Genomic DNA, 57671 nt, shown 5'->3' on the forward strand with positions numbered 1-57671 from the left:
CAAAACCGAATATGAAAGAGCCGAATAGCTCAAATTTCGTTGCTGACGAGAACTTGTCGTTCTCAATTTATTGTTGCTTAATTCGCTCGTTGTTCAGTTTTCAAAGAACAAATCTAGTGTATTGCGTTGTTGCTCTCTTACTTCGTCCCCGTTTCAGCGGCGACCTTTATAATATATCATATCGTCTAAGATATTTGCAAGCACTTATTTTTTCCAATTGCAATTCTTTCAATCGGAACACCGAAATGCTCTCGACGACACGATGATTAGAATATCATATACCCGATCTGAAAGTCAATGACTAAAACAAAGTCAATTTAATACAAATCATCAGCAATACTCCAGGCACTCCCAACAACGCCGCCGTCCCCATCGTCGCGGGATTCAACGGAATGTACAGATCGGAGAACAAACCCGAAAAATTAACGACATAGATCATCAGCGCCGCCAAGATGACATTAATAGCGAGCGCCTTAAGCCACCGCAGCGACAGCCGTTGTTTCACCACGGTATACAAAAGCAGCAATAGAGAAACAACCAGTACCCCCGATAGAAACAACTTCATAATTATCCCCCCCTTATCAAATGCTTAGCACGCTCAACTTTTCTACCTTCGCTTTTTTCAATAAAATCTCGTACTTTTTCTCCGCGGCCTCCAACATATAAATCGCGTAATCCACCTGATCGTCTCCCAGCGCTTCGTGAAAAACGAAGTACGCCTGTTCCCACTGTCTGTGCGCATTTCGAATATCTTCATATAATTGTAGTTTCGCCTCATACTCAGGCGTTCCCATTCTCCGGCGCTTCGGGCGCCGACGCCGCTTCTCCGCCTTCTTTTTGCCGAATTTCGAAGCAAAAGTTTTTAACCACATAAGCTGCCCCTCCCCTAAACTGCAACCTTCTCGCAAAGATGCCGTTACCTAATTCATATTCGACGAGAGGACAAACTTAGAACCCGAAATTCTCGAGACAAACTTTCCGAAACGGCCTCCAGACACGATTCTCACCGCAATCGCTTCAAAAAGGAACCGAAATGCCACTAGCGTTGCACCGATTGTTTTACTGCGTTTCAAGCCGATGATTGCGATAGGGATGAACAAGGTTAACGGATTTTGGAGGCCTTATTTAATCCAATAACGCTGTTTTGGCGGTGTTAGCGGATTTTGAGGGCTCTATTTTTGTCGAAACTCCACAAAACCAAGGATTCTCAGCCGATCGCGACATGTTAACGGTTCGAAAATCCGTTAATTCCAAATATTCGACTGGAATTCAAAAAATAAGACCTCGGAAATCCGTTATATTTCCATGGTACCGCATCCCAGCTAGAAGATTTAATGCAACGCTAGTGCCGAAATGCCTTAATAAAGACCCGAAATGCCTTATTACAGGCGGATTTCCGGCAATTCTCCATTGACTTGGAACAAAAATACCCTATTAACGAATTTAAATTCGCTATTAGGGTACTTTCATTCCTTATGGATGAATCCGCGATACATCCGCATAAAAAGAAAGAGCCACCGACAAACGTCCGAGACTCTCTCTCGCATACTAACTTAATTCTCGTCGCCCCTCCAACGCTTTGGAGAGTGTGACTTCATCCGCATACTCCAAATCGCCGCCGACCGGCAAGCCGTGCGCGATCCGCGTCACGCGAATGCCGAAAGGCTTCACCAACCGGGATAAATACATCGCCGTGGCCTCGCCTTCAATATTCGGATTGGTCGCCAAAATCAGTTCCTGCACGCGCTCGTCGCTTAGACGTTTCAACAATTCCGCCATTCGGATTTCGTCCGGACCGATTCCTTCCATCGGCGATATCGCGCCTTGCAGCACATGGTAATACCCTTGGTATTCCTTCGTGCGCTCCATGGCGACAAGGTCTTTGGACTCTTGCACCACGCAAATCGTCGAAGCGTCGCGGGTTTTATCCTGACAGATCCGGCACGGGTCCACATCGGTAATATTGCAGCATACCGAGCAATAATGAAGGTTGCGCTTTACATTAACGAGCGCCTTGGCAAAATCGATCACATCGTCCTCTTGCATACGCAGCACATGAAACGCAAGCCGCGCCGCCGTCTTCGGACCGATGCCGGGCAAATGCGTAAAGGCGTCGATCAATTTCGAGATCGGTTCGGGATAATACAATGCGAAGTTCTCCTTCTATTGTCAAATCAATTGCATAAATCGCCAAACGTTACTTAGAACAAGCCTGGAATTTTCATGCCGCCTGTAAATTTGCCCATATCTTCGTTGGCCAATTCTTCCGCTTTGGAGAGCGCGTCGTTAACCGCCGCCAGGACGAGATCTTGCAGCATTTCCACATCGTCCGGATCTACCGCCTCCGGCTTGATCGCAACGCTCAACACTTTCTTGTGGCCGTTCACTTGCACGGTAACGACACCGCCGCCGGCGCTTCCTTCCACCGTTTTTTCGGCCAATGCTTCTTGAGCTTTCAGCATTTGCTCCTGCATTTTTTTCACTTGTTTCATCATTTGATTCATATTGTTCATCGTTTTTCGTCTCCTTTACGTAATCTCATTGTTCATTCATCCTTTTTGACCACGACGAGGTCTTCGCCAAACATTTGGATCGCCTCGTCAATCCACGGCTGCCGCCCGGATTCCCGGGCCGCTCCGCCATCGCCGTCCGCCGAAGCTTCTCCGGCTTCCCATTGCAGTTCGCCGCCGGCCTCTTCCCGGTCGGACAAGGAGGCGGCCCAATCTTTCAACAGCATCGTAACGAGCTTAAGCGGTTTGCCGAACACTTCCGCAAGCACTTGCTCGATCAGTTGTTTATTGGCGGCGCGTTCCGTCGTGTCGCGGTGTATCGTGTTTTTGAACGCGACGAGCACCGCATCGTCAACGGCCGATACCGGTTCGCCGTCGACGAACCAGGCATGCACCGTTACCTTCTCCTCTTTGACCCGCTGCAGCACTCTGCTCCATTGCGTACGAATATGCGTAAAATCGGCATCGTCCTTCCGGGACAGATACATTTCGAATTGCGGCGGGAACTTCGCGGCGATCGAAGCCCGTCCGGCTGAGGCGGAAGGCTTTGCCGCCCCTCTGGACGACCCGGCGGAGCCGCTCGAGGCGGCCTGCCCGGCCTGGACGCCCGTCTTCAACAATTGCTCGATTTTCGCCTCCAACGACGCGACTTTCTGCTCAAGCTGTTTGACCACGGCGGACTCCGCCGGAGCGGAGGAAGCCGCCGCAGCCGCGGCCGGAGCGGAAGGGACGTTTTGCAAAGTGCAAATTTTCAACAGGGCGACCTCGAATAGCGTTTGCGGCGCAGCCGCATATTTCATTTCCGTCTGATAACGATTTAAAATGTCGATCATTTGAAACAGCCGATCCTGCTCAAACGCATCCGCCGTCTCCCGGAACCGCGACGGATCCACGAGGCGGTCGGTTAACGCTTCCGCATTCGGCACCATCTTGATCATTAACAGGTCGCGGAAATAGTAAATCAAATTTTCCATGCATTTGTCCGGGCTTTTCCCGTCCTGCATCAATTGCTCGATCGTCTGCAGAACGGCGCCGACATCGCCGCTCCGAATCGCCGCAGCCAATCCGGCAAACTGTTCGGCGGCCATCCCGCCGGTAATATCCAGCACATGCCGATACGTAATATGTTCCCCCGTAAAGGAAACGATCTGGTCCAGCAAACTGATCGCATCGCGCATCCCCCCGTCGGACAGACGAGCGATATACTGCAAAGCGTCGTCGTCTCCGCGAACCCCTTCGCGCTCGCAAATCCGGCGCAAATGCTCCACCTGTTCTTCCAGCGAGACGCGGCGGAAATCGAACCGTTGACAGCGGGAAATGATCGTTGCCGGCAGCCGATGCGGCTCTGTCGTCGCCAGAATAAAGATAACATGGGCGGGGGGCTCTTCCAACGTCTTGAGCAGCGCGTTAAAGGCTTCAGTCGTCAACATATGGACTTCATCGATAATATACACCTTCTGGCGCACTTCCGTTGGGGCGTATTTCACTTTTTCGCGCAAATCGCGAATTTCGTCCACCCCGCGGTTGGAAGCGGCGTCAATCTCAATGACGTCCATCACGGAGCCTGCCGTAATTCTTACGCAAGCGCCGCATTCATTGCACGGCTCCTCCGCCGGTCCGCGCTCGCAGTTGACCGCTTTGGCCAAAATTTTGGCAGTGCTCGTTTTCCCGGTTCCCCTCGGGCCGCTGAACAAATATGCATGCGTAAATCGTTGTTCCCGCAGCGAGTTTTGCAATGTTTGTATAATATGTTTTTGTCCCACCATGTCTTGGAACGACTGCGGCCGCCAAGCACGGTACAACGCTATATGACTCATCGCGGAACCCTCATTTCAACATCCTTGTTACGTGAACGTTTGTTTATCATTATACTACATCGCAAGTTGCAAAAAAACCGCCTCGCCCCGAAAAAGGTCGCGCGCGTTCTTTCGCCCGCTATTTTGCGAACTCCTTATCGTATGGAATGCTGATGGTGAACGTCGTTCCGAAGCCTTTGGACGAAACGCGAAGAGAGCCGCCATGGTCGTGCACGATGCGTTGGCAGACCGATAACCCGAGCCCGGTGCCGTTCTCCTTCGTCGTAAAAAAGGGATCGAAAATCTTGTCGATCAAAAAAGCCGGAATACCCGGACCCGTATCATGCACCTCAATCAAAACTTTGGAATCCGAGTCCGTATCCGCCCGCACCGTAATCGTCAATGTCCCTCCTTCCGTCATCGCTTCAATTCCATTTTTGCAAATATTCAAAAACACTTGTTTAAGCAGCTCCCGATCCGCTACAATCCGCGGCAAGCGTCCCGCCGGGTGAAAGTGAACGCTGACGTCGTGCAGGAGGGCTTCATTGGTAATAATCGGCAACATTTCATTGATTACGGTAACGACATCGACATGATCGAACGTAATGTCTTTCGGCTTGCTTAACAACAAAAACTCGCTGACAAGCTCGTTAATTCGATCGATTTCCGAAAGCATCACTTCGGTGTAAGAGTACTCTCTGCTCATTCCTTTTTCCCGCAACGTCTTTTTGAACATTTGCAAAAACCCTCGAATCGAGGTAAGCGGGTTGCGAATTTCGTGGGCCGTACCCGCGGCGATCTGGCCGATCATCGCCAGCCGGTCGCTGCGCTGCATCTGTTCTTCGAGCGAGCGAAGGTTGGTTACATCCTTAAATATGACATACGCCCCGACCGTATTTCCTTTATCGTCGCGCAGCAGATTGGAATCCATCAACAGTTCGTACCGTTCTTGGTTATTCATCCAAGTGACGGCGTGATTTCGAACGATAACCCCATCCAGCAAAGCGCGCTGCACCAGCTGATGCTCCATCGGCATTCCCGCGAACAATTCATGAATCGGGCGGTTCAGAACGTCTTCGCGCACGAGCCCCAGCACCCTGCATGCCATTTCGCTAATATCCATCAACCTGAAATTCATGTCCAATAAAATAACGCCGAGATTCACATCTCGAATAAATGCGCCGGAAAACTGCTGCAGCAAGTTCAATTCCCCAATATGCCGCTTATCGTGGAAAATAAGGAGGCGATAGCTTTCCCCTTCCATTTCGGCGTTTATATAGGTCAATTGCAGCGACAGCGTCTCGCCCGATTTGGCGATCAGCGACACGGTCAGGGTCTCATCCCGCAAGGCGGCCGTAAAATAGCTGCGTTCCAATTCTTCCATGGAATCCGGTATGAACTTGCTTACTGCAAGCCGAACGACTTCTTCGCGACGATACCCTGTCGTTTCGCAAAATAACCGGTTGCAGTATGCCACCTTCCCGTGACGATCAACAGACAGCATCATAGCGCAAGGGAATTTATCCGCATAGAATTGAAACATGTTTTCCGATATGCTCGCACGATGCTTATAAGGTTCGAATGTCAATCGATTCACCTCGATAACGGAAATCTGTTTGTTCTATACATTCGATTTTGTGGTTGTATTTTCCTTCCCTTCCAAAAGAAAAAAGAACGGATGTACGCAAAAACGGCCGTTTCGAACACCAATATTGCATCCGGAAAACGCAAAAAAGACCATTCTTAAAGTCCTACTAGACTTACAGAACAGTCTTCATTCATTTCAGCGATAAGTTAAGCCGTGCACCTGTTATTGATCGTTGCGATCCGAGCGGCACCTTTACACCTCGACTCAGGCTAGGCTATCCCCCGGCACATGCGAAATTCTACTTACGGCTGCTTCCTTCCGGACCTGACCGGGTTCATAGACACGCATTGCGAAGGACCCAACCGTCAACATCGCATGTAAATACCAAGCCTCACATCGACAAGACCTCTAACAGGAATTCAATCTCGCTACAGCGGATTGCGAGTTACAGGGCACCGCTACCTCCCCATCTAGCACGGTAAGCATAAGTATAACACGATTCGAGAACAAAGAGCAACCTTATGAAGAAATTGTAAGAACTAATGCGCTGGGCAAAAAGGCGGCATGATAATTAGTGAAACGCATACGATCGCGCTTCTTCATGATTAGCTCCAAAATCTGGCGCTAATTCATCAGTCCTACCGGCTGGACACTCTACTTACAGTAAAAACTACCGTTAATTTGTTGAAAATCAACCTATTCGTCAAATTCATGGAAATCAACTCCATAAAATACCTCTAATTCTCAAAAGTTACTACTTCAGAACAAAATAACTTCACAATTTATCGTTAAATGTAGTCGCTCCGGATTGAATTGCATCGGGGCCGCTCCGGAATACACAAAAAAAAGCCGTCCTGATCGTCAGGACAGCTTCTTTCGTTCCGTACAAATTACATGCCGTATTTTTTCTTGAATTTATCGACACGACCACCTGCATCCACAAATTTCTGTTTACCTGTGAAGAACGGATGGCAATTGGAGCAAATCTCTACACGAAGATTAGGCTTTACGGAGCCTGTTTCGAACGTGTTGCCGCAAGCACAAGTAACTGTGGTCAGATGATACGTCGGTTGAATCGCTTCTTTCATCGAAGTCACCTCTTTCCGCCCTGAGTCGCATGCGGACCCAGAGATATATAGACACATGAGTGGATTATAACACGAAAACTAAAAATGTTGCAACCGTATTATATTGGAAGACTTATTGGGCGCACCCTCGCCGGAAGCCGCCGTATATCAATCGCTATCGCACGTTCCGCACCTTCCTGAAATCGTCGGGAGGCACATGCGTATACGATCCGATGACTACATCCGGGAGCTCCGCCCGGAAAATATCGATCGCCTGCTTCATGCCGAGCACTTCTCCTTGCGCCTTCGGAATGAGCTCCAAATAACTTTCCGGATCGATATTCAAGTTGCGCAGTTGAATGAGCTTCAAATCGGTACGGCGCGCAAACTCGATCATCGCTTCCACCTCTTCCTCGCGGTCGGTTACGCCGGGGAAGATTAAATAGTTGATCGAAGTATAAACTCCGCGATCGGCGGCATAGCGAAGCGATTTCTCCACATTCGCCAGCGTATAGCCGCGCGGCTTGTAATACGCGTTGTAATGATCGTCCAAGGCGCTGATCGTGCTTACCCGCATCAAATCGAGGCCGGCATCCACAATGGCGCGAATATGATCGGTCAATCCGGCGTTCGTATTGATGTTGATATACCCCATCTGGGTACGTTCGCGAACTTGCCGTATCGCGTCGATGATGATCTTCGCTTGCGTCGAAGGCTCCCCTTCGCAGCCTTGGCCGAAGCTGATGATCGACTCGGGCGTCTTCAAATGCTCCAGCATAATTTGCACGACTTCGTCGACTTCCGGCTTGAAATTCATGCGCGTCTGCGGCGCCGGAAATCCGCTGTCGTCCGGTTGCTCGGAGATGCAGCCGTAACATCCCGCGTTGCAGGAGTACGATACCGGTACAGCCCCTTCCCAGCGGTTCAAGAACGTATTGGAAGCCGTGAGGCATTCGTATCCGAGCGCACAGTTGGACAAATGCCGGTACAGCCGGTTGTCCGGATATTGGCTCAAGATGCGGTCTACTTGTATTTTCAATTCTTCCGGATCGCAATGGAGCGGGTTCCATTTCTCCGGATCGTCGCTTACGCGAGCCGTTACGTAGAAGGCGTCATCCTTCCACACGACGGCGGCGTAACCGAACAGAGGGAGCTTCTGCGATTTATCCGTCTTGACATAGCTGGGAAGACAAAGCCGGGTATATCCTTGCGGCAGCAGAGCTCCAACCGCTTGATAGCCGCCTTGGAGAGGAACCATCTCGCCCGTGTCCGGATCGAAGCCGATCGGCCGCGTGTACGGCAAGCTGACCAATGTCGCTCCATCCGGGAGCGGTATCAACTCGTCTTCGTATATTTCGACGATCATATCGGCGGTGCGGGCTAATCCCACGAGCGTCGGATGATCGAAGACATTTCCTTGTTCGTCTGCATAGACCAAGTTCATCGGGTTTACTCCTATCTTCCGTCCTCTGAACGGCCGTCCGGTTTACGCGTTACGACATCGTCGACGCAGAGGATCTTGTCGTTCTGCGCAGAGCGCCATTGCCGTTCTGCGGCGTATCGAGCGAGGCCAGAAATTCCTGATTCGTTTTCGTTTGCGCCAATTTTTTCAAGAAATTATCGACGAAATCCGGGGTATCATTCATATTTTTGCGAATGGCCCATACTTTATCCAACTCTTCCTTCGTCAGCATCACTTCTTCGCGGCGCGTACCGGAACGGCGCATATCGATCGCCGGGAAAATGCGGCGCTCCGCCAGCTTCCGGTCCAAATGAAGCTCCATATTGCCGGTTCCTTTGAACTCTTCATAAATAATATCGTCCATGCGCGAGCCCGTCTCGACGAGCGCCGTTGCCAGAATCGTCAAGCTTCCGCCCTCCTCCACATTCCGCGCCGAACCGAAGAAGCGTTTCGGACGATGGAACGAGGCGGGATCGATCCCTCCGCTGAGCGTCCGGCCGGACGGCGGCACGACGAGGTTATAAGCGCGGGCCAATCGTGTAATACTATCCATTAAGATGACGACATCCTTCTTGTGCTCGACGAGACGAAGCGCCCGCTGCAGCACAAGCTCAGCCACTTTAATATGGTTTTCCGGCAGCTCGTCGAAAGTGGAAGCGATCACTTCGCCTTTGACGGAACGCTGCATATCGGTCACTTCCTCCGGACGCTCGTCGATCAACAACACGAATAATTCGATTTCAGGGTTGTTGGTGGAAATGCTGTTCGCAATCTCTTTGAGCAGAAGCGTTTTCCCCGCTTTGGGCGGCGCGACGATCAATCCGCGTTGACCGAGACCTACAGGAGCCAGAAGATCCATAATTCTAGTAGAAAGTTGCGTTGGGGATGTTTCGAGAACTAGCTTTTGTTGCGGGTATAGAGGGGTTAATGCCGGAAAGTGCAATCGTTCTGCGGCATGATCCGGATTTTCGCCGTTCACTGCATTGACTTGCAGCAATCCGAAATACCGCTCATTCTCCTTGGGCGCCCTGCATTTTCCGGAAACCAAATCCCCGGTCCGCAAATCGAATTTGCGAATTTGCGATGCCGAAATGTAGATGTCTTCGGCGCTGGGCAAGTAGTTAATCGGCCTTAGGAAACCGTAGCCTTCCGGTAAAATTTCCAATACTCCCTGCATAAACATGAGGCCGCTTTTCTCGGCTTGCGCGCGCAAAATGGCGAAAATCAGCTCTTTTTTCTTCAACTGTCCGTAATACGGAATTTGGTGCTGCTTGGCGAGTTTGTATAACTCGGTTAATTTCATTTCTTCCAGATCGGAAATTTGTAAATCCATTATCGAACCACCTATTCAATTTATAAGTTTGCTAGTATTGCACGATGAAATATAATTGTCATGATTCCCTTTTTTCCAGTCTATTATTCGCGGGTCATGTTTCAGAATCGGTTTGACGCCATACGTCCGCGCCGAGATTCCGCAAATTCGTAACCAATTGATCGTATCCGCGATCAATATACTCTACGCCCGCTACTTCCGTGATTCCTTCCGGGACCGTAAGGCCCGCAATGACGAGCGATGCGCCCGCGCGCAAATCGGCGGCTCTTACTTTCGCGGCAATCAGCGGCGAACCTTCGATAATGGCGGAACGCCCTTCTACGCGAATTTTGGCGCCCATGCGAATCAGTTCGGGCACATGCTTAAAGCGGTTGCTGTATACGAAATCGGATAAAATGCTAACGCCCTTCGCCTGAGACAGCAAACTGGTCATCGGAGATTGCAAATCGGTGGCAAAACCGGGATATACCAACGCCTTGACATCGATACTCTCGTACTCTTGCTGACCGACTACCCGGATGGATTCGTCCATTTCATAGATATGTACGCCCATTTCCTGCAGCTTGGCCGTTAACGCCTCCATATGTTTCGGGATGACATTGTCGATCAGGACATCCCCGCGCGTCGCCGCCGCCGCGATCATATACGTCCCCGCTTGAATGCGGTCCGGAATGATCGAATGCCTGCAGCCTTGCAATCCGTCAACGCCTTCGATGCGGATCGTCTCCGTGCCCGCTCCTTTGATTTTGGCACCCATGGCATTTAATAATGTCGCTACATCTATAATTTCAGGCTCTTTCGCCGCATTTTCAATAATTGTCGAACCTTTCGCCTTGGCGGCCGCTAACATAATGTTAATCGTTGCCCCCACACTGGCGACGTCCAGATAGATTTTGGCTCCGCGCAATTCCTTGGCGGAAATATGAATCGAACCGTGCTCGTTGGATACTTGCGCGCCAAGCGCCTCAAATCCTTTAATATGCTGGTCGATCGGCCGAGGTTCGAAATTGCATCCTCCCGGCATGCCGATCGTCGCTTCCCCAAAGCGCCCTAACAACGCTCCCATTAAATAATAGGATGCGCGCAGCTTCTTCACATGTCCGTTCGGCATCGGAATGGATTTCAATTGGCTCGGATTGATCCGCATTTGATTCCCATCCCATGTTACGGTTGCACCCAGTAATTCTAGAATCTCTTTAAATGTCGCTACATCGCTCAATTTCGGCAAATTATCCAAGACGACTTCGGACTCTGCTAAGATAGCCGCCGGAATTAAAGCGACCGCACTATTCTTGGCACCGCTGATTTGAACGGTTCCGCGCAGCGGCTTGCCGCCGCAAATCATTAATTTTTCCATGAATCCAGGTTCCCCCTACACATGCAGCCAGAAAAATAGTTACTCTTGCATTTCAAAAAGTCGATAGACAATAGAAATCGCTTTGCCGCTTATTTTCTGAAGAAAAGGGAAAACACCGGTGAGCGGTGTTTTTCCCGTTATATATGCCTTCATCCTGCTTGATGCGTGCGGCAAATGCCGCCTCGATTCGTTGCTAAAACTTCTAAGCTCGTAGTTTCTTACGCTTGATTATTGCTGCCGAAAAGTCTGATTTTCTCGCGTACCACTTCGACCATCGCATTGCGGGCAGGCGTCAAATATTTGCGCGGATCGTACACTTTCGCGTCTTTCGCGAGCACTTCGCGAATGGCATTCGTACAAGCCACTTGGTTCTCGGTATTGACGTTGATTTTGCCTACGCCGGCTTGAATCGATTTGCGGATCGCATCGTCCGGCACGCCCGAACCGCCGTGCAATACGACCGGTACAGGGATTTTGCTCGCCACTTCCTCAATAATGTCGAAATGGATGTTCGGCTCGCCGGAATACATGCCATGCGCAGTTCCTACCGCGATCGCCAGCGCGTCAACGCCTGTTTCTTCATAGAAACGGATCGCTTCTTCCGGCTTCGCAAGGTTCGCATGCTCAGCGTCAACGCTGATGTCGTCTTCAACCCCGCCGATCGTGCCAAGTTCGCCTTCAACGGACACGCCCATCGCATGAGCCGCGCGAACGACTTCTTTGGTTAAACGGATATTGTCTTCGAAAGAATGGTGGGAACCGTCGAACATAACGGAAGAAAATCCTGCGCGGATACATTGCATAGCAACTTCAAACGTGCTGCCGTGGTCCAGATGGAGCGCGATCGGAAGACCGGATTTGTCCGCCGCCGCTTTCGCGATCGCTACGGTGTACTCGAGGCCCATATATTTAATCGCGCCTTCGCTGACGCCGAAAATAAACGGCGATTTCTCCGCGATAGCCGCCTCGGTAATCGCTTGGGCGAACTCAAGATTGTTCATGTTGAATTGGCCTACAGCGAACTTGTTTGCCTTTGCCTTTGGTAGAAACTCATTCATTGATACTAATGGCATGGTTTCACTCCTCCTGATAGAATAGTTGTCTATAATCTAATGCCGGCATTACATACGGTGTTATTATACCACAAGATTATCGGAAAAAGTACAAGCCGCACGTCCCCATATGAAAAAAAGGATCCTAACGATCTAGGACCCTATCGCACAAGTATTCGAAAATCCGTTGCGAAGCTGCATATTGACCGCAATTCGCATTTCGTCGATATCAAACGGCTTGGTAAAATGCATCAGCGCCCCGAGGTCGGTCGCTTCTTTGATCATGTCCAGTTCCCCGTACGCGGTCATCATAATAACTTTAATATGGGGATCGATTTGCTTCATATGCTTTAATATTTCCAGGCCGTCCATGCCCGGAATTTTCATGTCCAACAGGACCATGTCAGGCGATTCCTTCCGCACGATTTCAAGCGCCAACTTCCCATTCGCGGCTTGGAACGTTTTGTAGCCTTCGCTTCCGAACACTTCCATCAACAGCACGCGAATTCCGTTCTGATCGTCAACAATGAGTACTTTTTTCTTTTCCAATTCAAACCCTCCCAAGAGTTCCCAGGCAAACGGTTCATGGATGTAGAACTGATCTGGACATTTAATTTGCTTATCCAGATAATATTCGCTGTTGGCAGGAAAATTCCTCCTTTTCTTGGGAAAAAAGCTTGATTCGGTTTCTTGCCGCTATTGTTGATGTTTGAGCGCCGCTTTGACGAATTCGCGGAACAACGGCTGCGGCCGGTTCGGCCGGGACGTAAATTCCGGATGGAATTGAACCGCCAGGAACCACGGATGTGCGGGAAGCTCAATAATTTCAACCAGACGCCCGTCCGGCGACGTGCCGGAAACGAGCAACCCGGCCGCTTCCAACGTTTCGCGGTATTCGTTGTTAAATTCATAACGATGGCGATGGCGTTCGTACACCAGCTCGTCCCCGTACGACTTCTCGGCCAGCGAGCCGGCAGCCAGTTTGCACGGATAGAGGCCAAGACGCATCGTCCCGCCCAAGTCTTCGATATCTTTCTGCTCCGGCAGCAAGTCGATCACCGGGTATTCGGTCGTCGGGTTAATCTCCGAGCTGTTCGCCCCTTCCAACCCGGCAATGGCGCGGGCAAATTCGATGACGGCCACCTGCATGCCGAGACAAATGCCGAAGAACGGCACTTCCTGTTCGCGGGCGTAACGGATTGCCGTAATCTTGCCTTCGATCCCGCGATCGCCGAATCCGCCCGGAACTAAAATGCCATGCACGCCTTGCAGCATATCGGCGACATTGCGATCGTTGATTTCCTCGGCGTTCACCCAACGGATTTTCACATCGGCATTCGCGTCGAAGCCCGCATGGGACAACGATTCGACAATACTCAAATAAGCGTCGTGCAGTGCGACATATTTGCCCACAATGGCAATTTCAACGTTATGCTGCAACTTCTTGACACGGTCGACCAGTTGTTCCCATTCCGTCATATCCGGCTGCGGAGTCGTTAATTTCAAATGGTTCACGACGATTTCGTCGAGTCCTTCATCGCGCAAGTTAAGAGGAACTTCATATAGTGTCGAAGCATCGCGGCATTCCACGACCGCATTCGCGTCGATATCGCAGAACAAAGCGATTTTGCGCTTCATGTCGTCCGATAGCGCATGCTCCGTGCGGCATACGATCACATTCGGCTGAATGCCGATGCTCCGCAATTCCTTGACGCTATGCTGCGTCGGCTTCGTTTTCACTTCGCCCGCCGCTTTAATATACGGGATCAGCGTGACATGGATATACATCACATTGTCGCGTCCGATATCGCTTTTAATTTGCCGGATCGCTTCCAGAAACGGCAAGCTCTCGATATCTCCGACCGTTCCGCCGATTTCCGTAATGACGACGTCGGAACCCGCTTCCTTGCCCGCGCGGAACACGCGCTCCTTAATTTCGTTCGTAATGTGCGGAATGACTTGCACCGTGCCGCCCAAATATTCGCCGCGGCGTTCTTTCGTAATGACGGACGAGTATACTTTCCCAGTGGTTACGTTGCTGTTCTTGGACAGGTTAATATCGATAAAGCGTTCATAATGTCCTAAATCCAAATCCGTCTCCGCGCCGTCGTCCGTAACGAATACTTCGCCATGCTGATAAGGGCTCATCGTTCCAGGGTCAACGTTAATGTACGGGTCGAATTTTTGAATCGTTACTTTCAACCCTCTGTTTTTCAACAATCTGCCCAGGGAAGCCGCTGTAATCCCCTTTCCTAATGAAGAAACGACGCCGCCCGTCACGAAAATATATTTTGTCACTATAAATACCCTCCTAATATTTTAGAGCGTGCAGTTAGCCGTAATAATACGAACACGCCAGTCCTCCGCATAAAACAAAACCGACTTGCTTAAAGCGTAAAAATGGAACTTAAAGAGGTTCTGAAGCAGAAACTTATAAATTCTATTATGGTCAAAAAAACAAAAAAGTGACTCCCGTATTCACGGGGCACTTTTTCATATTCCTTATAAAATACGATATTCTCAAGCCCAATTCCTCGGTTTGAAAAAGATCATTTATTGTAAGAATCTTAAGCCCATGCAATAGTTTACTCTGTAGCAAGTTCCCTGTCAAGTGAAGGTTCCGGCAAAACCGTTCTCCGTATCGCAAGCTTCTTCCGAATGGAAGACTTGCGCGGCCGGGATGCGTTACGGCGGCAACGCGATTACTTATCGTCGTCGTCCGTCTCTTCGAAATCGTCCTCGATCTCTTCTTCCTCCGCGTCGGCTTCGTCCATATCTTCCTCGTCGATCAATACTTCGTCGTCGACATCGGCGTCATCGTCTTCGTCCTCGTACAAGTCTTCCCGATCTTCGTCAAGCGAATCGAAGTCGTCTTCGTCCGGTACGTATTCTTCTTCTTCCTCCACGTATTCCTCGTCGTCCAGATCGTCGTCGTCGTTAATAATACGCGGATGCTTGGCATTGCCGAGGGCGTCTTCAGAGCGTTCCACCGGATACCAGCGCTTCAGTCCCCACAAATTGCTGCCGACGCAAGCGAATCTTCCGTCAATATTGATTTCCGTATACAGTTGAGCGATCACTTGGTTGATCTCTTCTTCGGACAGACCGCGAAGCTTTGCGACTTCGTTCATCAGGTCCCGGTAATAAAACGGCTCGCCCGACGCGCGCAAAATTTCAAATGCCAGGTCCACCATCGGAATCTCATGCACTTTTTCTGGGTCAATTTTCAATTGAAACGGGGTGTTCATTGAAGGACACTTCCTCTCACACAATGTTCACTAGGAATCTGTCCGAAGAAGTCCTTAAATGCGTTCCCGTCATGCGAGCAACTTCATCGGACAGCCCCCTAATTTCAGTCGGTCATTTATAACATATCCATATCAAACTTAAGTAAAACCTATTTAATCTAAAAATGCAAGTTTGACTTTCGAAAGGCGGTCCATCATCGAAAAGCCCTTCGAGGGTGAACGCAAAATTCGATGTCGAGTTAACTCTCATAAGTACATCGTGATCAAAAGTCGGCTTTTGAACGACCTCTAAAATGGAAAAGCGGAGGTTGTACCCTCCGCCCTGACTGTATCCGCCCGAAAGACATCCGTCTTCGAGGCCCTTACTTGCTTGCAAAGAACCGTTTCCCGGCTCTCTCTTCATACTATGTCCCGACCGCCGGTTTGACACGAGAGACGGCCTATTTCTGCGAAAAAAGGCAAGTTCATCAATCCCCGTCTCAGCGAAAGACATACAATACTGCAACATGTTAGTCGGGAGGGGACTCCGCTTTGGACTATTCGAGCTTTCTGCAACTGCTGCACGAAGAAATCGCCACTGGAAGCGCTACGGACAAAAAGCAAATTATTCGCTTCATCCGGACGCAGGACTACTACCAATGTGTCGCTCAACTGAAGAAAATGAGACCGTCTCTGGAAAAGCTAAATAACGTTCAAGAGTCCAAAATTATACACGCAATTATATGCCCTTACTTCTCAGGCCGAAAGCTCAAAAAATTTAAACATCAAGTCGTGTTTGAAGAAGACTCGAAGATGAAAGTGCACAAGATCGTGCAAAGCAATGTCCAATGGGATCGGGGGATTCCATGGGGAGTCCGGCAAATCAAGGCGCCGCAATCATGGGCGACTTCCACCGGGCATCGCGTTCGAATCGGCGTTATCGATACCGGGGTCGATTACAGACATCCGGATCTTCGCGATTCGGTCATGCGGGGCATCAATTTGCTCAACCGCACGATGATGCCGTACGACGACAACGGCCATGGCACGCATATCGCCGGCACGATCGCGGCGGCGAACGAATTGAACGGCATTATCGGGGTCGCGCCGCGAGCTATGATACATCCCGTCAAAGCTTTCGACTATAACGGCTCGGCGTATGTATCGGACATCATTCTCGGCATCGACTGGTGCGTCCGCAACCGGATGCATATTATCAATATGAGCTTCGGCATGAAGACGAGCAGCAAGGCCCTCCTTAACGCTGTGGTTAACGCGTTCGAAGCCGGAGTCGTCATCGTCGCTTCGTCGGGCAACGACGCCCGGCGCAAGTCGATCGATTATCCCGCGCGTTATCCGCATACGATCGCAGTCGGCGCGACGAACCGCCAGCGAAGAGTGGCGCAGTTCAGCAACCGGGGCAGCTATATCGACATTTACGCGCCCGGAGACCGAATCGTGTCTTCGTGGCTGAATGGCAAATATAACGAAATGAGCGGAACTTCCATGGCGACATCCCATGTGAGCGGGGCGATTGCGCTGCTTCTCGCGCTGAAGCCGGGACTCCCGCCGAGCGAGATCAAAGCTGCGCTGCGGCGCACCGCTTCGACGATTCGCGGCCGCAAACCCCGGAGCAAAGCGCCGGGCGAAGTCAATGCGCTGCGCTTATTGCGCGAAGCGACCCGGTAAGTTCCGCCCTGCCGCAAGCCAATTCCCCCCTCGCGGCCAAGTCGAAGGGGCTTTCGCGGACTTTTTGTCGAGGACGTACTTAAGTGTCCTACGGCCAGTAAGTATTCTATAGAAATATGAATGGCGGATAACCGCGAGAATAGCAAGTACCCCGTTAATGTACCAGAGGAAATCCGCTTACTTCCATTGTCGTTGCATACATCTTTTAATAGAAAAGATGGCCCGAAAAAAATAGAACGGATTTGTCGTAGAGCGTCGATTAGTTGCGGACAGTTTTGACGTACGCAGCAGAGAATATGATTTTTCGCATTCATTTACAAGTTCATGGCTCAAAAACGCGATTTGTGTATGAAATTTCGAATAAAATCGACTAATTCGATCCGTGCGCCGGTCATTGTGTATGATTTTTCGCATACACTTTGGCCTGTCACACACCTAGCGCAAAAGAATCGGCAGACGATGAAGAACCTTTCGCTCAGGAAACCTGAAATTGTGCATCTTTTAACCCGCTTTGATCGGTTTGTGCAACAAAGCCTGCGAAAAGAGTCAATTTCATAATTCGCTACCGTTGATGAAACTGGCTTTATTGTGCATATAAAAGAGACGCCTCCCTACATTTCGAAGGCGATTCGCGAAGCGCTTTGTTTGGCGCTAGCGAAACGGGTAATCCTTATTGGGCTCAAAATGAAGACGTTCCCATCATAACGAAAATACGTATCGTTATTCATTGGAAACCGGCTGTTCTCCCCCCTTTTTCCCCTCATTAGCGAGTTGTAGTTTCGTTAACCCAGCAATAAGGTGATTTAGCAGGCTATTAGCGTGTTCAAGTTTCGTTAGCCCGCCTGACGGGTCGTCAGCCGCTGCGGTATGATGGAAATTGACGCTTGCGCCAATCAATATACCGGAGAATTCTGGCGCATGAGGCCCGTTTCGATTTTCGACGCGTCTGTTCGATGTCGTTGTAAATTCTATCGGATCTCACAGCCGTTATTGCCGCTCAATAGGCGGGTTTGAAAAATGTAACGGATATAAGGGACGTTATTGTACTTATAAAACGCCTTTTTGACTCATTTACGAGCAAATAGCGTCTTCCGGATCCGTTACATTTTCAATTATGCTAAAAAATCGAAAATAAGGGCGCTCACTTCCGTTTACATTGCTCGACCGGCGGCGATTCGGGGCTCGCAGCAGGGCGCATAGGCGGCACACGTGACCAGCAGCTCGCAGCGCCCCGCGCCCACGGCGCATAGCACCCATACCGCGTAGCGCCTCGATGCTTCGAGCGAAAATAAAGCTGCCCTATTCGCGAGATGAAATCCGCAAATAGGGCAGCTTTGTCACGGATCGCGCTACATCCGCTCCGGCGCGGAGACGCCGACGAGGCGCAGCACGTTCGCGATCACCGTGCGCAGCGCGCCAAGCAGCGCGAGGCGCGCTTGCGTCTGCCGCTCGTCATCGGTAATGACGCGCTCGGCTTTGTAATAGCTGTGGAACAGCGCAGCCAGCTCATACACATACCGGATCAAGCGATGCGGCGCATACGCCTGCGCGGCGACGGCGACTTCCTCCGGAAGCTCGCCCATCTTGCGCAGCAGGTCGTATTCGTGTTCCGTCGTCAATCCGGCAAGATCGGCCTGCTCCGCCGGCAGCGGCGTCACGCCTTGCTCCTCCGCCTGGCGAAAGATGCTGCAAATGCGCGCATGCGCGTACTGCACGTAGAAGACCGGATTCTCGTTGGATGTGGATACCGCCAAATCCATGTCAAAGTCGAGATGAGAATCCATCGAGCGCATCGTGAAGAAGTAACGGATCGCGTCGACGCCCACTTCGTCCATTAAATCCTCCATCGTGACCGCTTTGCCGGTCCGTTTGGACATTTTCACCTTTTCTCCGTTTTGGTACAGGCTGACCATTTGGGCGATCAGCACCGTAAGTTTGTCGGGATCGTTCCCGAGCGCTTCCATCGCCGCCTTCACCCGCGGAATATATCCGTGGTGATCGGCGCCCCATATGTTGATCATTTGGTCGAAACCGCGCGAATATTTATCGCGATGATAAGCGATGTCCGGCGTCAAATAGGTGTATGTTCCGTCATTTTTCACCAAGACGCGGTCTTTGTCGTCGCCGTAATCGGTTGTACGCAGCCAAACGGCCCCGTCTTCCTCGTACACTTGCCCTTTGGCCTTCAATTCCTCCAATGCCGCTTCCACTTGGCCGGTCTCATATAATGAAGTTTCGCTGAACCATACGTCGAAAGATACGCCGAACCGTCCCAGATCGCGCTTGATTTTATCCAATTCCTTCTGCAAGCCGTATTGGCGGAAGAATACGCCGCGTTCCTCGTCGGATAAAGATAATAAGGCATCCCCTTTTTCGGCGATCAATTCTTTGGCGAAACCCTTAATGTCTTCCCCGTAGTAACCGTCTTCCGGCATGTCCGCTTCCAATCCCAGCTCTTGCTTGTACCGGACCTCGATCGATTTGCACAAGTTGGCGACTTGGTTTCCCGCATCGTTAATATAGTACTCGCGCGTCACGTCGTACCCGGCAAAATCGAGCAAATTGCACAACGCATCGCCAACCGCGGCGCCGCGGGCATGCCCAAGGTGCAAGCTGCCGGTCGGATTCGCGCTGACGAACTCCACTTGCACTTTGCGTCCCTCGCCTAGCCCGACGCGGCCGTAATCCGCGCCTTTGGCAGCCACTTCGGCGATGACCGGATACAAATAACTTTTGTTCATACGGAAGTTGATGAACCCCGGCCCGGCAATTTCGGCGCTCTCGATCGACGCTTTGCCCAGATCGAGATGGGCGATAATCGCTTCCGCGATTTGGCGCGGATTTTTCTTCGCGATCCGCGTAAGCTGCATTGCCGCATTGGTCGCCAAATCCCCGTGCGCCTTCTCTTTCGGAACTTCCAGCACAAACGCCGGCAATTCTTCGCGGGCAGCCAGTCCTGCGGCGACAACCGCGTCGGATATCGCCTCCCGTACCGCAATATTGATTTTCTCTAATGGATTATGATTCATGACCCGATTCCTCCTGTATCGATATTTGTACCGCAAACCGTCCCGTACATTCCCCATGCACGAACAAATCGTACACCCATGCCATCCGCATGGCAGCTTCTTGCACATCCATTTGCAATTCCCGCGTATATGTAGAAAGCTGAAATTGTGCGTAGGGAGAACGGTAAAATCCGGGGAGCTTGCGTCCGGCCCGGAAAGACTGTTCGGACTGCACATGACCGTGACGGATGATCTTCAGTTCGTCATCGCCAATTTTCACGGTCGTCATCGTACGCGCGCTTTCCCCTCCCGATACCGGTTCCGTTCGTTCTTCATATCGGACATACACGTACCGCCCTTTGACGAGCCGTACGCCCGTAAACTCCTGCACCGTTGTCTCCCGTTCGTGGTTGCTCTCGACACGAACGCGCACTTGACGCTTCACCGACATTGTATAAACGCTCCTGTCACAACTGCCTTCTTTTTTACTACTATACCCAGTTCATACGGCCAATTCAATAAAAGATGCAAAAAACCGTCAAACGGCATCGCCCTTCAACGGTTTCTCGCATCCAATTCATGCCATTATTCTTCCGCAAACAGCGGAGTAGACAAGTATCGCTCCCCGGTATCGGGCAGTATGACGACAATGTTCTTCCCTTTGTTCTCAGGGCGCTTGGCAATTTGTACCGCCGCAGCGACGGCCGCGCCGGAAGAAATCCCCACGAGCAGCCCTTCGCTCGCCGCCAATTGGCGCGCCGTTTCGAACGCCGCCTCGTTCTGCACTTTCACGATTTCATCGACGACAGACCGATTGAAGTTGTCCGGCACAAATCCGGCTCCGATGCCTTGAATGGAATGCGGCCCGCGTTTGCCTCCGGACAGTACCGGAGAATCGAAAGGCTCGACGGCCGCCACATGTACGGAAGGCTTCTTGCGCTTCAACACTTCGCCGACCCCTGTCACGGTTCCGCCGGTGCCGACGCCCGCGACGAATATATCCACGGCGCCGTCCGTATCCCGCCAAATTTCTTCGGCGGTCGTTTGCCGATGAATTTCCGGATTGGCCGGATTGTTGAATTGCTGCGGAATGAACGAATTCGGCGTTTCGGCGGCAAGCTCCTCCGCTTTTTTGATCGCGCCCTGCATCCCTTCCGACCCGGGCGTGAGCACCAATTGCGCCCCCAACGCCTTCATCAGCTTTCTTCGTTCGACGCTGAACGTTTCAGGCAGCGTAATGATCAGCTTATACCCGAGCGCCGCGGCGGCAAAGGCGAGGGCGATTCCGGTATTGCCGCTGGTCGGTTCGATGATCGTGGAATTTTTGGTTATGATTCCTCTCTCCTCGGCATCCTTGATCATAGCGTAGCCGATCCGATCCTTAACGCTGCCGGCGGGATTAAAATATTCCAATTTGGCGATCAAGTTCTCCTCGACCCGATGAATGGCGCTGAAATGGGAGAGTTCCAATAACGGCGTATTGCCGATGAGATCGGTCAAATTTTTTGCAATGTTGGACAACGCGAGCACCTCCAAATGATTACTTCTGTTATATCCAGTGTAACATAAACGCGCCCCGTTTCCGAAATGCGGCCCGCAATCGGTCGAAATGCTGCTTGCTTCCGGCGCGCCGCCGTATGATTCCGGCAAACGGGGAACACAATAACTAAGGTTATAAAATATGTATCGATTAATGAGGTAATGTAACGTGACACTTCAAAGCGAAGATATACAAATGGGGATCTATCAATGCGAGAATGAAGGCGAGAAGCTGCTGCCTGTGTCGATTGAGGAATGGGAGAAGCGCGCGAAACAAATGCTTGCCGCGGCCCCGTTCGGGTATGTCCACGGAGGCGCCGGCGCCGGAGATACGATACGGGCCAATCGGGAAGCATTCTATAAGTACCGTCTGCGCCCGCGGGTATGCTGCGATATATCCGGCCGCGATCTGTCGACCGAATTGCTGGGGCATAAACTTCCCGCTCCGATCCTGTTCGCGCCGATCGGCGTCAATTCGATTTTGCACCCCGAAGCGGAATCGGCGCCGGCCAAAGCCGCAGCGGCCCTTCGAGTTCCTTACATCTTAAGCAACGTATCGACCGTGCCGATGGAGCAAATTGCCGAGGCGATGGGGCATGCGGTGCGCTGGTTTCAATTATATCCGCCGAAAAACCGGGAATTAACGGAAAGCTTCTTGCAACGGGCGGAACGGGCAGGTTATTCCGCCATCGTCGTTACCATCGATTCGACGCTGCTCGGATGGCGGGAAACGGACCTGCAGCACGCTTATCTCCCCTTTCTGAAAGGGGAGGGCATGGGCAATTATTTTACCGACCCCGTCTTCCGCTCCGGCCTGCAGGAACCGCCCGAACAAAACGTGCATGCCGCCGTGTTGAAGGCGCTGGACGAGGGCAACAATATACGGTTTACATGGAAAGAACTCGACTTTATCCGCGCTAAGACCAAGTTGCCGATTTGGCTGAAAGGGGTGACGCATCCCGATGACGCCGTGCTGGCGATAGACCATGGAGTGGACGGCATCATCGTCTCCAATCACGGCGGCCGCCAGCTCGACGGAGCGATCGGCACCTTGGAAGCATTGCCCTCCGTCGTCGATGCGGCATGCGGCAAAGTGCCCATTCTGATGGACAGCGGCATCCGCAGAGGAGCGGACATCATTAAAGCGATGGCGCTCGGCGCTTCGGCCGTATTGATCGGCCGGCCGTATGCTTACGGGCTGGCGGTCGCCGGCCAAGCAGGCGTCAAGCGGGTGATCGAACATCTTATCGCGGAAACGGAGCTTCAACTCGCCATCTCCGGCAAATGCTCGGTGAAAGAGTTGGATCGTTCTCTCGTCGTCAAAGCGGATGAATGTTAAAAAGAGGTGATAACAGGTGGATTTTATTTGGGAGGCCATACTCGTGTTATCGGTCGGATTCGTCTTGCTCCGGATCGCCGGCAAGAAGACGGTAGCCGAAATGACGGGACTGGAAATTATTACGCTCCTGTCGATGGCTTCCGTATCCGGTCATGCCGTAGCCGAAGACGGTCCGCTTCGGACGATTATCGTGCTCTGCATCTTCGTAGCTTTGTTAATTACCGTCCAATTCCTGGCCGTAAAGTTCAATATAATCGAGAAGCTGTTCATGGGTAAAGCTACGCCTGTCATTAAAGAGGGAAAGATCATTCCGGAAAACTTGAAAAAATTGCGGATGAGCGTCGATCAATTGGAAGCGAAAATGCGCGAAAAAGGCATCGAATCGTTTAGCGACGTCAAGACAGGCACGATCGAAATAAGCGGACATCTCGGCTACGAGTTGATGCGGCATGCCAAACCGGTTACGATCGGGGAACTGGAAACGATTTTATCGCAATTGAATTGGACGGCGCCGCCGCCGAAACCGAAGCAAAGCGGCAATTTGTTTCAAGAAGTCGTCGAGCACGAGCATCGGCACCCGATTCGACCGGAGTTGGATTAAGGAGAAGATACTGCCGCGATCGGCGTCCCGGCAGTATCCGTTCATGCCTATTCGTTCGGGAGCAGTCTTCTTCGCTCAAGCCTCGCCGCGGCTTCCAACAATTTCATCCCGCTTAATTGGGCGCTTAAGCTCACTCGTTCCGGCGGCTGCCGGTCCCAATCCGGGCCGAACGCGGTACGTTCCGGATCGCGTCCATGCGTCCACAAGACGGAGACGTTGCTTGCAATAAGCTCGGCCGGCGCGGCGAATTCCGGCGCTTCCAGTGCGAGCTCCGTTGCGTAACGGGCCAGAATTCCTTTGAACAAGCCTCCGTCCCCTACCCCCTCGTTCGGAAACAGCTTCGTCTTCGGGGCGGTCAATTGATCGGTCAAAGCGTGCAGCGTCCGCTTCGCATCTTGCAAATATCGGCCGTTTCGCGTCGTTTTATACAATTCCAGAGCCGCTCCGATATATACGCCCTGACAGTATGTATATTTCCAATCTGTATCGACAGACCCGTCGCCCGTCCGATTCATGCCGTCCCAGACGAAACCGGTGGCAGGATCGACCAAATGCGTTTTCTGCCAATCGTAAATGCGATGAGCCCAATCCAGGTCTTCGTCGTTGCCGAAGCATCGATGCAATCTTGCCGCCAGAATGACGGCAGGCGCGTTGGCCGGCGTATTCTTGTAATCCAATTGCGTCTTCTGCCAGGCGATTCCGCCTTCCATATGGCCGTTCCAGCCGGTTCGGATGTCTGTCCATAGAATGAGCGCCGCTTGCTTGTATTTCTCGTCGCCCGTACATTGATACGCTCTCAACCAAGCAAGCGCCATCCATTCCATATCGTCGTACAGCGCATTCGGCCATACCCCGCCGTTTCGGCGCAACACCCCTTCGTACAATGCGGACAGCCGCTCCGCATACCGGCTGTCGCCGGTGCGCTCCAGACCGTCCGTCAGAACGTCGGCCGCATGGGCCATCCACCAATAGTGGAATATGTCGTTGCATTCCCCGTTCGGGCAAGGGACTTCAATATTATACATATCGATCCGGGGATTCCAGAATAGCTGCTCTAATGCCAGTTGTGCCTTCTCCGCACGATCTGCCCATAACATCATTCACGCACTCCTGATCCATTTTAATTTTTCTACATTTTCAATCGTTTGTTTTCAACCGGCTATCCGATGGTTATCCCTTAACGCCGCTGAAGGCGATTCCTTGCACGAAATACTTCTGCAGGAACAGGAAAAGCACCAGGATCGGCGCAATGGCTACTAACGCGCCTGCCATCATAGGTCCGAAATCGGTTTGATAGTTATACGAAAACGCGCGCAATCCCATCTGGATCGTCGCTTTCGCCGGATCGTTCAAAACGATCATCGGCCATAGGAAGCTATTCCAACCCGCCTGGAACGTGAAAATGCCGAGCGTCGCAAGCGCGGGTTGAGTAAGCGGCAAATAGATCCGCCAAAAGATGCGAAACTCCCGGCAGCCCTCGATGCGAGCCATTTCCAGCATATCCGACGGCAACGTCAAAAAGAATTGGCGCATGAAAAAGACGGCAAATGAACCTGAAGCACCCGGAATAATAACGCCCCAGAAAGAATTGATAAATCCGTTGCCGCCGCTGCCGAAAATATCGTTGCCTCCCACGAGAGGGAAATTTTTCAATACATAAAAACTTGGAATCATCGTGACGACGCCCGGAATCATCATCGCTGCAAGCAAAATCATAAACAATGGCTTATTCAACTTGAAACGCAGCTTGGCAAACGCATAGCCGCTTAAGGAACCGAAAAAAAGATTCGCGACGACGCCCGCCACGGCAAGCACGAGAGAATTCCAAAAAAACAACCCGAAAGGAACCGTGGTAAACGCGGCAATATAGTGCTCCCATGTCAAGGTAGAAGGAATCCATTTAATGGGAAGAGAAAATATCTCTTCGCTAGGTTTGACGGAAGTCAGCAAGCTCCATAAGAAAGGAAGAAACATCGCCGCTCCAACGGCAATACTTACGGCATAGAAAAGGACCGTTATCGCGATTTTATTCATTTGTATCTTACCCATTGTCGCCCCTCCCCTACAAAATCGATTCGTTCGCTTTATTGATGCGGGTATTGATCAGCGAAAAGATCAGAATCACGACGGCTAGAACAAAGGCCTGTGCCGACGCGTATCCCATTTGAAGTTGATTGAAGCCCTGTTGGTAAATTAAATATACGGGCGTTTTGGTCACATTGCCCGGACCGCCTTGCGTCAGCACAAACGCCTGATCGAACAACTGCAGCGCTCCAATGATCGCCATCGTTGAAACGAGGAAAGTCGTAGGACGCAATTGCGGCCATGTGATGTAGCGAAAACGGTCGAACGCGGACGCTCCGTCCAGTTTGGCCGATTCGTACAAATAATCCGGTATGCCTTGCAGCCCGGCGATATAGATGATCATATTGGAGCCTATGGATTGCCATAACGTTACCATAATAATCGAAAGCATCGCCGTTTCCGTCTGCGCCAGCCAGGCCGGACCGGCAATCCCAACATAAGAGAGCAGGCCGTTGACCAAACCGAATTCGGGATGCAGCAGCCAGATCCACACGGTCGAGGCAGCCACAGCCGATGTCAATGTCGGCAAGTAATTCATGGTACGAAACAAGCGGATGCCCGGCCGTTTGAAATTCATCAACATGGCGATCAACAGCGAGCAAATGATATTCAAAGGTATGAAAATGACGGCGTACAGCGTTACATTCAAGAACGTTTGCCAATATAAAGAGTCCTCCAGCAATCGGCGATAGTTGTCCGTTCCGACCCATTCTTTATGGCTGAGCACATCGTAATTCGTAAAACTTAGATAAAGCGCCATGATCACAGGTACGACAGTGAATGCCAGAAACAGCAGCATGGTCGGCGTAATAAACAAATAAGCCGTTCTCGCTTGATGACGATGCAATTTGCCCATGGAAGCCATATAACTCCTCCTTTGGAAATGCAAAGGGAGGCGCTCCTCCCTTCGCTTATTTCACGTTCTTATTATCGTTCAACAGTTGATCTCCGCGTTGCTGCGATTTATTCAACGTCTCCGCAAGGCTTTGCTTGCCTTGCTGGAACAACTGCAAATTCGGTATAAGCCCGTCGTCTTCCATGACGGAGTAGCCGGGATGCTGCGGACGCACCTTGGCAAATTCGAGCGTGTCAAGGATCGGTTTCCAGAACGGATCGTCCTGAAAGAAGGGATCCTCCAGCGCCGGCTTGTAGCCGGGAATGTTCATGCTTGTCTTCGCCCAGAGCAATGTGTTGTCTTTATTGGCCGTCCACCACTTCACGAATTCCCAGGCCTCCTCTTTATGCTTTGCGCCTTCGGGAATAACCAGTCCGAAACCGCCCATCACGCTGCCTTTGTCCCCGTTTGGTCCGGTAACCGGAGGCATGATTCCGAAATCAAGATCCTTGCCGTATTTTTTATAAGTGGAGATCATCCACGGGCCGCTGTACAGCATCGCGAGCTTTCCGGTCGCAAACGCATCCGTTCCTTCGCCAAGACCGGTTTCATAACCGATTTTGTAAACTTTATCCGTATTCAGCAAACGATCCCAAAACTCAAGCACGGCTTTTCCCTGTTCGTTGTTAAAATTCGTTTTCGTGCCGTCTTCGTTCAACATCTGTCCGCCGGCTTGCTGCAAATACATATTGAACAAACCGTTATCGGCAAGAGAGAATCCGGCAACTTCCAATTTATTTCCGTTCCACTTCGTCGTCTTGATTGCCGCTTGTTCCAACTCGTCCCACGTCGTAGGCGGCTCTACGCCGGCTTCGCTTAATATTTTTTTGTTATAAAACAGCGCCCGGGCATCCACCGTCAGCGGCAATCCGTAAATGTTGTCTTCATAGGTTAATTCTTTCAGAGCTTCGCTATAGAAATCGTCTTGACTGAGCCCGTCCCGCTCCATATATTCGTTGATCGGATGCAGCACATTCTTCGGAGCGTAAAGCGAGGTGCGCCATCTGTCCCAAAATAAAACATCCGGAGATCCGCCGGAAGTGGTCGCCGTCAAAAACTTGGTAATCATGTCTTGCTGCAGCACATATTTCACGCGTATTTTGTCTTGCGATTCGTTGAAAGCGTCGACCATCGTTTCAAACTGCTTTTGGCCTTCGCCCCCCCAGTCCCCCCAAAATGTAAGCTCGACCGGTTTGCCGGATTCGCCCGACTTGCCCCCGGGTTGGTTGCCCGCACCGCTGCAGCCTGCAGCCGCGAGACTCAGCAGCACCGTAATCAACAACATCGCCATTTTGTTTTTCATGAAATCTGCCTCCCTCTTTTTCATATTTTTGCTAATGTTTCCATTATCGCTTGACATGTATATCGCAATAATCCATCAGCAGCTCGCTAAACATCATATTCGCCCATGAGAACCAGGGACGGGTATATCGATGCGGATCGTCCGCGTCGAACCCTTCATGCATCATTCCGGTGCCGGCATCCGTATCGGCCATCAAACGCAGCATCCGAAGCTTCTCTTCTTTCGTGCCGGCCGTTAAACCTTGAATCGCCAGCGCGATATGCCAAATATAGCGATCGGGCGTATGCGGGCTTCCGATCCCTTCGCCGGCGGCGCCTTGGAAGAAATAAGGATTGTTGCCGCTAAGGACGAACTTGCGCGTGTTTTGATAGATCGGATTGCTCTGGTCGCAATATCCCAAGTACGGAATCGAGAGCAAGCTAGGAACGTTCGCGTCGTCCATGAAATGATGGTTTCCAAGCCCGTCCGTCTCGTAAGCGTATATCTCGCCGTATTCGGAATGGCTGCAGACGGCGAAACGCCGAATCCCCTCGTTTATTTCCCGGCGCAAATGCGCGGCTTCCACCGCCAGGGCGGAATCGTCCAGCACCTCTTGGGCAATTTGTTCGAGATAACCGAGCGTGACGACGGCAAACATGTTGGCTGGAATGAGATATCCGTACTTGCAAGCGTCGTCGCTCGGGCGGAATCCCGACCAGGTCATGCCCGTATAGGCCGTTTCCGCGCCTCTGCCTTCTCTCTGCAACGTATCTGTAACAGGGCAATCCGAGCGCTCGAACGTATAGCCCGATTCGGTTTCATGCCGCTGTTCCGTTCGCCATACGCGCAGAATCGTCTTCATCGCCTCTTTGAACGTTTCATCGAAATGCGCCGCGCGTCCGGTATTCTTCCACAACAAGTAGCTAAGCTGGATCGGATAGCACAGGGAGTCGATTTCATACTTGCGCTCCCATAACCATGGATTCATCTCGGTCCGGTCGTTCTGATGCCCTTGGCCGGACGGTTCCGCGTTAAAGGCATTCGCGTAAGGATCCAGAACGATGTACTTCATTTGTCTTCGCACCAATCCTTCAATCATATCCGCGAGCTCTTCGTCGTCTTGCGCGGGCACGAGAAACGGCCGAACTTGCGCAACCGAATCCCTTAACCACATGGCCGGAATATCGCCCGTAATGACAAATGTCGTTCCGTCGTCCATGCGAAAGATCGTGTTCTGAAGCGTATTTGCAAATCCGTTGCGGGCGATGGCCAGCAGTTGAGGGTTATCGTCCAGTTTGCTCGCCATGCGATCCAAAAGCTTTTGTACTGAATCTGGAATGTGTTGGGAATTCATTGTCTTCTCTCCTAATCATCATGTTGAATGACACGTTTTAACCGCTTACAGCCCCGATTATAATAATTATATCATTATAATGTCAATATATTATTTAAAACTTGATAACTAGTTGATATAATAATCGATAGGAAGTAAGACACGGCATGAAGATTTGCGCATGAAAACAAGTTGCGCCCAATAAAGATTGCGCTTACAATTGTGTCACTTATTACTGGAGGGGTTGTCCATGAATCGATCGTGGTTTTACAAGCTGCTTTTTTCGTATTTGCCGGTTTTCTTTATCGTCATTTCATTTTTAATCGCCGTATTCTTTTTCTCGATGGGAGAAGTAACCCGAATGGCCGCGGAAACGGTCAACCGTGGCTCTTCGAACCATATGCTGGAACTGATCGATCATTCCTTGCAGTCGATCGAACATATGATGATTAAAGAATTGGGGACACAGGACGGCATTCAACGATTTTACAACAAGACGTTATGGGACGATCCGTATAAAAGCATGGCCCTGCCCTCGAAAGAATTATGGAATATCGTAACCCAGTATCCGATGATTCAATCCGTCTATTTGGTGAGATGGGAGGACCGCGCCATTCTGACTGACAGCGCGACCTTGTCCTGGGAACAATTCGAAGACCGCCCGTTCGTCGAGTCGTACTTGAAGTCGCGGCAAGGCTTCAAATGGACAGGGCTGCGCTCGTATCGCGAGTTCGCAAACCAATATCGTTCGGACGTGATCACATTGGTCAAGCCTTATCCGGTGCCCGCCGGAGACGAAGGGATTATGGTCGTCAATGTAAGCGCGAAATGGGTGACAGAGCTTGTGGACAAAATGTACGATACGGATTTTATTAGCGCCGCGGTGGAGGACCGGAACGGAAACGGGCTGATCGCATCCGCATCCGACAAGCCGGTCTTTGAAGACACGGTTACGGAAGTGCAATCGGAATATTCCGGCTTGATCATCAAAAGCAAGCTCGCGGGCGGGGCATTTTACCAATTCGCCACGCGCGCGATCGCCGTCCTGCTCTTTAGCGGGTTCATCGCGATCGTCGCCGCCGTTTTCTATATCACCTATATATCAAAGCGGAACTATCGGCCGATCCGCTCCTTGATGACGCGATTGGACGGGTATGCGCGCTTGAAAGCGGAACAGCTGTTGAAGAGCGGAGGCAAAGACGAGTTTGCGTATATCGAAAACGCGTTGGATAAGATCATTGAGCAGGCGGGCGATCTAATGAGCCAGCAAGAGGAGCATCTGCAAGCCCGCAAGCGGCAATGGATTCAAGACACGCTGGAAGGCGATTTCGACGCCGCCGGCAAATGTACGCCGGGAAATTCGGAACCGTTCGGCTGGAACCCGGCGTATGACAAGGCGTCCGCCATCGTCATCGAAATCGATCGGTTTCCCGACTTTTGCGAGAACTATACGAAGAGAGACCAATCGTTGTTGAAGTTTCTGATTGGCAACGTCGTCGCGGAAATGGCCCAGCAGCATGAGATCGGCATTTTCGGAGAATGGCTGTTTCCCCAGAAATGGTGCGCCTTCGTACAACTGAAAGACGATCATGCGACGGAGGATGTCGTTGTATTTGCGCTGCAAATCGTCGCGTGGATTCGGGACAATCTCGATTTCAATGTAACGATCGGGCTGGGAGACCTCGTCCTCGGCGCCGGTAACATCAGCGCCTCCTATGAGCAAGCGCTGCATGTGCTGCAATATAAAATGACGCTGGGCAATAACCGGGTAATCGGCTATTGGGAAGTGTCCGAGGCGAAAAAGCAGGGACCTCTGAAAATGGGGGCCGATATGATGGGATTGGTCCAATCGTACAAGTTAGGGGAAGCGGATTGGGAGGAGCATTACGACCGGTTTATTCGAGAGCTGCAAACGGAAGTATGGCCGAGGGACGAACTGGTTCATCAAATTCATTTTTTAATTTATCAGTTGTCCAGAGAGTTCCTGGAACGGAACGCCGATTATCAGGAACTATGGCATGAACATACCGTTCCGCGCATCAACCGGCTCATGAAGCAGTTCGATACGTTCGACGAAATGAGCGAAGGATTGCGCACCGTTCTTCTTGACGCCCACCGGCGGCTAGCGGGACTGCGGGAGGAGCGGACCTATTCCTCGACGATGAAAAACGTGAGGCAATATATTTACGACAATTACAGCAATCCCGATCTGTCGTTAAATCATTTGAGCGCCGCGTTCGATTTGAAACCGAAGTATGTCAGCCATCTGTTCAAGGAAGAATTCGGCGAGAAATTCGTCGACTATTTAATGAACGTGAGAATGGAGAAAGCCAAGGAATTGCTCGCCTCGACGAGCTTATCCGTTCAGGAGATCGCCGTTCAGGTCGGATATACGCATTCGTTTTCCTTTATTCGCGTCTTTAAGAAAACGTTCGGAATCACCCCGGGAGACTATCGGAAACAACTCGCTTGAGGAATATCGTGGAACGGGCGAAAATCGTGCATCCCGGCGCTGGAAGCCGCGCCGGGCTTGGTTATTTTCCCCCTTCCGAATATTGTGTACCGCTCCGAATGATGCGGATTGACCCTGGAAGACGGCGGAGACTAGAATATGTTGCAGATGCGATCGCAATCTTCAAACAGAAAGGGGTGATCCGCTTGGACGCGGCAGAGGGATCCGCAGCAGGCCGTACGGCTAAGCTTCGTAATTGGAAGATAGACCGTAACCGGCTCGGCCGAAATATTCCATATTTCATTTTGTTTAGTCCGGTCATCGTTTTTTTCCTGCTTTTTAAATATTTGCCGATGGGCGGACTCATCATCGCTTTTAAAGACTACAACTTCGTAGACGGCGTATTCGGCAGTCCGTGGGTCGGCTTCGGGCAATTCGAAACGCTGTTCAGCAATCCTCAGACGCTCAGGATCATTCGCAACACATTCGTTCTAAGCGTTATGAATCTGCTGATCGGATTTCCGTTTCCGATTATTCTGGCTATTCTGTTGAACGAAGTTCGCAAGTCCTGGTTTAAGCGTTCGGTTCAAACGCTCGTCTACTTGCCCCATTTCCTGTCCTGGGTTATCGTATCCGGCATGGTCGTTACGATTTTCGCAACGGAAGGCGTCATCAACGGCATTCTGGGCCACTGGCTCGGCGAACCGTTCTCGTTCTTGTATCGGGAAGGCTCGTGGCTGGCTATTTTCGTCGGATCGGGAATATGGAAGGGCGCAGGTTGGGGTGCGATCATTTATTTGGCAGCGCTCACATCGATCGATCCGAGCCTGTACGAGTCGGCCGGCATGGACGGAGCCGGCAAATGGCGGCAAATTATTCATATTACGCTTCCCGGCATCGCGCCAACGATCGTCATTATGTTTATTTTATCCGTGGGCAGCGTCATGGAAGTCGGCTTCGATCAAGTATTTACCTTGCAAAATTCAGCCGTCTTCAACGTATCCGAAGTCATCAGTACTTACACCTACAAGATCGGCTTAAAAAACTTGCAGTTCAGCCTGACCGCCGCCATGGGGTTATTCGAATCGCTCATCGGACTGATCCTGGTGCTGTTGACGAACGGGGTCGCCCGCAGGTTCGGGCAAGGCTTATGGTAGAGGAGGCCGAGGCATTATGAAATCTACAACCGGCGAAAAGATATTTTATGCATGCAACTACTTGCTCTTGACCCTTATCGGTCTTAGCTGCCTGTTGCCGATCGTACACATATTGGCGCTGTCCTTCAGCGACGCTCATTCCGTCGCATCGGGCAAAGTCGTGTTCTGGCCCGTATCGTGGACATTTGAATCCTATGCTTCCTTGCTCAAAGGAACGAATATCGTCAACGCCTTTAAAAACAACGTAGTCCTCACCGTCGTGGGTACGGTATCCAGTATGGCTTGCACGATTCTGGCCGCCTATCCCCTCTCGCGGCGGGATATGTACGGGCGCAGGGCGTTTACGTTGGCGATCGTGTTCACGATGCTGTTCTCCGGCGGAATCATCCCTAATTACTTGGTCATTAAATCGTTAGGGCTATTGAACTCGTACGGGGCCATCTGGCTGCCGGGCTTGGTGAGCGTCTTCAATATGCTTGTTTTGAAAACGTATTTCGAAGGCTTGCCTTCGGAAATGGAAGAGGCGGCCCGTATCGACGGTTGCAGCGAATGGAGACTGATTCTGCAAATCGTGCTTCCGTTGTCGAAGCCGGTCATCGCCGCCTTGACTTTGTTCTATGCGGTCGGCTTCTGGAACCAGTTCATGAACGTGCTCATTTATATGGACGATACGACCAGATACAATTTAACGGTGATGGTACAGCAAATGATTCAAAGCCAATCGATTTTGCAGGATATGAACAACATGCAGCCTGAGGACGCGGCCAAGCTGACGCCGGAAACGATTAAATCCGCGGGCGTGATCGTCATGCTCGTTCCGATGCTCGTCGTGTATCCGTTCCTGCAGAAATATTTTGTGAAAGGCGTTATGATTGGCGCGATTAAAGGATAAATTCGACTATGCGAAGAGGGGTTGTCCAATGAGAAAAAGAATGTTACTGAAAACAAGCTTCCTGTCGTTGCTCGCGGCGATGCTTCTGGTCGCCGGCTGTTCCGGCAACGGCGCGACGAATACAACGAAGACGGAAAGCCAAGGGGAACAAGGACAAGCCGAAGCGCGCGGCAGCATTTCCTTATCCGTTTATGACCGGAGCATGGTTCCGGCGGAAGAAGGAACGATCGAAAGTAACCGCTGGACGCGTTGGCTGAACGACAACGGGCCGGCCGATTTAAAATTTACCGCGATCCCCCGTTGGGAGTTCAAGGAAAAGTTCAACGTATTGTTCGCTTCGGGTTCCGCGCCGGACTTAATCTTTGAATACGCGACCGGATACCGCAACGAACTGATCAATCAGAAACAATTGATGCCGCTGGGCGACTTGATCGAACAGCATAGTACGGAATATAAGGCATTGCTCGAAAAATACCCGCTCCTGCAAAAGGTCGCCGCCCGCGACGACGGCAACATTTACGAATTCGGCCGCATTAACGGGTTGGCTACGAACCAAGTGCTTTACGTCCGCAAAGACTGGTTGGATAAGCTTAACCTTCCGGTGCCCAAGACGGTGGAAGAGTTCTACAACGTAGCGGAAGCGTTTGTGAAGCAGGATCCGGACGGAAACGGGCAAAAAGATACGTTCGCGATCGGAGTAACCGGCGTCGGCGCGCAAGTCATCGACAGCATGTTCCAGGATGTCGGCTATAAAGTGCAGGACGGCACGATGGTGCGCACTTGGGACAACAGCATCGCAAAGAGCAACTTTATAAAAAAATTGTACGATAACGGCTTAATCGATAAAGACTTCCTGACGGACAAAAACGGGGAAAAAGCAAAACAAGATTTCATCAACGGCAAGATGGGCTTCTACGGCGCCAACGGCGGGGCGATGTCGGAAGGATATATGATCTTCAGTGCCTTGAAGAAAAATGTGCCCGATGCGAAAGTCATGGCGATCCCTCTTCCCGCGAGCGAATTCGGCCAGTTCAGCCCCAGCATCCAAAATCCGGTGCAGGCGACGGCGGCGATCAACTCCAATGCGAAAGATCCGGTTGCCGTCATGAAATATGTCGATTTCCTTGTACGGGAATCCACGATGAAAACGATGATGTTCGGCGTGGAAGGCGAGCATTATGCGGTAGACGACAGCGGCTGCCCGAAACCGATCGATCAGGAGAAGAACAAAAAAGAGCTCGACTGGAATATCGATTTCCGGATGCTGGCCTCCCCTGCTTTCTTCGGCGAATGCGGCAAATATCAGAATCAGTTGGATCCGTCCAACCCGATCGATCAGGAGTTTCTGGAGATCATTCAGCAAGCGGAAGAAGCGTACTTGACTCCGGAGCGTCCGATCGCGGATTATACGCATGGCGAATATAAGCCGTCGTTGCCGAAAGATTTGGAGCTGATCGTAACGAACACCGGCGAGCAAATGGTTAGTTATTACCAGCAGGCGCTGGTCGGCGGAGGCAAATATACGGTGGAGCAAGCGGCTCAGGATGCGCGGGCGTTCTGGGAAAAGGCGGGCGGCAAGAAAGTCGACGACTGGATGGCCGAATGGTATAAGACCCATGCCGATACCGCGATCTTAACCGACGACTTGTACGATATTACTATCGAATAATACCGCAACGGAGGGCAACGAAACGATGGCGAATCCTATATTCGGCCGCTTGCTGCCCGCCCCGGTAGGGGGCGGGTATCGCGAGGAAGATTATTATATTTGGTGCGGTTCTTGCATTCGCGGCGAGGACGGCAGATATCATCTGTTCGCTTCGCGCTGGAGGAAAGAGCTCGGATTCGGGGTGAACTGGCTGTTCAATTGCGAAATCGTTAGAGCGGCCAGTTCCACGCCGGAAGGGCCTTATCAATTTGAGGAAGTCGTGCTGGGACGAAGAGAACGAAGCATGTTCGACGGAATGAATCAGCATAATCCTCAGATCCAGTACTGGAACGGCACTTATTATCTCTATTATATGGGTACGACGTACGGCGGCCCGATCCCGGGACCGGGGGATCCGATCTCCTCGGAGCGCGGAACGGAAGTATGGAACAACAAACGAATCGGACTGGCGACATCCCAATCCGTATTCGGCCCATGGACGCGAATGGACCGTCCGTTGCTAGAACCCCGCCCAGGGAAGTGGGACTGTACGGTGACGACCAATCCCGCTGTGGCCATTCTGCAGGACGGAACGACCTATATGATCTATAAGTCGCGGGAGTACGCCGGCGCGACGCTGCAATTGGGCGTTGCCGTCGCCGATCGCCCTTCGGGGCCGTTCCGCCGGTTATCGGACGAACCGATTTTCCGTTTCGCCGATGCCGATTTGCATGTAGAGGATCCTTTTCTGTGGCATGACGGCAACTTGTTTCACCTGCTGATCAAAGACGATTACAAGAACGATTCGAACGGCTTGACGGGAGAATGGGGAGCCGGCGTATATGCGACGAGCGCCGACTGCCTGGAGTGGACGATCCATCCCGATCCGAAAGCCTATTCGCGAACCGTCGTTTGGGACGACGGCACCGTCAAAGAAATGTGCAATCTCGAACGCCCGTTTCTCTTGTTTCAGGACGGCGTGCCGACGCATCTATTCGCCGCGACCGGCATCGGGGAACGGGCATGGCATTTCACGCATACATGGAATATGGTCATTCCGCTGTCCCAACCATAGTTACAAGAGGCCCTTTCCTGACAAGGGCCTCTTTCCCGTTTTATTGCCTATTGCAGCGGTTCGCGAAAGGCTGCGTCGTCGTGTGACCAGGCGGACTCAGCTTCCGGTAAATTCGCTAAATGAGCGTTTTTTCGGTGATTGTCGGACATACGTTCCGCTAATTGACTCGGAATAGGCACAAACAACATGAATTGTCACAGATAACGGAACCTCGGTCCTCGAACATGCCGAAAAGCGCGCATTTTTGCCAAATAAGGGATCCTGTGTCCGCGTTGCGACATTAACGCTGCAAAGTCCTTTTCAGAGTGATTGTTCATCGGCTCTATAGATTGCTAAAAATCTAATGGTTGTGAGCGACGCTATTTGGGTAAAAATGGGGGGTGAAGCGCACTGACAACCGTTAGCGTAGCAATCTTCCAAACAGGTCGCTCGTTCGAGGCTAACCCGTTGGTCAAGCACCGGTTTCCAGGTTAAGCCGGGAGTTCTTCTGCTAATCTCTTGCTATTTGCAAGTCGATGTTTTATATTGACATAATAGCAGGTCAAAAATAAAAGAGGTGAACGGACGAGATGACTCCACGCACGAAGGAACAAAACGAAGAGATCCGGCTGCGGCGTCTGGCGCAAATCCGGAAAGCCGCTGCCGATGTGTTTTTGAATAAAGGGCCTTTACTGGAAATCCGCGATGTGGCCGCGCAGGCGGGACTCGGTTATGGCACGGTATACCATTATTACAGCAATAAGGGCGATTTGCTCTACGATCTGCTATGGGACGCGTTGGAGCGGGCCGGGGGATGGCTGGAGGCCCCGCTGGAGGTCCCGCGCGCTTCGGCTTCGGGGGAGGCGCCGGCGGGCGGGCATTTCGGCTTGGCTGCTGCGGCGGACACCGGGAACTCGGCTGCCGCGGATTCCCGAGGCGAAAGCCGCGAAACGGCCGCTGCCGCAGAGCTTGGCCCCATCGCCGTCGCCGGCGTCCGGCTGCTGCAGCTTTGGGCGGAGGACCACGCCCTGTACCTGCTGCATAAGCTGGCCGGTGAGGACTTTGCCGCGCTGCCTGAAGCGCGTTCGGCCCCGCTCTCGGCCGCCTTTCGCCGCGAGGTGCTCGCGCCGCTTGCCGCGCTGCTGGAAACCGGGCGTGCGGCGGACGATGCTGCCGCTTCCAGCGGAAACGCGGCGGAGCCGCCGGACCGGCTACAGCGCGCGGAAATGCTGCTTGCCGCCTTGGTCGGCTGTGCCTCGCTTTCGCTTCGCCGCGGAAAGCTCCGCGAGGAGGCCATGGATATTGTACGGTTTTTAAAATTATAGAGCTGATAAGGAGCGAATAAACATAGATGATCATTTTAAAATCACCCAGGGAAATTGAAGAGATGAAGCCGGCGAGCCAAATCGTTGCGGACTGCTACCGCGAGGTGGCCAGACTGATCGAGCCTGGGATCACCACCCGGGAAATCAATGACTTTGTTGCCAGACACATCACCAAGCTGGGCGGCAAGCAGTTTACGAAAGGGTACAACGGTTTCCCCGCCGAAACCTGCACTTCGGTCAACGATGTGGTGGCCCACGGCATTCCTTCGAACCGGGCGCTTATGGACGGCGACTTGCTGAAGCTCGACATCGTCGTGGAATATGACGGATGGTTCGGCGATTCGTGCTGGTGCTATGCGGTGGGCAATATCCGGCCGGAGGCGCAAAAAATAATGAAGGTGGCCAAGGAATGCTTGGATCTGGGGATCGCCCGGGCGCTCCCCGGGGGCCGGCTCGGCGACATCACGTCGGCGATTCAACAGCATGCGGAAGCGAACGGGTTCTCGGTCGTACGCGATCTGCTGGCGCACGGGATTGGGCGGAGCCTGCACGAGGAGCCGAACTACGAGCATGTCGGCGTAGCCGGCAAAGGCATTCGGTTAAAGGAAGGCATGGTGTTTACGATTGAACCGATGATCAACGAAGGTACGTTCCGTATCACGATCGATGACGATCAGTGGACGGCGAGAACGGCCGACGGCAAGTTGTCGGCGCAATATGAGCATACGATCGCAATCACGGCGGACGGACCGCTGATTCTAACTGCCCAGTAAGAATAGGGGCGAACGGACGGGAATGCGTCATTTGAGGAAGTAAGTTGGCCTGCTTGGCCTGACGATAGTTCGTAATCCGAAACGACGAAAAAGCGCTGAGTCCAGCCTGGGACCAGGGAAGCTTTTTTTACATGGTTTGCAAATTTACCGATTTACGAAAAACCGCATTGTTATGGCGGCAGGATGTTCCCCGGGAACGGGGGGCAGATCATCGGCCGTATTACCGATCGCTTGAATGCCTGGTTTCTCGTCGTACGACAAATAAACGTCACACCTCCGTCATGTTGCAGCGCGTTTCACCGGACCTGTCGATCCCCCGACGACAAGAGTCGCATCGAGCAGCACCTTTTCCGGTATGGCCGTGCCGTCTCGTAACGAAAGGACATGCTGAAAGGCGAGTCTCCCCATCTCCAATTGATTTTGCTTCAAATGCGTCAATTCGTACTTCCCGTTCGTTTCGGGACAATCGAAACAAATGATCGAGATGTCTTCCGGAATGCTGAGCCCTAGTTGTTTGACCGCTTCCACAGCCAATCTCGCGATATTGTATTCCGTCGCGAAAAACGCCGTAATATCCGGATGTTTGCGCAAGTGTTCCTTGATTTTCTCGATGTCTTTCGCTCTGTTCTCCGCCGTATGCGCCGAGGGGAGCGTCGAGGTGATATCCTCCATCCATAACTGGCGGTCGACGGCTATTCCTTGTTCGGCATGGGCTTGTATAAATCCTTCGATCCGTTCTTCAATCGCGGTCGTATCGGCGGGCGGCGGCGTCAGAAACCCGATGCGTTCATGCCCGAGTTCGAATAAATATTTGGTGCCGATGCTGGCTCCGGCCACATTATTCGTCGAGATGGAACCGGCGGATATTCCTTTCAAGTGGCGGTCGATTAGCACAAAAGGGAACTTGTCGATCACCAGCTTCAATATTTCGGCATTGAAATATTCCCCTTGAGCCGGGAAAATGATTAATCCGTTGACGCCTAACTCAAGCATCCCTTTCACCGCCTCTTCCTCTAACGAAGGAATGCCTAACGTACGCCGAATGACCAAATAACTGTCGCTCGCGCGGGACATTTCCTCCATGCCGTAGATCAAGTCGGTTCCGTAGCTCTCCGCGAAATCGGTAATAATAAGTCCGATTAACGACTTGTCCGAAGCGCTTCGCGGTTTCCGGTTCCCGCTCGGGCTTGCGCCGGCCGAATGGATTCTGGAATACGGCGCTTCCGCCACAAACGATCCCCTCCCGGGTTTGCGCACGATATAGCCTTCGCTTGCCAACAGCTCCAACGCTTTCTTGCTCGTAATCCTGCTCACATTGTATTGTTCGCCCAATTCCTTCTCGGAAGGCACCCGCTGCCCCGCTTCGTATTGATTGGATGTGATTTTGTCGCGGAGTTCTGCGAATATTTTCTCGTACATCGGTTTGGACGCATAATCGTTAGCCATTCATATCCTCCTAAGCAACATGGTTATGCATCGAACATTCTAATATAACAATATATCATGTTATATACCAATTGTGAAGAAAGTCGTTTCGCGAACTTAAAAATAACGATTGAAAAATTAAAATCGGCGTAGTAAAATAACTCTATTCGCGTTCCAGAACTAAAATAACAATTTGGTCAATTAGTCATAAGAGGAGGGATAACGTGAAAAGTCTACGTTTTTTCGGATCGGAATTTAGGACGATGCTCCGGTCCAAGGATGTCATCATTCCCGTTCTCGGCCTCCTGGTCATTCCGCTGCTGTACAGCGGCATTTATTTGATTGCGAACTGGGACCCGTACAGCAATGTGAAACATATGCCTGTAGCCGTCGTCAACGAAGACAATCCGGTTCTATATGAAGGCCGGGAAATTGCGATAGGACGCGAGCTCATTCAGAAGCTGGAGAACAACGACGCGGTCGATTTCCACTTCGTCACCCGGGAAGAGGCGGAGCGCGGGTTGAGCGAGCATCGCTATTATTTGATGATTCTGATTCCCGAACAGATGTCTCGGCATGCGACGACAATTTTAGACCCGAACCCCGAACCGCTGAATTTGATATACAAAGAAAACAGCAGTTTTAATTTTTTGTCCGGACAAATTTCGGATAAGGTGGTCGCAAACATTAAAGCGGAAATGTCGCAAAAAGTGACGGAAACGTATGTCGAGCAAATGTTCAACGCCATTCAGGCCGTTGCCGAAGGTTTGGGACTGGCAAGCGACGGAGCGGGCCAAATCGAGAGCGGCCTCGCTGAACTCGGAAACGGCATCGAGATGTTCCGCGACGAACTGAACAAGCAAGTCGACGATAAAACATCTGAGGCCGGCTCGCTGGTCGAAAAGCTATTAGAAGAAAACCGCGCCAAAGTGGACGAGAAAGTCCATAAAGAAATTAACGATGCGATCGACAAAAACAAACCGGCGCTGCTGGATGAAATCCACGGGGAAATCGACAAGCAATCGGAACAATACATGAATATCGCGCATAACACGGTGCATCGGCGTATCGACGAAATGTTCGAGGAATATTCCGGTCCGGCCAAGGAAAAGCTGCATGAGCAAATCGACAAGCAATCGGCCGTTTACGGCGAACAAATTCGCGCCAACATGCATCAAGAGATCGATCAAGCTTACGCGGACAATGTCGATAAGATCATGAAAGCGATCGACGGGCAAATCGACAAAACGCTCGACAGCATGGAGCCGGTCGCCCGCGCGAAGATGCATGACACAATCGACCGCGAGTACGCCAAAATCGACCGCTCGATTCGCGACGAAATCCATCGGAATATTGACGAGAAAGTCGACCAATTGTTTGCCGATGCAGTGCAAAAAGGGAAGGAACGGCTGCAGCAAATCCAAACCGATTTCGATCAACTGGAGGAGAAGATGAAGCCCCTTCAAGACAATATGCCTCCCGATTTGCAGAAACAATGGGAGGATATGAAGCGGAAATTGGAGGAAGTCCGAACCAAAGTAGAACAAAGCCTGCAACCCGACCAATTGGAGCAATTAAAGGGCAAATTGAAGCAGGATTTGAAGCGGCTGGCGGACAAAGAATTGGATAAAGTCGGTTCCGCGCTCGTCGCCAAGCTTCACGAAACGGCGGATGCCAAATTCGACGAATTGTATCCGAACGTTCGCTCGCTCGCACACCGGCTCGCCCAGTCCAAAGCGAACGAACTGGCGCCGTCGTTGCTAGCCAAGGCGCATTCGTTCGCCGATGAGATTTACGATCGGAAATCGAAGGAGTTAACGCGCAAGCTGCACCAACTGGTGGACGACAAATGGAACGAATACGAGCCGAAAGTGGCAAACGGCGTTCATCGGAAGGCGGACGAAGAACTCGACCGTCTCGCCCCGGAAGTGGTAGCGAAGCTTCATGAAGCCGCCGACCGGAAGGTGAACGATTTGGAGCCGAAAGCCCGGATGCTGCTTCACAACGCGGCCGATACCAAGCTGAACGAAGCCGGCAGCCTGATCCAACAGCTCATGCATGACAAAATGCGCAGCATGATCGACCAGATCGATCAGGCGAAGAACAGCATCAACGACGGGTTCGGCCAACTGCTGGACGGCCAAGAGAAATTGCTGGACGGAGGGGGCAAGCTGCGCGAGAAGCTGGAAGAAGGAGCGGAGAAAGCGACCCAGCATCCGACCGATAAAACGTATCAAATGATCTCTTCCCCGGTGGACAGCGATAAGATCGAGAACAACGACGTGACAACATATGGCGTCGGCATGGCGCCCTACTTCCTGTCGCTCGGATTTTTCGTCGGCGCGCTTATGTTCTCTATGGTGTTCCCGCTGCGGGAGACGAACGGACGGGCGCCTTCGGGCTTCGCATGGTTTCTCAGCAAATTCGGCGTGATGGCGATCGAAGGCTTATTGCAAGTCTGTCTCGCGGGGCTCGTGATTTTGAATTTGATCGGATTGCCCGTGAAGAACGTACCGATGTTTTTCGTCACTTGTTTGGTTACAAGCTTAACGTTCTTTGCGCTGGTTCAATTTTTCATTACGGCGTTCGGCAACGTGGGACGATTTATTATCATTTTGCTGCTCGTATTCCAGTTGTCCTCGTCGGCAGGCACGTTTCCGATCGAGCTGGCGCCGGAATTTTTCCAAGCGCTTCACCCTTGGCTGCCGATGACCTATACGATCCGCGCCTTCCGCGGCGTCATCTCGCTCGGAGACATGAACTATGTCTGGTCGAATATCGGCATCTTATCCGTCTATCTGATCCTGTCGCTTGCGGCCAGCTGCGCGTACTTTACGCTTCGCCACCGCAGCATGGCAAGAGCCGACAAATCCGGTTCTTCCCCCGCGCTGTCAAATTAGAAGACGGCTGTCATCCCGTGCCACGGCTTGCCCGTGGGACGGGATCTTCTTTTTTGCTGGAACCCTCACGCCCTTTTTCCCGTATTATCATGTAACATTACAGACGAGGAGATGAAACGATGGAAGTAATTAACGGAGGAGGGAAGCCCTCCGCCTCCAAGCTCCCGCCTATCCCAAAGGGTGTCGCAAAGAAAATTGCAATTGCCATAGCCATCGTGGCCGTTCTGGCGTTGGGTTCCACGATGTTCTACACGGTTCAAGAGCAAGAGAGAGCCGCCGTGCTCACATTCGGGAAGTTTACCAGCGAGGAAAGATCCGGCCTGCATGTCAAATTCCCCTATCCGATTCAAGAGGTCATTAAAGTGCCCGCAGAGGTCACGCAACGAATCCATATCGGCTATACGGAAAACGCCGGCGGCGGCGCGACCCCCAATTTAGAGGAAGCGCTCATGATTACCGGCGATGAGAACATCGTCTCCGCCGACGCCGTCGTCCAATGGAAGATCGGCAGTGTGGAGAAATATCTCTATAATATCGAAGATCCGGAACAATTCCTGCGCAATGCCACCAGCGCGGCGATCCGCTCCGTTATCGGTTCGAACAAACTCGATTATGCCATTACGGACGGGAAAACGGTCATTCAGGCCCAGGTAAAAGAGAAGCTTGTGGAATTGAACGAACTGTATCAAACCGGCATTTTTATTCAGGATTTTATTTTCCAGGACATCGAACCGCCGGAAGGCGAAGTGCAGCAAGCTTTCAAAGAAGTGACGAACGCGCGCGAGGAGAAGAACACCAAGATCAACAACGCGAGAAAATATGAAAACGACATTATCCCGAAAGCCCGCGGCGAAGCGCAAGCGATTCTCGAAAACGCCGAAGCCGTGAAGAAAACGAGAATATTGAACGCGCAAGGGGATGTCGCGAAGTTTAACGCGATTTACAACGAATTCGCCAAAAACCCGAACGTAACGGAAACGCGACTCATTTTGGAAACTCTTGAAAAAATATTGCCGAAAGCGAAAATTTTCATTACGGACGGATCGGGCGATACGGTGAAATACTTGCCGCTCAATGAACTGATGAAGAACAGTTCAGGAGCGTCCGGTTCGAAGGGGGATTCGAATCAATGAAAAGATGGGTTCTAACCGTATTTGGCCTCATTGTAGTTATTATATTAGCTTCTTCCAGCTTATTTATAGTCAGGGAAGGCGAATATAAAGTCGTCATCAAATTCGGAGAATTCGTCCGGGTCCACAAAAATCCCGGGCTGAACGTGAAGATTCCGTTCATCGAATCGGTGACCTCATTGCCGAAATATCAGAAGGTTTACAACAGCAGCCCTACGTCGATTTTAACCAAAGACAAAAAACCGATCATCGTGGACAATTACACGATATGGCGGATTAACAATCCGGAAAATTTCCTGCGGACGCTGCGAACGGTTCCTTACGGGGAGGGCCGGATCGAGGAAACCGTCTATAACGTCGTGAGGAGAAAATTGTCGGAAATCGAATACGGCAGCATTATTAGCGAAAATACGAGCCGCGGCAATCTGAACGACGATATTACGAACGAAATCATCGACACGATAGAGCGAAACAACTACGGCATCGAAATCGTCGATGTCCGCATTAAGCGAACCGATCTGCCCGAAGAAAACAAGCAAAGCGTATATAACCGGATGATTACGGACCGGCAGTCCATCGCCGCCAGCTATTTGTCGGAAGGGGACGAAGAATCCCGTAAAATTATGTCCAAAGCGGACCGCCAGGCGCAAGAGCTGAAAGCGCAAGCGGAAGCCGACGCCAAAAAAATCATCGCCGAAGGGGAACAAGAAGCGGCGGCCACCTATAACCAGGCGTACGGCAAAGATCCGCAATTTTACAAGCTGTACCGCACGCTGGACAGCTATGTGACCTCCTTCCAAGGGGAACCGGTCATTATGCTGCCGATCGATTCTCCGTATGCGAAAATTTTGCTGGGCAAATAGATAGGACGAATTGCACCGGCACACTTCTTGCCGGCGCTGCCCTATCCGCGAATGGATTTCGCGGGTAGGGCCTTTTTTGCGGGTACGAACGGGCCAATGAGCCCACTTGTCGGGCTGCGGACAGGCTCGGCCGTGTCTATCCTGCACAAAATACAACATTACAGGTATAGTTTGCCCGTTTTCGTCGCCTATGCTGTAGAAAATACAACATTCTCGCACCAAATAGGCGGGTTTGGCGGGTTGTCCTGCCAAAATGCTGCATATTTTGCAACATAGCCGCTTAAGCAGCTGCCTTATCCAAAGCTAAATTGCACTTTATACAACTTGCACAGGCATATTCCCCGCCTTATGCCAAAAGACCCTGTCCCATTGGCCTACGCCAAGAGTACAGGGTCTTTCCGTCTTTACTTCACAAAACCGAGCAGCATCTCGCGAATGATCTTCGCCGCGACGATTTGCGTTTGTTCCGTCGGATCGTACGCGGGCGCGACTTCAACGAGATCGCAGCCGACGACGTTCGCGTTCGAACGCGCGATGGCGTGAACCGCTTGGAGCAATTCCTTCGACGTAATGCCGCCCGCTTCCGCCGTACCTGTGCCCGGAGCGCAGGACGGATCGAGCACGTCGATGTCGATCGTCACGTATACCGGACGGCCTGCGAGCTCCGGCAATACTTTGCGCAGCGGTTCGACCACTTCGAACGGATAGAAGTTGATGTTCTCGCGCGCATACGCCCATTCTTCCCGCGAACCGGAGCGGATGCCGAATTGGTACACGTTCTTGCCGCCGATCAATTCCGCCGCTTTGCGCAGCGGCGTCGAATGCGAGAGCGGCTCGCCCTCGTATTGCTCCCGCAAATCCGCATGCGCGTCGAGATGGACGATCGCCAAGTCGGGATATTTGGCATACATCTCGCGGAAGATCGGCCACGATACGAGATGCTCTCCGCCGAGCCCGATCGGGAACTTATCGTCCGCGAGCAAGCCGCGCACGTACTCGCCGATGATGTCGAGGCTGCGCGCCGCATTGCCGAACGGCAGCAGCAAATCGCCGGCATCGAAATATGTCATGTCGAGAATGCTTTTATCCAAATAGGGGCTGTATTCTTCCAAACCGATCGATACTTCGCGAATCCGCGCCGGACCGAAACGGGAACCCGGACGGAAGCTGACGGTGAAATCCATCGGCATGCCGTAAATGACCGCTTTCGAAGCGGCATAGTCGTCGGAACTGCAAATGAACACATTGCCGGAATAAGCTTGATCTAATCGCACGAATTTGTATCCTCCTTATGTCGATCCTATTTGCACAAGTCTTCCACGAACTTCGGCAGCACGAATGCCGCTTTGTGCAAGCGCGGAGAATAGTATTTCGTGTCCAGTTCCGGAATTTGCGTTTCGTCGACTTGGAGCGGATCGTATGTTTTGCTGCCCATCGTGAATGTCCACAGACCGCTCGGGTATGTCGGCACATTCGCGCCGTACACGCGTACGATCGGGAAAATCTCCTTCACGTCGCGGTTCACTTTTTGGATCAAATCCGCTTTGAACCACGGGTTGTCGGTTTGCGCCACGAAGATGCCGTCGTCTTTCAACGCTTCGAAGATGCCTTGATAGAAGCCGCGCTCGAACAGCGGCGCCGCCGGGCCGACCGGTTCGGTCGAATCGACCATGACCACGTCGTACTTGTTCTTGGATTCGTGGATATGCATAAATCCGTCGCCGACAATAACCTCAACGCGCGGGTTATCCAATTCGCCGGCAATTTCCGGCAAATATTTCTTGGAATATTCGATCACTTTGCCGTCGATATCGACCAGCACCGCTTTTTCTACTTTCGGATGCTTCATAATTTCGCGGATAACGCCGCCGTCTCCGCCGCCGACCACAAGCACATGCTTCGGATTCGGATGCGTGAAGAGCGCAGGATGCGCCACCATTTCATGATATACGAACTCGTCTTTAATCGTCGTCATGACCATTCCGTCGAGCAGCAGCATGCGGCCGAACTCCTCGGTCTCCACCATGGCCAAATCTTGAAAATCGGTTTTTTCATTGACAAAAGTTTGTTTAATTTTCATCGTAATGCCGAAATTTTCCGTTTGTTTTTCCGTAAACCACAATTCCATCGTTATCGCCTTCTTTCCATGTATGACAATGCATTTGATCACTCTCATTATTGTACCAAACAAATGTATTATGATGAAAACTCGCCGAAATTGCAATACGAATTTGCGAAGTATCCGTCGATTGGAAAAATAAATTTATTTTGCCCGGGTGAATATCGGCTTCCATCGTTTTCCATACTAGAAGCTATAGGGATTCCGCAGCGAAAGGAGCTTGCGAATGGCTTGGCAATCGGCGAAAAACTCAACTACATATTCGTCCGGAAACAAAGTCCGCCGCTTCCGTATCTGGAAACGGCTTGCGATATTGACGATGGTATGCTGCTTGATCGTCATATGCGGGCTCGTTTCGCTGCTTTTGTATTTGCGCTCCCAAGCGCTGCCGGCATTCTCATCGGGACGAGTCTCGCAAATTGTCGATATCGGCGGCAACGTCATCGATACATTGCAGACGTCCACGGGCGGCAAGCGCCAGCCTGTCAAGCTTGGCGACGTTTCGCCCGACTTGATCCACGCCACCTTGTCCATCGAAGACCGAAGTTTCTACAAACATATCGGTTTCGATTTTAGAGGAATGGCGCGGGCTACGCTCGTCAATCTGCAGCGCATGGATAAAGTTCAGGGGGCGAGCACGCTGACGCAGCAGTTGGCGCGCAACTTGTTCCTGTCGCATGAACGGACTTGGTCGCGCAAGATGAAAGAGGCCGCTTATACGGTCCAGCTTGAAATGAATTATACGAAAGATGAAATATTGGAAATGTACTTGAACCAAATCTATTACGGGCACGGAGCTTACGGCATCGAAGCCGCGTCCCGCTTCTTTTTCGGCAAACATGCCAAAGAATTGACGCTCGCGGAAAGCGCGATGTTGGCCGGCATCCCGAAGGGTCCCAAGTATTACTCCCCTCATAACGATATGAAGAACGCCAAGGATCGGCAAAAGACGATTTTGCAGGCGATGGTCGATTGCGGGTATATTACCAGAGAGCAGGCGGACGAAGCGTATGGGCAAATTTTGTCGTTCCAACCGCTGCAGCAAAAGTCGAATACGGTCACGGCGCCGTATTTCCGCGATTACGTGAAAAATGTCGCCGTCGATACGCTCGGAATTGAGGAAAGATTGCTGGAACAGGGCGGATTGACGATTTATACGACGCTCGATCTGCACGCCCAACAAGCAGCCGAGGAAGCGGTCGCCAAATATTTGCCGCAAAATTCGGAGCTGCAGGCGGCGCTCGTTTCCGTCGATCCGCGCAGCGGCTATATTAAGGCGATGGTCGGAGGCAAAGATTATAAGCAAAATCAGTTTAACCGCGCTTTGGCCACAACGCGCCAGCCCGGCTCTTCCTTCAAGCCGATTATGTATTTGGCTGCGCTGCAATCGGGCGAAATGACGAGCGTAACGCATTTCAAGAGCGAGCCGACCATCTTCCATTACGACAATAACCGCAAAACGTACCAACCGAGCAATCATGGCGGCAAATACTACGGCGAGATCGACATGCGCCAGGCGATCGCCGCATCCGACAATATATACGCGGTCAACACGATGATGAAGATCGGCCCTGACAAAGTAATTGATATGGCGCGCAGCATGGGGATTGAAAGCCCGCTCCAACCGCTGCCTTCGCTTGCGCTAGGCACCTTCCCCGTCAGCCCGCTCGAAATGGCGTCCGCCTTCGGGGTGATCAGCAACCAGGGCGTCCGGGTGGCGGCGACCGCGATCTTGAAAATCGTCGACGCGGACGGCAAAGTGTTGTACGAAGCGCCGCAACCGCGGCAGGAACGGGTGATCGATCCGGCGTATACGTATGTGCTTACCAATTTGATGGAAAGCGTCTTTGAAGCCGGCGGAACGGGCAATCGCGTATCGTCGCTCATGAAGCGTCCGGTCGCCGGCAAGACCGGTACGACCGATACCGACGCCTGGCTGGTCGGATTTACGCCGGAGTTGTCGACCGCCGTCTGGCTCGGATACGACAAGGACAAAACGATCGCCGCCGCGGAAGCGCATCAGGCGGCCCCGATATTTGCCGAATTTACAGAGCGTGCGCTGGAAAACGTGCCGCCGAAAATATTCCCGATTCCCGAAGGCGTCGTCACCGTATATATCGATCCCGAGACGGGGAAGCTGGCAACCGCAGCCTGTCCCGGCAAACGAATGGAGTCGTTCGTGGAAGGCACGGAACCGACGGAATATTGCGCGGCCCATCAAGGGACGGAACCCGAGGAAATCAAGCCTACGGAGACGGAGGTGCATCGTTCGTGGTGGAAAGATTTGAAGCGGTGGTGGAACGGATAAGACGGGGCTTCGGGACTGTCGCTTACGGCGAAGCCCCTCATCCCGATTCCGGAATCGGGCGGGTTGCCCCGCCCGAACGTCCGTTACCGTTTCGCATTTCGTTCAACCTCTCTCTTCATTGCCGGTTATAAATCGCTTAACAAATTCGTACATTTTACGGTTGTGATACCTTACGACCGTATGGCCTGTGAAGGGATAGACGTGGATCGATTTAGGCGACGCAATCCGATTGTAGGCGGCATACACCGTTTCCGGCAAGCAAACGGTATCCTTCAACCCGACGGAAACCATAACGGGAATCCGGATGCGATGCGCCAGGTTCATCATGTCGAAATAGCTTAACGTTTTCAGCACACGGTCCAAATGCTCCGGAAATCTTTCCGCGAACGCCGCCGCTTCCGTCAACGAACCGGTGGAGTTCAGCATGCCGAAATCCATATGGCACATATTCGGAATGTTCGCTACGGCCAGGCCCGGTTTGGAACTCAACGCCGATACGATGAGCGCCAATCCTCCGCCTTGGCTCGCGCCGTGTACGACGATGTTGTTCCGGTCCACTTCCGGCTGCTCCCATACCCAGTCTACCGCTTTGACCGCATCGATCGCGATCGCTTTATAGTAGCAAGTTTCATGATCCAATATTCCTTGGGTGATCCACCCCTTCTCCATGCCGTAGCCTTGATCCAGCCGATTGCCGGTCTCTCCGCCTTGGCCGCGGATATCGACGGCGAATACCGCCATGCCGAGCAGCAGCCATGCGGCGTACTCTTCCGGATATCCTTTTCCGCCGGAATAACCGTGAAACGACACAACGCAAGGCAACGATTCGCTGCGGACAAACTTCGGCACAAGATACCAACCGTGAATGGGCGTACCGTCGTACCCTTCATAGGTCACCCGGTATGCATCCGCGTAAGGAAACGGGGTCTCCTCCCGCTTGCGCTCTGCGCGCAAAGCCTTTCGTTCCGCCGCTTGCAGCGTCCGCTCCCAGAACGGCTCCAGATCGTCGCCGCCGGTTAAGTCGGGCATGTACCTCTCCAATTCTGCAATCCGTTTTTCTATCGCATTCATGTCATTTCTTCCCCTTTCGTTTCGTGGCCACAAATCTTTTCTTCCTTTTCTCATAATATTATCTTGAGAAGGCAACAAGCACAATCGGGGAAGTTGCGAGAGATAACACTTCTGTAAAAAACGATTGATTTCTCCAGATCCCCCCTAAAGGGATATCTCCCTGTTTGCCTTAATTTGATTCCTGCTCTAGTATCCCGGTCAATTCGCGTACATAACGCGCGATAATTAATTGGGGGCGGGTAATCGCGCTGCCGACTACGACATAATCCGCACCTGCCGCCATCGCCTGTGCCGCTTGTTCCGGCGACCAAATACGTCCTTCGGCGATGACCGGAACGCGCACGCGCAAACTAAGCTCATTAATCAAGCGAAAATCCGGCTCCTCACCGGACGGGCTGTAGGGCGTATACCCCGATAAGGTGGTGCCGATCATATCCGCCCCAAGCTTTTCCGCAGCCAATCCTTCTTCCAGAGTGGAGACGTCTGCCATCACTCCAGCGCCGTATCGATGCGCCAGACGGATCAATTCCTTGGCCCGCTCCAGCCGGTCTTCGCGATCCGTTACGTCCATCGCAACGATATCCGCACCCGCATTCAGCACAGCTTCTACTTCATCCGCCGTCGGCGTGATAAAAACGTCCGATCCTGGCACGTCGCGTTTAATCAGCCCGATGACTGGGAGACCAACCGCTGCTTTAATTCTTCTTATATCCTCTACCCCGTTCGCGCGAATGCCTACCGCGCCCGATTGCTCCGCCGCAACAGCCATCTTGGCCATCGTATCTCCTCCGTGCAGCGGCTCGTCGGCCAACGCCTGGCAGGACACAATCAATCCTTTTCTTGTAAAATAAACTGCCATATGGTCACCTCATCTCGCTGCCGGATATTCCACCGATTGCTGCCGATATTCGCTTGGGGTCATCCCCGTCGTTTTTTTGAACGCCGTATAAAAATGGCTCTTGGTTTGATATCCCGACCTTTCGGCAATATCCGCAATTGACCATGTCGTAGTTTCCAGCAGCTTTATTACATTTTTCATACGTTGATCCCAAATAAAGTCGGAAAGCGTGCTATGGTATACTTCTTTGAAAACTTGTCTCGTATAACTGACCGACAACGATAAATGTGCGGAAATATCCTCCGCGCTAAGCATAGGATCATGAATGCGATTTTGAACGTACTCGACGATTTCCGTAACGAGTTCCTCCTTCCGGCCGGAGGATTTGCGCCGCCCCATATTCGTAACAATTTCCTGAAGCTCCACATACAACCAATCTCTGACCTCGTTTAACGTGCCGAATCGGTCCAAGTGATTTTGGATACCGTCCACCGTTTTCAAAAAACGCCATTGTTTAAATGCTTTCATCAGTGTGTACAGAATCAGGGTCAATCGAAATTTGCATTCCGCATAAGTCAAGGTTTGCATCTGTTCGATGATCCGATCCAGCAATACCTTCATTTTTTCTACACGACCCAGACGGACGTTTTGGATCAACTCTTCCAACATCGAATCATCCTGCAGCGGCTGCACGAGATCCGAATATTGCTCAAAATCGCGTTCGCCGTACACTTTTCCGCTTCCGGTAATAAATTTCAATAGAGTTAATTCGTAAATATAATCGTAAACGGATCGGATCTCATCGTTGATGTCTCTTGGATCGCTGATTCCGACAATAACCCGGATGTCCAACCATTTTTCAATCTGCTCCGCAATTTCGCCAAATACCTCTAACGTTTCTTCCAGTGTTCTCTCATTCCTGCCAAGCAGAACGATCAGGTGATCTCCGCCGAAATCGACGCTTTCCCCGCTCCAATTCCGGCTGCGAACAATTTCCACGGCGATGTTTCCCATCGCGTATTTCATTAGTTTTCGGGAAGCAAATGTATATTTCTCCGTAAACGATGAGTATGAATCGATACGAACGGCCGCCAATTGGATATATTTATAGGTTAATAGATCGAATTCCTTAAGAATGTACTCTCTTATCGGCTCGTTCATGTGGCCATGAAGAATCCATTGGCGCAAATATTCGCCGTCAATTAAATGCCGATGGTTACGGATAGAGCGATTTATTTTATCCATGGTTTCCGCCATCGTTTCTATCCCTTGCCTGATGACTGCGTACTCCCCGTTGCGGGAGGAGTCGGACGTTCCGAGTTCCTCGCCGATTTTCCCTTTAATCATCATGGCTAGCTGGCTGAAAGGCCGGTATGTCCGGCGGGAATTCCAAAAAATAAATGCCAGCAGTACGAACAACAGTACGAGCGAAGAAATAACAATTTTGCGTTGAAAAGACGTGACCTCACTTTTTAAGTGACCCAATCCGGTAAGATAGTACATCGTCCACGGCTGGGATTTCATCTCGGCGTAATTTACAGCCCATTGTTCTCCGTCGATATCAAGGTGAAACATACCGGATCGGTCATTCTTAGACGATGATAAAACAGGCATAGACAGTTCCGAGTTAAGCGGTCCCATGATCATATTGCCTTGGCGATCCAGGACGACAACCTCAATGCCAATCTCCTGGTTGAATTGAAGCAAATATTTTTGCAGCAATCGGTTGTCTAGCAAAATCGCCAAATAGCCGTTATAGTCATGCCTGGACGGATTGGAAGGAACGATCAGCGCCATATGCGACTCACCGACGACTTCGTGATTGAAATACTGCAAAAATTTCGGCCTGTCATTTCGGATTTTATCTACTATGCCTTGGTCATAGAAAGAATCGAGCGAATGGATTCCTTTACGGGAATCGATCGCCTCGCCCGTCCGGATGTTGATCATGTAGGCGTCGAAGATAAACGACTCATTTGATAGCCAATTGGTCATCGCTTGCATGGCAGCCGTCGCGAGCATCGGATCCTTCGTTTCGGACACCAGCCAATTTTGAATATTCTGATCTTCGTACATGCTTAGTCCGTACGCCTTCAATTTTTTCAACATAAATTCGGTACTCTCCAGCGTCTGGTTTAGCTTATCATTCGTCAATTTATTAATTTCGGCTGCTGCGTACTTGGAAAACTGATGCGACAGAAATAGGGTAAATGGAATTATAATCAGGGAAAAAACAATAGACAGCAGCAAAAATATGCGAATGTACATTTGCTTTGGCGTAAACCGATTCATCTCGTTTCTCCCCCGTTATGTCAATAATTCCTTGGCATATTTCTTCCATTATTGCGTAATGAGCCGTACTGTTCGAAGCGCCAGTTGGCTAATTCGCGGACTCTCTTCCCCCGCCAAATAGCTCTCGATTTGATCGTGAAGGGGGGCGATCCATTTGTCAGGCAGCCTGACCGCGCCGTTCAGCACCCCAATGACAGATCCGGCCGTCGCGGCATTGCAATCCGTATCTAATCCCATCATAACCGCAATGCTTATCGTCTTCTCCAGATCGCCCTCCCCGTACAACAGAGCCAAGATCACGATGGCGGCATTATTAATCACATGAGTTCGGTGATAATGCCCGTATCGTTCCAGCAGTCGATCTCCGGCAGATTCCCAGTCGGATTCCCGTCTGCTCTCGTCGATCACCCATGAAATGGCTTCAAATAGCCGCGAACGTACCGGAATTTGCGCCAGTCCGGCACGTATGACAGCTTCGATGTCGCTCTCCGTAAAACTCGCCGCAATCATCGCGGCTGCGAACATCGCTCCGTAAATGCCGTTTCCTGTATGGGACAAAGCAGCGTCGCGATAAGCCATCTCTGCCGCTCGTGCAGGATTCCCAGGATTAATATAGCCGTACAGGTCCGTGCGAATTTGTGCTCCGATCCATTCCCGGTAAGGGTTTAAATGGACCGCTGTACGAGGAATCGAAACGCCTGCGCATAGGTTCAGGTAGGCGGCACGCTCAGCGGTATAAGTCATATATGGCGGCAAGTACATAAGCCACATTTCGGCAACATTGGACGTATCAAAATCCGTACCGTGTGTTTCTACGGTCTTTAGCGCCAGAATCGTATAATCCATGTCGTCGTCACGCGGCATCGCCTTGCAATATTCGATGGCGTTCCGCTCATATTCTTCCAGCATCCACTGTTCCTCTACCTGCGGAGTATGTCGGATCGTAAAGTAATGATTCAATGGATACGAGTGATGTCTTTCTAGCAAATCTCTGATTAATTCCCGTGGCCAGCCTTCAACCGGTTTGCCCAATAGACATCCTGCAGCTCTGCCCAACCAAGCTCCATAGATTCGGTCAAACAATTCGCCGAACGGGAGCGTATCTCCCTCTGTAGAAGGAATATGGTTCGTTCCGGATTCGCGCATAATTTCCGGCCAATGCGACGGTTCGACGAAACGGCATCCGCTTACCGTTTCCAGCTCGTCGATCCGGGCGTACAGTTCCCTGCACGCCCTTTCGAGCTCGTCCTCAGTCATTGCGGATATTACGGATTCCGGCAGAAGCCCCGCCGTATCCTTCCCCTGTTCTTGAAGTTGAATCAACTCATATTTCCAGATTTCTCTCCAATTTATCAATTTCATGTTACCTTACCTCTTGGCCAGAAATGCATCGATCTGTTTTTGAAGTTCGTCTTGGATGATCTTCAATGTAGGGGCAGCTTCTTCTTTAAACTTGGTCCAATACTCATCCGGATCGACTACCCCGTTAAAGATAGCCGTGAAATATTTCGCCTCAATCGTATTGTATTTGGCAATTTCGTTAGCCGCCGGTTCCGAGACAAACTCAAATCCCGTTAAGATATCCTTCTCAAAATGATCGGCTTTCCGTAAAAACTTGTTAAGTTCAATCACTTCTTCCGGGTCGGATGCGTTCAAACGGTCGTGAATGGGATTCCAAATCCAGGCGTAAGGGAACCAGGTATATTTATCGTTTAACATTTTATATTGATCCTCTCCGACCGGCTCCCAATTCTCTCCCTGAATACCGTAGGCCAACAGATCGTAATTTTCCTTCTCCTGCGTCCAATTCAAAAATTGAATCGCCCGTTCCTTATGTTTGCTGACGGCGGGAACGAACAGGAAATTCCATTGTTTAAAGTTCGAAATGTTTTTCTTAGGCGTCATATCGAAAAAAGTAACCGCTTCCACTTCTCCGCCAGGCACATTTTGGGCGATGGCTTGCTTATCTTTATCCTTGACACCGAAATCGTTCGTATTATGGATGGCAATCTTGCCGCTGCGGAACTCTTCATCCGTATCCTTAATCGCCAGAACGTCAGGGTGAATGATTTTATCGTTATACAGCTTTCTAGCGTTCAAAATCCAATCCCATACTTTGGGTTCCATTTCCTCGAACAGGTTGTACACTTTTCCGTCATTATTTTTATAGTACAATACAATGGTCGATCCTAGTGCATGTGTTTTTTGGATTCTCGTATCGTAATCGAAGTGCATGCGGAAGGAAGCTTCCGACATATATTTTTGCGAATCCTGTCCGATCGGGAGAAAGGGAACAAGATTCGGTTCCTTTTCTTGTACCGTATAGGCAAACTTGATCAAATCGTCATAAGTTTGAATGGGCGGAACCCCGAGTTTTTCCCGGATATCCTTGCGCACAAGATAGGTCGTACCCATCGCATGAGAAGAACCAAGCGGTATACCATAAATTTTGCCGTCAAACTTATTGGATTCCCACATTTCCTCGGGCCGCGAATTGATAATATTGGGACCGTATTGTTTCAGCAGGTCTTCCACCGGCTCGTAAAATCCGGCGGAGATCATTTGGTTGACATGCAGCCATGGCGCATCGAAAATCAAATCGATTTCCTCCCCGGACGCGAGCGTCATCTGCGTTTTTTGCCCGAGATCGGAAAACGGTACAAATACGACATTGAGCTTCACATTTAACGTATCGGCCATTCTGTTTTCAGCTTCTCTCAGCACCTTGTCCATATCCGCCGGGCGGTCTCCCGGTATCATGATTTTAAGGGTTACCGGATCAAGCTTGCCCGATCCGTCTTCCTGGCCTCCCACGGTCCGCTCTTCATTCCCCTGCTTCGCCCCATTGTCGGAACCGCAGCCAGCCATCGTAAGCAGCACTAACATTACCGCAAGCCCGCATGACAGTAATCTTCTAAAATTCATTTCGAGTTCCTCCTCTTTGATGGTTCATGAGATAAGACGAAATCAATCTAATCGTCAATAGCCCTGCTAGCCTTTCACAGCCCCAACCGTTAGCCCTTTGACAAAATATTTTTGGATAAAAGGATAGAACAATATAATCGGACCGATCGTGAGGCAGACCGTTGCCAATTGCACACCGCGCGATGGGATCGGCGTACTGTAGACGGTATTGCTCCCGGCAACGTACGCTTGAGCGTTAATATTCGAAATCAGTTGGCGAATCATGATTTGCAAAGGATGCAGCGTATGGTCGTCGATAAACAATAACGCCAAATACCAATCGTTCCAATATTGCAGCGCGTAAAACAGGCTCGTCGTAGCGATCGCCGGCACAGCCACCGGCCAAATGATTTTGAAAAAGATGTAAATATCGTTGGCGCCGTCGACCGTTGCCGCCTCATTTAATTCATAAGGAATGGTCCGGTAAAAGGATACAAGAATAAAAGCGAAGAACGGATTTAATAAATACGGCAGTATTAAAGACCATATCGAATCCTTCAGGCCCAGCCAACTTGAAATTAAAATATAAAAACCGACCAGGCCTGCGCCGAATATCATCGTAAAGTAAGTTAAAAAGGCCATGATTTTACGGTATTTCACCTTCGGATGAGCCAAGACATACGCGTACATCGCCGTGATGAGAACGGCAAGGGCCGTTCCTGCGATCGTCACGATCAGCGTCACCCCGTAACTGGTGAACACCTGTTTTCCCGCAAGCAAATATTCATAGGAATATAAGCTAAACTCCGAAGGGAAGAGCTGATATCCGTTCGTCTGAATGCTGGATTCCGAGGCAAACGACCCGATGATGATCATCCAAAAGGGAATGAAGCAAATCAGCGTAAACAAGACGATAAACCCGTAAATGAACCATGTAAAGCATTTATCCAAAAAGTTCAATGTCGTTTCCCTCCAACTATTTTCCAGGAAAGCAGCCCAGGGCCAATCAAAACAGTGAAGAATCCTTATCGATTCGCCTGGCTATTCCATTGAATAATACAATGGTGATTAATCCCATTATAGATTGGTACAGAACCACGGCTCCTGCCATGCTGAAATTTCCGATTTGCCGCAGCGCTCGAAAGGAATAAGTATCGATGACATCGGTTGTCGGTATTAGAATTGGATTGTCACCGACAATTCCATAAATCATTCCGAAATCTCCATAAAAAATTCGGCCGATCTGCAGCAGAAGCAACACGAAGATCGTCGGCTTAAGCAGCGGCAGCGTAATATGCATAATTTGCTGCAAGCGCGTTGCGCCGTCAATTTTGGCGCTTTCGTAAAACTCCGAAGA

At 51.3% G+C, this 57671-nt stretch carries 46 protein-coding genes and 1 other RNA gene (1 of these 47 running past the window's edge); 14 read left to right on the top strand and 33 right to left on the bottom strand.

Going from position 1 to position 57671, the window contains the following annotated elements; all coding sequences use genetic code 11:
- Positions 1 to 301: 301 nt before the first annotated feature.
- The 15 genes from KQI79_RS20880 to rpoE form a co-directional block, all read right to left on the bottom strand.
- Positions 302 to 565: a pro-sigmaK processing inhibitor BofA family protein gene (locus tag KQI79_RS20880; RefSeq protein WP_216540243.1), complete on the bottom strand. Its 264-nt coding sequence runs from the start codon at positions 563 to 565 to the stop codon at positions 302 to 304.
- A 16-nt stretch (positions 566 to 581) separates the two neighbouring features.
- Positions 582 to 872 (bottom strand): DUF2508 family protein, encoded by a 291-nt coding sequence (locus KQI79_RS20885; RefSeq protein WP_216540244.1) that lies wholly within the window; start codon positions 870 to 872, stop codon positions 582 to 584.
- A gap of 676 nt (positions 873 to 1548) precedes the next feature.
- Positions 1549 to 2148 carry a recombination mediator RecR gene (gene recR, locus KQI79_RS20890; RefSeq protein WP_216540245.1) on the bottom strand — a complete coding sequence of 200 codons (600 nt, stop codon included), beginning with the start codon at positions 2146 to 2148 and terminating at the stop codon, positions 1549 to 1551.
- Positions 2149 to 2201: 53 nt separating this feature from the next.
- Entirely contained in the window at positions 2202 to 2513 is a 312-nt protein-coding gene (locus KQI79_RS20895; RefSeq protein WP_216540246.1) for a YbaB/EbfC family nucleoid-associated protein, read from the bottom strand.
- A gap of 32 nt (positions 2514 to 2545) precedes the next feature.
- Positions 2546 to 4327 (bottom strand): DNA polymerase III subunit gamma/tau, encoded by a 1782-nt coding sequence (dnaX, locus tag KQI79_RS20900; protein WP_216540247.1) that lies wholly within the window; start codon positions 4325 to 4327, stop codon positions 2546 to 2548.
- Between the two features lie 118 nt (positions 4328 to 4445).
- A complete protein-coding gene (locus KQI79_RS20905; protein ID WP_230193358.1) occupies positions 4446 to 5849 on the bottom strand; it encodes a PAS domain-containing sensor histidine kinase in 1404 nt (467 codons plus the stop codon).
- 256 nt (positions 5850 to 6105) lie between these two features.
- Positions 6106 to 6373: signal recognition particle sRNA large type (ffs, locus tag KQI79_RS20910), an RNA gene on the bottom strand.
- Between the two features lie 411 nt (positions 6374 to 6784).
- Positions 6785 to 6982: a 50S ribosomal protein L31 gene (gene rpmE / locus KQI79_RS20915; RefSeq protein WP_216540248.1), complete on the bottom strand. Its 198-nt coding sequence runs from the start codon at positions 6980 to 6982 to the stop codon at positions 6785 to 6787.
- Positions 6983 to 7136: 154 nt separating this feature from the next.
- Positions 7137 to 8405, bottom strand: a complete 1269-nt coding sequence (locus tag KQI79_RS20920; protein ID WP_216540249.1) for a radical SAM family protein — start codon at positions 8403 to 8405, stop codon at positions 7137 to 7139.
- Positions 8406 to 8454: 49 nt separating this feature from the next.
- Complete coding sequence (gene rho / locus KQI79_RS20925) at positions 8455 to 9756, bottom strand: transcription termination factor Rho (RefSeq protein WP_216540250.1); 1302 nt, start codon at positions 9754 to 9756, stop codon at positions 8455 to 8457.
- Between the two features lie 94 nt (positions 9757 to 9850).
- Positions 9851 to 11113: a UDP-N-acetylglucosamine 1-carboxyvinyltransferase gene (locus KQI79_RS20930; protein WP_216540251.1), complete on the bottom strand. Its 1263-nt coding sequence runs from the start codon at positions 11111 to 11113 to the stop codon at positions 9851 to 9853.
- A gap of 218 nt (positions 11114 to 11331) precedes the next feature.
- Entirely contained in the window at positions 11332 to 12186 is an 855-nt protein-coding gene (gene fba / locus KQI79_RS20935) for a class II fructose-1,6-bisphosphate aldolase (protein WP_216540252.1), read from the bottom strand.
- Positions 12187 to 12318: 132 nt separating this feature from the next.
- Positions 12319 to 12714: a response regulator gene (locus KQI79_RS20940; RefSeq protein WP_216540253.1), complete on the bottom strand. Its 396-nt coding sequence runs from the start codon at positions 12712 to 12714 to the stop codon at positions 12319 to 12321.
- A 147-nt stretch (positions 12715 to 12861) separates the two neighbouring features.
- Positions 12862 to 14463 carry a CTP synthase gene (locus KQI79_RS20945; protein ID WP_216540254.1) on the bottom strand — a complete coding sequence of 534 codons (1602 nt, stop codon included), beginning with the start codon at positions 14461 to 14463 and terminating at the stop codon, positions 12862 to 12864.
- Positions 14464 to 14867: 404 nt separating this feature from the next.
- On the bottom strand, positions 14868 to 15413 hold the full coding sequence (gene rpoE, locus KQI79_RS20950; RefSeq protein ID WP_216540255.1) for a DNA-directed RNA polymerase subunit delta: 546 nt from the start codon (positions 15411 to 15413) through the stop codon (positions 14868 to 14870).
- A 531-nt stretch (positions 15414 to 15944) separates the two neighbouring features.
- Here rpoE and KQI79_RS20955 point away from each other — a divergent pair.
- On the top strand, positions 15945 to 17081 hold the full coding sequence (locus KQI79_RS20955) for a S8 family peptidase (RefSeq protein ID WP_216540256.1): 1137 nt from the start codon (positions 15945 to 15947) through the stop codon (positions 17079 to 17081).
- A gap of 1349 nt (positions 17082 to 18430) precedes the next feature.
- Here the strand turns inward: KQI79_RS20955 and argS are convergent.
- The 3 genes from argS to cysK form a co-directional block, all read right to left on the bottom strand.
- Positions 18431 to 20110: an arginine--tRNA ligase gene (gene argS, locus KQI79_RS20960; protein WP_216540257.1), complete on the bottom strand. Its 1680-nt coding sequence runs from the start codon at positions 20108 to 20110 to the stop codon at positions 18431 to 18433.
- The gene (locus KQI79_RS20965) at positions 20100 to 20540 is read right to left on the bottom strand and encodes a YwiB family protein (protein WP_216540258.1); all 441 of its coding nucleotides are present in this window, start codon (positions 20538 to 20540) and stop codon (positions 20100 to 20102) included. The genes argS and KQI79_RS20965 overlap by 11 nt, the downstream gene beginning before the upstream one ends.
- Positions 20541 to 20674: 134 nt before the next feature.
- Positions 20675 to 21610: a cysteine synthase A gene (cysK, locus tag KQI79_RS20970; RefSeq protein ID WP_216540259.1), complete on the bottom strand. Its 936-nt coding sequence runs from the start codon at positions 21608 to 21610 to the stop codon at positions 20675 to 20677.
- 187 nt (positions 21611 to 21797) lie between these two features.
- On the opposite strand from cysK, the gene KQI79_RS20975 reads away from it, so the two are divergent.
- Together KQI79_RS20975 and KQI79_RS20980 are read left to right on the top strand one after the other, a co-directional pair.
- Positions 21798 to 22967, top strand: coding sequence for an alpha-hydroxy-acid oxidizing protein (locus KQI79_RS20975; RefSeq protein ID WP_216540260.1), 1170 nt, complete (start codon positions 21798 to 21800; stop codon positions 22965 to 22967).
- Between the two features lie 16 nt (positions 22968 to 22983).
- Positions 22984 to 23568, top strand: a complete 585-nt coding sequence (locus tag KQI79_RS20980) for a DUF421 domain-containing protein (RefSeq protein WP_216540261.1) — start codon at positions 22984 to 22986, stop codon at positions 23566 to 23568.
- 47 nt (positions 23569 to 23615) lie between these two features.
- On the opposite strand, the gene KQI79_RS20985 is transcribed toward KQI79_RS20980, so the two are convergent.
- From KQI79_RS20985 to KQI79_RS21005, 5 genes are all read right to left on the bottom strand, one after another.
- Complete coding sequence (locus tag KQI79_RS20985) at positions 23616 to 24668, bottom strand: glycoside hydrolase family 76 protein (RefSeq protein WP_216540262.1); 1053 nt, start codon at positions 24666 to 24668, stop codon at positions 23616 to 23618.
- 70 nt (positions 24669 to 24738) lie between these two features.
- Positions 24739 to 25617 carry a carbohydrate ABC transporter permease gene (locus KQI79_RS20990; RefSeq protein WP_216540263.1) on the bottom strand — a complete coding sequence of 293 codons (879 nt, stop codon included), beginning with the start codon at positions 25615 to 25617 and terminating at the stop codon, positions 24739 to 24741.
- Positions 25618 to 25630: 13 nt separating this feature from the next.
- Entirely contained in the window at positions 25631 to 26518 is an 888-nt protein-coding gene (locus KQI79_RS20995) for a carbohydrate ABC transporter permease (RefSeq protein ID WP_216540264.1), read from the bottom strand.
- A gap of 46 nt (positions 26519 to 26564) precedes the next feature.
- Positions 26565 to 27851, bottom strand: coding sequence for an ABC transporter substrate-binding protein (locus tag KQI79_RS21000; RefSeq protein WP_216540265.1), 1287 nt, complete (start codon positions 27849 to 27851; stop codon positions 26565 to 26567).
- Between the two features lie 43 nt (positions 27852 to 27894).
- Complete coding sequence (locus tag KQI79_RS21005; protein WP_216540266.1) at positions 27895 to 29184, bottom strand: glycoside hydrolase family 125 protein; 1290 nt, start codon at positions 29182 to 29184, stop codon at positions 27895 to 27897.
- A 229-nt stretch (positions 29185 to 29413) separates the two neighbouring features.
- Between KQI79_RS21005 and KQI79_RS21010 the strand changes: the two genes are divergently transcribed.
- From KQI79_RS21010 to map, 7 genes are all read left to right on the top strand, one after another.
- Positions 29414 to 31636, top strand: coding sequence for a helix-turn-helix domain-containing protein (locus tag KQI79_RS21010; RefSeq protein WP_216540267.1), 2223 nt, complete (start codon positions 29414 to 29416; stop codon positions 31634 to 31636).
- Between the two features lie 242 nt (positions 31637 to 31878).
- Positions 31879 to 32772, top strand: coding sequence for an ABC transporter permease (locus KQI79_RS21015; protein WP_230193130.1), 894 nt, complete (start codon positions 31879 to 31881; stop codon positions 32770 to 32772).
- Positions 32773 to 32788: 16 nt separating this feature from the next.
- Positions 32789 to 33664 carry a carbohydrate ABC transporter permease gene (locus KQI79_RS21020; protein ID WP_216540268.1) on the top strand — a complete coding sequence of 292 codons (876 nt, stop codon included), beginning with the start codon at positions 32789 to 32791 and terminating at the stop codon, positions 33662 to 33664.
- Positions 33665 to 33692: 28 nt separating this feature from the next.
- Complete coding sequence (locus tag KQI79_RS21025) at positions 33693 to 35333, top strand: extracellular solute-binding protein (RefSeq protein ID WP_216540269.1); 1641 nt, start codon at positions 33693 to 33695, stop codon at positions 35331 to 35333.
- Positions 35334 to 35358: 25 nt separating this feature from the next.
- Positions 35359 to 36387, top strand: coding sequence for a glycoside hydrolase family protein (locus KQI79_RS21030; RefSeq protein WP_216540270.1), 1029 nt, complete (start codon positions 35359 to 35361; stop codon positions 36385 to 36387).
- Positions 36388 to 36956: 569 nt separating this feature from the next.
- Entirely contained in the window at positions 36957 to 37691 is a 735-nt protein-coding gene (locus tag KQI79_RS21035; RefSeq protein ID WP_216540271.1) for a TetR/AcrR family transcriptional regulator, read from the top strand.
- A gap of 26 nt (positions 37692 to 37717) precedes the next feature.
- Positions 37718 to 38464 carry a type I methionyl aminopeptidase gene (map, locus tag KQI79_RS21040; protein ID WP_216540272.1) on the top strand — a complete coding sequence of 249 codons (747 nt, stop codon included), beginning with the start codon at positions 37718 to 37720 and terminating at the stop codon, positions 38462 to 38464.
- Between the two features lie 279 nt (positions 38465 to 38743).
- Here the strand turns inward: map and KQI79_RS21045 are convergent, their stop codons facing one another.
- Positions 38744 to 39910 carry a GntR family transcriptional regulator gene (locus KQI79_RS21045; protein WP_216540273.1) on the bottom strand — a complete coding sequence of 389 codons (1167 nt, stop codon included), beginning with the start codon at positions 39908 to 39910 and terminating at the stop codon, positions 38744 to 38746.
- Positions 39911 to 40113: 203 nt separating this feature from the next.
- Between KQI79_RS21045 and KQI79_RS21050 the strand changes: the two genes are divergently transcribed.
- From KQI79_RS21050 to hflC, 3 genes are all read left to right on the top strand, one after another.
- Positions 40114 to 42789 (top strand): YhgE/Pip family protein, encoded by a 2676-nt coding sequence (locus tag KQI79_RS21050; protein ID WP_216540274.1) that lies wholly within the window; start codon positions 40114 to 40116, stop codon positions 42787 to 42789.
- Between the two features lie 119 nt (positions 42790 to 42908).
- Positions 42909 to 43922 (top strand): FtsH protease activity modulator HflK, encoded by a 1014-nt coding sequence (gene hflK, locus KQI79_RS21055; RefSeq protein WP_216540275.1) that lies wholly within the window; start codon positions 42909 to 42911, stop codon positions 43920 to 43922.
- Positions 43919 to 44782 carry a protease modulator HflC gene (gene hflC, locus KQI79_RS21060; RefSeq protein ID WP_216540276.1) on the top strand — a complete coding sequence of 288 codons (864 nt, stop codon included), beginning with the start codon at positions 43919 to 43921 and terminating at the stop codon, positions 44780 to 44782. The genes hflK and hflC overlap by 4 nt, the downstream gene beginning before the upstream one ends.
- 404 nt (positions 44783 to 45186) lie before the next feature.
- On the opposite strand, the gene speB is transcribed toward hflC, so the two are convergent.
- Entirely contained in the window at positions 45187 to 46056 is an 870-nt protein-coding gene (gene speB / locus KQI79_RS21065; protein WP_216540277.1) for an agmatinase, read from the bottom strand.
- 26 nt (positions 46057 to 46082) lie between these two features.
- Positions 46083 to 46910 (bottom strand): polyamine aminopropyltransferase, encoded by an 828-nt coding sequence (gene speE, locus KQI79_RS21070; RefSeq protein WP_216540278.1) that lies wholly within the window; start codon positions 46908 to 46910, stop codon positions 46083 to 46085.
- A gap of 217 nt (positions 46911 to 47127) precedes the next feature.
- Here speE and KQI79_RS21075 point away from each other — a divergent pair, with 217 nt between their 5' ends.
- A complete protein-coding gene (locus KQI79_RS21075) occupies positions 47128 to 49209 on the top strand; it encodes a transglycosylase domain-containing protein (protein ID WP_230192879.1) in 2082 nt (693 codons plus the stop codon).
- Positions 49210 to 49311: 102 nt separating this feature from the next.
- Here the strand turns inward: KQI79_RS21075 and KQI79_RS21080 are convergent, their stop codons facing one another.
- The 7 genes from KQI79_RS21080 to KQI79_RS21110 all read right to left on the bottom strand — a co-directional run.
- Positions 49312 to 50280 (bottom strand): acetylxylan esterase, encoded by a 969-nt coding sequence (locus KQI79_RS21080; protein WP_216540279.1) that lies wholly within the window; start codon positions 50278 to 50280, stop codon positions 49312 to 49314.
- A 169-nt stretch (positions 50281 to 50449) separates the two neighbouring features.
- Complete coding sequence (locus KQI79_RS21085) at positions 50450 to 51139, bottom strand: N-acetylmannosamine-6-phosphate 2-epimerase (protein WP_216540280.1); 690 nt, start codon at positions 51137 to 51139, stop codon at positions 50450 to 50452.
- A 9-nt stretch (positions 51140 to 51148) separates the two neighbouring features.
- The gene (locus tag KQI79_RS21090; RefSeq protein ID WP_216540281.1) at positions 51149 to 53410 is read right to left on the bottom strand and encodes an AraC family transcriptional regulator; all 2262 of its coding nucleotides are present in this window, start codon (positions 53408 to 53410) and stop codon (positions 51149 to 51151) included.
- Positions 53411 to 53458: 48 nt separating this feature from the next.
- Complete coding sequence (locus KQI79_RS21095; protein ID WP_216540282.1) at positions 53459 to 54772, bottom strand: ADP-ribosylglycohydrolase family protein; 1314 nt, start codon at positions 54770 to 54772, stop codon at positions 53459 to 53461.
- 6 nt (positions 54773 to 54778) lie between these two features.
- Positions 54779 to 56335, bottom strand: a complete 1557-nt coding sequence (locus KQI79_RS21100; protein WP_216540283.1) for an extracellular solute-binding protein — start codon at positions 56333 to 56335, stop codon at positions 54779 to 54781.
- Positions 56336 to 56401: 66 nt separating this feature from the next.
- Positions 56402 to 57274: a carbohydrate ABC transporter permease gene (locus tag KQI79_RS21105; RefSeq protein ID WP_230192874.1), complete on the bottom strand. Its 873-nt coding sequence runs from the start codon at positions 57272 to 57274 to the stop codon at positions 56402 to 56404.
- A gap of 46 nt (positions 57275 to 57320) precedes the next feature.
- Positions 57321 to 57671 carry the 3' portion of an ABC transporter permease subunit gene (locus KQI79_RS21110; RefSeq protein ID WP_367398220.1) on the bottom strand. It continues 288 nt past the right edge of the window, so 351 of the gene's 639 nt are visible here — the last part of the coding sequence; its start codon lies beyond the right edge, outside the window; its stop codon occupies positions 57321 to 57323.

This window comes from Paenibacillus sp. MSJ-34 (assembly GCF_018918005.1).
Taxonomy (GTDB): Bacteria; Bacillota; Bacilli; order Paenibacillales; family Paenibacillaceae; genus MSJ-34.

Coding starts and splice junctions, on each gene's coding strand:
- KQI79_RS20995 (WP_216540264.1), bottom strand. CDS start 26,518: ATGGCTTCCATGGGCAAATTGCATCGTCATCAAGCGAGAACGGCTTAT.
- KQI79_RS21075 (WP_230192879.1), top strand. CDS start 47,128: ATGGCTTGGCAATCGGCGAAAAACTCAACTACATATTCGTCCGGAAAC.
- fba (WP_216540252.1), bottom strand. CDS start 12,186: ATGCCATTAGTATCAATGAATGAGTTTCTACCAAAGGCAAAGGCAAAC.
- rpmE (WP_216540248.1), bottom strand. CDS start 6,982: ATGAAAGAAGCGATTCAACCGACGTATCATCTGACCACAGTTACTTGT.
- argS (WP_216540257.1), bottom strand. CDS start 20,110: ATGAATCATAATCCATTAGAGAAAATCAATATTGCGGTACGGGAGGCG.
- KQI79_RS21095 (WP_216540282.1), bottom strand. CDS start 54,772: ATGAAATTGATAAATTGGAGAGAAATCTGGAAATATGAGTTGATTCAA.
- hflK (WP_216540275.1), top strand. CDS start 42,909: ATGGAAGTAATTAACGGAGGAGGGAAGCCCTCCGCCTCCAAGCTCCCG.
- map (WP_216540272.1), top strand. CDS start 37,718: ATGATCATTTTAAAATCACCCAGGGAAATTGAAGAGATGAAGCCGGCG.
- KQI79_RS21080 (WP_216540279.1), bottom strand. CDS start 50,280: ATGAATGCGATAGAAAAACGGATTGCAGAATTGGAGAGGTACATGCCC.
- dnaX (WP_216540247.1), bottom strand. CDS start 4,327: ATGAGTCATATAGCGTTGTACCGTGCTTGGCGGCCGCAGTCGTTCCAA.
- KQI79_RS20905 (WP_230193358.1), bottom strand. CDS start 5,849: ATGTTTCAATTCTATGCGGATAAATTCCCTTGCGCTATGATGCTGTCT.
- rho (WP_216540250.1), bottom strand. CDS start 9,756: ATGGATTTACAAATTTCCGATCTGGAAGAAATGAAATTAACCGAGTTA.
- KQI79_RS20965 (WP_216540258.1), bottom strand. CDS start 20,540: ATGTCGGTGAAGCGTCAAGTGCGCGTTCGTGTCGAGAGCAACCACGAA.
- KQI79_RS21100 (WP_216540283.1), bottom strand. CDS start 56,335: ATGAATTTTAGAAGATTACTGTCATGCGGGCTTGCGGTAATGTTAGTG.
- KQI79_RS21025 (WP_216540269.1), top strand. CDS start 33,693: ATGAGAAAAAGAATGTTACTGAAAACAAGCTTCCTGTCGTTGCTCGCG.
- KQI79_RS20930 (WP_216540251.1), bottom strand. CDS start 11,113: ATGGAAAAATTAATGATTTGCGGCGGCAAGCCGCTGCGCGGAACCGTT.
- KQI79_RS20985 (WP_216540262.1), bottom strand. CDS start 24,668: ATGATGTTATGGGCAGATCGTGCGGAGAAGGCACAACTGGCATTAGAG.
- KQI79_RS21030 (WP_216540270.1), top strand. CDS start 35,359: ATGGCGAATCCTATATTCGGCCGCTTGCTGCCCGCCCCGGTAGGGGGC.
- KQI79_RS20990 (WP_216540263.1), bottom strand. CDS start 25,617: ATGGGTAAGATACAAATGAATAAAATCGCGATAACGGTCCTTTTCTAT.
- hflC (WP_216540276.1), top strand. CDS start 43,919: ATGAAAAGATGGGTTCTAACCGTATTTGGCCTCATTGTAGTTATTATA.
- KQI79_RS21020 (WP_216540268.1), top strand. CDS start 32,789: ATGAAATCTACAACCGGCGAAAAGATATTTTATGCATGCAACTACTTG.
- KQI79_RS21010 (WP_216540267.1), top strand. CDS start 29,414: ATGAATCGATCGTGGTTTTACAAGCTGCTTTTTTCGTATTTGCCGGTT.
- KQI79_RS20885 (WP_216540244.1), bottom strand. CDS start 872: ATGTGGTTAAAAACTTTTGCTTCGAAATTCGGCAAAAAGAAGGCGGAG.
- KQI79_RS21035 (WP_216540271.1), top strand. CDS start 36,957: ATGACTCCACGCACGAAGGAACAAAACGAAGAGATCCGGCTGCGGCGT.
- KQI79_RS21000 (WP_216540265.1), bottom strand. CDS start 27,851: ATGAAAAACAAAATGGCGATGTTGTTGATTACGGTGCTGCTGAGTCTC.
- KQI79_RS21085 (WP_216540280.1), bottom strand. CDS start 51,139: ATGGCAGTTTATTTTACAAGAAAAGGATTGATTGTGTCCTGCCAGGCG.
- KQI79_RS20920 (WP_216540249.1), bottom strand. CDS start 8,405: ATGAACTTGGTCTATGCAGACGAACAAGGAAATGTCTTCGATCATCCG.
- KQI79_RS21090 (WP_216540281.1), bottom strand. CDS start 53,410: ATGAATCGGTTTACGCCAAAGCAAATGTACATTCGCATATTTTTGCTG.
- speE (WP_216540278.1), bottom strand. CDS start 46,910: ATGGAATTGTGGTTTACGGAAAAACAAACGGAAAATTTCGGCATTACG.
- rpoE (WP_216540255.1), bottom strand. CDS start 15,413: ATGAACACCCCGTTTCAATTGAAAATTGACCCAGAAAAAGTGCATGAG.
- KQI79_RS20880 (WP_216540243.1), bottom strand. CDS start 565: ATGAAGTTGTTTCTATCGGGGGTACTGGTTGTTTCTCTATTGCTGCTT.
- KQI79_RS21005 (WP_216540266.1), bottom strand. CDS start 29,184: ATGAATTCCCAACACATTCCAGATTCAGTACAAAAGCTTTTGGATCGC.
- KQI79_RS21045 (WP_216540273.1), bottom strand. CDS start 39,910: ATGGCTAACGATTATGCGTCCAAACCGATGTACGAGAAAATATTCGCA.
- KQI79_RS20895 (WP_216540246.1), bottom strand. CDS start 2,513: ATGAACAATATGAATCAAATGATGAAACAAGTGAAAAAAATGCAGGAG.